Origin of the sequence: Longimicrobium sp., assembly GCA_036389795.1 — a bacterium.
Taxonomy (GTDB): Bacteria; Gemmatimonadota; Gemmatimonadetes; order Longimicrobiales; family Longimicrobiaceae; genus Longimicrobium.
In genome coordinates this window covers 1-43,844 of the sequence record DASVWD010000230.1, presented here as the reverse complement: position 1 = coordinate 43,844, position 43,844 = coordinate 1, and the positions used below count along the sequence as shown (strand labels likewise).

Below are 43,844 nucleotides of genomic sequence, written 5' to 3'. Positions count from 1 at the left end.
CTCGCACTCTCGCACTCTCGCACTCTCGCACTCTCGCACTCTCGCACTCTCGCACTCTCGCACTCTCGCACTCTCGCACTCTCGCACTCTCGCACTCTCGCACTCTCGCACTCTCGCACTCCTGGGCACTGGGCACTTGATCCTGGGCACTGGCCGTTCGGGGTTGACGGTTGCGCGGAGTGCGTTTATTTTGTGGTTTCCGAGAAACCCGCCTCAAGCGGTCTTGCTCAAGACTGAGAGGGGACCCGGGCAGGTCGGGGTCCCTTTTTCTTCCCCTCGAAACCGGCACTGGAGGATTGCGTGGTCGAGATTCAGCTTGGTGAGAACGATCGTCTGGACTGGGCGCTCAAGCAGTTCCGTCGCAGGATGATCCGCTCCGGCCTGTTCAAGGACATGCGCCGCAAGCGGTTCTACGAGAAGCCCAGCGAGGCGCGTAAGGCCAAGTCGAAGGCTGCGCAGCGTCGCCGCGCGAAGGACCGCCGCAACGCCCGCCGCCGCGACTGAGCGCGGCCGGGAACTCGGCGGAGTCAGGTCGGCTGGTACGGCGTATCCGGACCCCGACAGCAACGTTTCAGCACCCCACAGGGAGTACCGCAATGCGTACCACCGGCACGGTCAAGTGGTTCAACTCGGAGAAGGGCTACGGCTTCATCACGCCCGAGGACGGCCAGAAGGACTGCTTCGTCCATCACAGCGCCATCCAGTCCCAGGGCTTCCGCTCGCTCAACGAGGGTGACCGCGTGGAGTTCGACATCGTCCAGGGGACCAAGGGCCCCGCGGCCGAGAACGTCGTCCGCCTGGGCTGAGCCCGAGCCACCGACCGCCGAGAGGGGCGCCCCCAATGCGGGGGCGCCCCTCTTCTTTTCGTCGCGCCGCGGGGTTCGAGCCCGCTACAGCAGGCCGCAGTGCATGGCGCGGATGACGATCTCCTCCTGGCGGAAGCGGCGCTCCAGCTCCTCGCGGTAGAGGCGCCACCACTCGCGCTCCAGGTGCGGCGCCATCGCCTCCACCACCACCACGTCGTCGCGCGCGACGTCGCCCTCCTCGTCCTTCCACAGCCCCGCCGCGGGCGCGCGCAGGAACGCCGTCGCGCCGCCGAAGCGCTCGGTCAGCTCCTTCCGCACGGCGTCGAGGTCGGAGCGGGGGAAGGGCCTTCCCTGGTTGTCGCGGACCGGGAGCAGGATCTGGATCAGGTACACGGCTGGACGGCGGGTGCGAACGTACGAAAGCGCGAGAGTGCGAAAGTAGGGGATCGCCCGCGGCGCCGCCACTCACACACTTCGCACTTCGCACTTCGCACTTCGAATCTACCGCCGGATCCGCACCTTCACCGGCTTCGACAGCGTCACGTCCCGGGAGGTCTCCTTCTTCTCGATCGTCTCCTGGTACCACTCCTGCGAGCGGTCCGCGCCGCCGTTGACCATGATCCAGCGCGCCAGCTCCACCGCGTCGACGTTGCGCATGCGGATGCACCCGTGCGAGCGGGCGTACCCCAGCGACCCGGCCAGGCCGGTGCCGTGGATGTAGTAGTCGGGCTCGCGGAAGAAGATCTTCACCCGCCCCATCGGGTTCCCCGGCGAGCCGGGCGCCTCGGGCTCCTTGTCGCGCGCCCAGTCCGAGGGCGGCGGCCGCCAGCTGGGGTTCCAGATCAGGTGCCGGATGCGGAACTCGCCGGTGGGGGTCGGATACGACTCCAGCCCCACCGACACCGGCCAGCTCCGCACCACCTCGTCGCCGTTCGTCACGTACAGCATGCGGTCGGACAGGTCGACGGTGATGGCGAAGTTCTCCAGCCGCGGCGCCGGCTGCTCGACGGCGGCCTCCAGCGTGCTCACGATCAGGCCGCGCTCCAGCGGCGGCCGCGCCTGCTGCGCGCCCAGCGGCCCCGCCGCCAGGCCGAGCCCCAGCGCCCCTGCCGCGCACCATCTCTGCTTCATTCGCATCCCCCTGTTGCGCAGGAAGTTACCAGCCCGGACCCAACTTAATCCACCGCGGTCCGTAAAGCCAGGATTATGCCATCCGTTTCCCGGCGCGCCCGGTCCGCCTGGAGCACCGCGCGCCGCCGGGCTTGACAGATCAACTTCCATTGATGTATCGTTCCGCCATGGCTACCCGGACTCCCGCAGCGACGGGCCGCATGGCGAAGCTGTTCCACGCGCTCTCCGACGAGAAGCGGCTGCGCATCGTCGAGCTGCTGCGCTCGGGGGAGCGGTGCGTCTGCGAGCTCACGGGGGTGATTGAGGCGGGGCAGTCGCTCCTCTCGTTCCACCTGAAGACGCTGAAGGAGGCCGGGCTGGTGGTCGACCGCCGCGAGGGACGCTGGGTGTACTATGCGCTGGACCCGGAGGCGATCGCGGAGGTCGAGGACTTCGCGGGCGAGCTGCGGCTCGACGCGGAGTCGGCGGTGGGCTCGCGCTGCTGCGCGTGAGCCTTTTCTTTTTCCCCAACGCATCAAGAATTCTTGATGCGAGATTCGGAGGCCCGAGATGAGCACGACCGAGAACGCCGGCTGCTGCGATACCTCCTGCTGCGGCGGCGCGGCTGCATCGACCACCAGCGGCGCCGCGGCGGCGGTGCTGGACGCGCCCACGCCGGAGGGCGCCGAGGCGATCCGCGCCACGGTGCGCGAGAAGTACGGCCGGGCGGCGCTGCGCGCGGCGGCGGGCGGCGGCAGCTCCTGCTGCGGCGCGGCGGCCGGGTGCGGGTGCGCCGACCCGATCACCTCCAACCTGTACGACGCCGCGGAGACGACCGGGCTCCCCGAGCAGGCGGTGCTCGCCTCGCTGGGGTGCGGCAACCCCACGGCGCTGGCGGAGCTGCGCGAGGGCGAGACGGTGCTGGACCTGGGCTCGGGCGGCGGGATCGACGTGCTCCTCTCGGCGCGGCGGGTGGGGCCCACGGGGAAGGCGTACGGGCTCGACATGACCGACGAGATGCTGGAGCTGGCGCGGCGCAACCAGGCCGAGGCGGGGGTGGCGAACGCGGAGTTCCTCCAGGGGCACATCGAGGAGGTGCCGCTCCCCGACGCCTCGGTGGACGTGATCATCTCCAACTGCGTGATCAACCTCTCGGCCGACAAGCGCCGCGTGCTGGCCGAGGCGTTCCGCGTGCTGAAGCCGGGCGGCCGCTTCGCCGTCTCCGACGTGGTGGTGCGCGGCCCGGTGCCGCCCGAGGTGAAGCGCAGCGTGGAGCTGTGGGTGGGGTGCGTGGCCGGCGCGCTGGAGGAGGGCGAGTTCCGGCGGCTGCTGGAGGAGAACGGCTTCGTGGACGTCGACATCGAGCCCACGCGCGTGTACCGTGTCGAGGACGCCCGCGCCTTCCTGGCCGAGGCGGGGATCGACGTGGAGGCGGTCGCGCCGCAGGTGGACGGCCGCTTCATGAGCGCCTTCGTCCGCGCGCGGAAGCCGCTGGAAGCGTGATCCAGATCCAAACCGCATGTCTCACACGAGTCAACGGAGGCAACGGAGGAACCCCTTCGTTTGTCCTCCGTTGACTCCGTTTCCTCCGTGTGAGCGCTCGAGGACGCGATGCGATACGCGCTGATCTCCGACATCCACGCGAACCTGCCGGCGCTGGAGGCGGTCCTGGCGGACGTCGACGCGCGGCCGGGCGTGGACTCGGTGTGGCACCTGGGCGACCTGGTGGGCTACGCGCCGTGGCCGAACGAGGTGGTGGAGCTGCTGCGCGAGCGCGGCATCGGCGGGGTGGCGGGGAACTACGACTCGACCGTGGCGGCGGACTACAGGCACTGCGGCTGCCGGTACGAGGACCCGCGGCAGGAGGCGCTCTCGCACCTGTCGTACACGTGGACGCGCGAGCACGTCACGCCCGGGACGAAGCGCTTCCTGAGCGCGCTCCCCTTCCGCGTCGACCTGCGGCCGCTCGGCGGGCACGCGCCGGGGCCGCGGGTGGTCCTGGTGCACGGCAGCCCGGCGCTCAACACCGTCTACTGGACGGCGGACCGGCCCGACGACTTCTGCCTGAAGATGGCCGAACAGGCGGGCGCGCGCCCCGGCGACGTGGTCTGCTTCGGCCACACGCACGTCCCCTGGCACCGCGAGATCGGCGGCATCCACTTCGTGAACGCCGGCTCCGTCGGGCGCCCGAAGGACGGCGACTGGCGCGCGGGCTACGTGCTGCTGGCCGTCGGGGAAGGAGACCCGTCCGTCGAATTCGTCCGGGTGGAGTACGACGTGGAGCGGGCGATGGACGCCATCCGCCGGAGCGCGCTGCCGGACGACTTCGCCGAGTACCTGCGCACCGGCGGCAGGCCCGCGCCGGCGCACGCCTGACGCGCGTGGAGGGGTGAGGAGCTTCGGGGTGGCGCCGGCCCGGGGCGCCTGAAGGCGCGGCTACAACGGCGAAAAGCCCGCCTGCGCGGGCTCCTCCGGTGCGAGACGCAGCTGCGGCGCCGAGGGGCGAAGTCCGGCGAGCGAGGGCAGCGATGCCGCCCTACAGCTCGCCCGCTTCGCGCAATTCGCGGTGGTCGCGGAACATGCAGCGGTCCTGGACGACGCGGATGCCGGCTTCCTCCAGCCGCCGCGCGACCGCGTCGTTGCGGATGCCGAGCTGGAACCAGACGTACTTCGGCTTCAACGCCAGCAGCTCGTCGGCGTGCCCGTCGATCGCCTCGGGGCGGCGGAAGACCTCGACCACGTCGGGCGGCTCCGTCAGCTCCGACAGGCTGGCGACCGCGCCGGGGTAGCCGCGCCCGGCCAGCTTCGGGCTGACGGGGACGACGCGGTAGCCCTGCGCCTGCAGGTACGCCGGGACGTTGTGCGCGGGCGCCTCGGGCTGGTCGTCGCCCTTCATCCCCAGTACGGCGATGGTGCGGGCGTCGCGGAGGATGGTAGCGGGGAGATCGGGAACGGTGCTCATCGGCGGCTCGGCGGTCGGGAACGGATGACTCCGGGCCGCTGATGGTAGCGGGTGGAGGAGGATGGAGCAACGACAGCTCGGCCGCACCGGGCTCGCCGTGTCGCGCCTGGGGCTGGGGCTCGCGGCGCTGGGCCGGCCCGGGTACATCAACCTGGGCCACGCGCGCGACCTGGCGGGCCGCACCTCGGTGGAGGAGATGGAGGCGCGCGCCCACCGCGTGCTGGACGCCGCGTGGGCGGCCGGCGTGCGCTACTTCGACGCCGCGCGCTCGTACGGCCGCGCCGAGGCGTTCCTCGCCTCGTGGCTCGGCGCGCGGGGGATCGCGCCGGAGGCGGTGACGGTCGGCTCCAAGTGGGGCTACACCTACACCGCCGGCTGGCGCACCGACGCCCCCGTGCACGAGGTCAAGGAGCACTCCGCCGCCGTGCTCGCCCGCCAGCTCGGCGAGACGCGCGCGCTGCTGGGGCCGCACCTGGACCTTTACCAGATCCACTCCGCCACTCGGGAGAGCGGCGTGCTGGAGAACCGCGAGGTGATCGCCGGCCTGGCGCGGCTCAGGGCCGGGGGCGTGCGCATCGGTCTCTCGCTCACCGGCGCGGCGCAGGCCGACACCCTCCGGCGCGCGCTGGAGGTGGAGTGGGAGGGGGCGCGCCTCTTCGACGCCGTACAGGCCACCTGGAACCTGCTGGAGCCCTCCGCCGGCCCCGCCCTCGCCGAGGCGCACGCCGCCGGGCTGGGCGTCATCGTCAAGGAAGCGCTCGCGAACGGGCGGCTCACCGAGCGCAACGCCGACCCCGCCTTCGCCCCGCGGCTGGCAATCCTCCGCCGCGAAGCCGCGCGCCTGGAGACGAGCGTGGACGCGCTCGCGCTCGCCGCCGTCCTCGCCGAGCCGTGGGCCGACGTCGTCCTGAGCGGCGCCGCGACCGATGACCAGCTCGCGTCGAACCTGCGCGCGCTGGAAGTCGCCTGGGACGAACAAGCCGCGGATCGCCTCCGCGGCCTCGCGCAGGAGCGGGAGCGCTACTGGTCGGAGCGCTCCGGCCTCCCGTGGAATTGAGAGCGATCGGGATGGACTGCGGTCGATCGGGAAGGCGTGGCGCCAGGGATCCGCGCGACTCGCCGTCCACCAGGACCGTCGAGTAGATCCCTCGGGTCGCTACTGCTCCCCTGGGGGTGACATCGGTGTGCTGATCGAATGATCGCTCGTGAACGGATCGGGATCACTCATCGTCACGCCATCACCGATACCATCCCGAGCACCGGCCGCCCCAGCGCCTCGTCGCCGTCGATCCTCACCCGCGGCCTCGGGTCGGGCCCGCGCGAGGCCTTCGTGAACAGGCGCCAGGCCGCGTCGCCGTCCATCGATACCCGCGCCGCCGGACGCTCCGGGCGGCCCAGGTAGAGCCGCCACGCGCCGCCCTCGCGCACCGCCGTCCAGTCGCCCCCCGCCTCGCCCTCCACCGTCACCGTCACCGCCGTCCCGTCCGCCGCCTCGACGTGGCGGTACGTGTGCGGGAGCGCGCGCAGGAAGGCGTCGAGGACGGGGTGGTAGAGCTCGCGCGACTCGATCCCCGGCCGGCCGACCGCGTCGCGGACGTGCTGCTGGTGCAGCCAGCGCTCCGTGTACTCGCGCGCCACGTCGAGCCACATCGCCGAGCGCTCCTCGCCCGCCCAGGCCACGGGGAAGAGCGCCGGCCCGCGCGGGTCCGCGGCGGCGAACATCCGCGCCGCCTCGCGCCCGGTGAAGCCCAGCAGCTCCGTCAGCAGCGCCGGGCTGATCCGGCGCGCCGCCGCCACCCACTCCGCGTTTAGCGCGTTCAGGAACGCCACCAGCTCGCCGTGGGAGCGGATCGGCTCCGGCGCCGCCGTGGCGAACCAGCCGTCGCGCTGCACCGAGATGCGGCGCAGGTCGCCGTCCAGCAGGTGCGCCGCCACGTCCTTCACCGTCCAGAGCGAGCAGGCGGTCGGCCGCTCCCAGTCGTCTGGCGCCAGGGCGCGCAGCACCTCCAGGAGCTTCTCGTGCAGCCGGGGGAAGAGGTGGGCCGTCGCGACCTCGCCGGGCGGGCGCATCAGTACCGGACGAGCGAGAACACGTCGTGTCCCTCCAGCCCCCGGCGCCCGTTCAGGAACTCCAGCTCGATCAGGAAGGCCACCGACACCACCTCGCCCCCCACGTGCTGGATCAGCTCCACGCTGGCGCGGGCGGTGCCGCCGGTGGCCAGCAGGTCGTCGACCAGCAGCACCCGCTCGCCGGGCCGGATGGCGTCGACGTGCATCTCCAGCACGTTGGTGCCGTACTCCAGCGCGTACTCGCGGCGCACCCGCTCCGCCGGCAGCTTCCCCAGCTTGCGGATGGGTACGAACCCCACCCCCAGCTCCACCGCCAGCGGCGCCCCGAAGATGAACCCGCGCGACTCGATCCCCGCCACCACGTCGACGTTCGCCTTGCGATAGCGCTGGGCGAACAGGTGCACCACCTCGCGCAGCGCCGCCGCGTCGCGCAAGAGCGGCGTCACGTCGCGGAAGAGGATCCCCTCCACGGGAAAGTCCGGCACGTCGCGGATCAGCGCCTTCAGGTGGTCCACGGGCTCACTCCTCTCCGGTTCGGGAACGGCGAACTGCCTGGTCTGGGCGTGTCCCTCCGCTGCGCTCCGGGCCGGGCTGCGCGCGCGGTAGGGCACGATACCACCGTGCCCAACCGCGCCGGGCCACCGCCGCCACGATACCCCTGTGGCGCCGGCGTCCCGGCCCTGCCGGGCGCGCATCCCTCACGCGGGGTTCCGTCGTATCGACCCCGCTGCCGCGCGAATCTCAGCGGAGTGCGCGAGGCATTACTTTCGCACTTTCGCACTCACGCACTTCCCTACCGCGTCAGCACGCTCTGGTACTTCTCCCACTCGTCCAGCACCATCCCGGCGCCGCGCACCACGCAGGAGAGCGGCTCGCTGTCCAGGTGGATCGGCAGCCCCGTCTCGTCGGCGAGCAGCGCGTCGAGGCCCTTGATCAGCGCGCCGCCGCCGGTCATGGTGATCCCCTCGTCCACGATGTCGGCGGCCAGCTCCGGCGGCGTCACCTCCAGCGCGCGGCGGACGGCGCCCACGATGGCCTGCACCGGCTCCTGGATCGCCTCGCGGATCTCCTCCGAGTAGACGCGGATGGTCTTGGGGATGCCGCTCACCAGGTCGCGGCCGTTCACGTCCATCTCGCGCTCCTGCCCCGTGGCCCGCGCCGAGCCCACCTGGATCTTGATGCTCTCCGCCGTCGCCTCGCCGATCAGCAGGTTGTAGCTCTTGCGGACGAAGGCCATGATCGCCTCGTCGAACTCGTTGCCGCCCACGCGGATCGACGCGTCGGCCACGATCCCCGACAGCGCGATCACCCCGATCTCGGTGGTCCCGCCGCCCACGTTCACCACCATGCTCCCGTGCGGGGAGAGCACCGGCAGCCCCACCCCGATCGCCGCCGCCATCGGCTCCGAGATCAGGAACACCTCCTTGGCCCCCGCCGCCGCCACCGCCGAGCGCACCGCCCGCCGCTCCATCTCGGTGATCCCCGAGGGCACCCCGATCACCACCCGGGGCTTGATGCGGAAGAGGCCGCGCGGGAGCACCGTGCCCAGGTAGTGGCGCAGCATCAGCTCGGCCATGTCCACGTCGGCGATCACGCCGTCGCGCATGGGGCGGATGGCCACGATCCCCTCGGGGGTGCGCCCGAGCATGCGCTTGGCCTCCAGGCCGATGGCGCGCACCTTCCCCGAGCCGCGCTCCACGGCCACCACCGAGGGCTCGTTGAGGACGATCCCCCGCCCCTTGACCTGGATCAGCGTGTTGGCGGTGCCGAGGTCTACCGCGATGTCGGGCACGGGTGCGGCGGCTGTCGGGTGCGTGGAGTGCGGCCTGCGGACGCGCGAGGGGCGGAATCTAACGCGCGCCCGCGGGAGCGGACAGGAGCGCGCGGGGTAGAACGATGCGATTGACCGTCCGCGGAAGCGGGCTTAGCATAGACTTACGGGCTCACCTCCTGCAAACGGGAAGGCGACGATGATGTTCTTCCACCGGGAGACGCAAGGGATCCGCATCAGCGCGCAGCCGTTCTACGTGGCCGAGCACTCCGACCCCGAGGAGGCGCGCTACGTGTACGCCTACCGCATGCGCATCGAGAACGTGGGGCAGGAGACGGCGCAGCTCGTCTGGCGGCACTGGATCATCCACGACCCCGTGGCCGGCAACAGCGAGGTGGAGGGCGAGGGCGTGGTGGGCGAGCAGCCCACCATCGGCCCCGGCGACGTGCACGAGTACCAGAGCTTCTGCATCCTGGAGGGCCCCCAGGGCTCCATGGAAGGCTCCTACGAGTTCCGCCGCCCCGACGGCTCCCGCTTCCGGGCCGAGATCCCCCACTTCCTCCTGCGCACCTACTCGGCGTAGGGAGCGGAGGACAAAACGGACGAACTTTACAACCCGTTTTGGATTCGCTATCTTGTCTGCCGGAAAGCATCGCCAGAACCCGAAGCGCGCCGCCATGAGCACGAGATCCAGGCCGACTCTGTCCTACGAAGGTACGCTGGAAGTCCTTCACGAGATCGAGCACGGATCGCCTGACACTCCGGAGCGGCAGGCTATGTTTGAGCACGCACGAGTGATGCGGCCCGCGGTGGACCGGCTGTTCGAGAGAATCCGGCAGCAAACGCCGGTGGAAGAGGAACCCCATGTCTGATCCAGCGCGCCTGCAGCGGCCCCGCCACCCCAGCCTGCGGCCCACGCCTCCGCTCTCCGTCGAGGCTTCGGAGGCCATCCTGGAGGAGATGGAGCGCCCACCCGCGGACACTCCCGAGCGGCGGGCCACCTTCGAGCGCATGCGGGTGATACAGGCCGTCGTCCGCGAGATGCTGGATGCGGAGCAGGCGAAGGTCCAGAACGAGTAGCGCGCAGAACCGTCCCAGGAGATGTACGGGTAGGTCCGTCATGTGGCCTGCCCGTTTCTTTGTCCTCCGCCTTCAACTCAATGACCTGACGATACGAGACCGCCCCCGGAGCACCGTGCTCCGGGGGCGTTCGCGTTTGCGTACTTTCGTACTCCCGTACTACCGCGCGGCGGCGGGCGAGAGGCGGTGCTCGTAGATCACGACGCCCCGCCGGGCCAGCGCGTCAATGTACGCCGCGGCGGGCATGGACTCGTCGGGGGTCCAGACGCCGGGCTCGATCTCGCCGGCGGCCTGCAGCGCGCCGGTGATGGCCAGCGAGTAGCCGGTGGTGCGCATCATGGCGGTGATGCCGGCCTCGGGGTCGAAGCGGTCGAGCAGGTCCCAGCGCAGCAGCAGCTCCTCGCCGTCCTTCTCTCCCTCCACCTCCACCCGCAGCGCCACCAGGTCCGGGCTCTGGCGCGGGTCCTTGCGCAGCTTCTCAGCCGCCACGGCGATGAACACGTCGCGCGGCTTCACCTGCACGCCCTTCACGCTCACCGGCTCCTGGCCCAGCATCCCCAGCTCGCGGACGGCCTCCATGATGCGCGCGTGGCCGGGGTAGCGCAGCGTCTTGTACTCCATGGTGGGGATCTTCCCCTCGTAGCGCTGCGCCATGGTCGAGAGCCCGCCCGCGGTGTGGAAGGCCTCCAGCATGCCCACGCCGGGGAAGTCGAGCTCCTCGACCTCGGAGAGCGCCTTCACCTGCGCGGGCCTGCCGTCGCGCAGGACCCAGGAGAGCGTGGTGTAGTAGTCGAGCACGCCCTCCAGGGAGTAGACGATCTGGTAGTTGAGCGGCGGCTCGGGGTGCTGCGGCAGGCCGCCCACCTTGATGCGCACGGCGCGCACGGCGTCCAGCTGCCGGATGCCGTGCTCGGCCAGGATGTTCACCATCCCGGGCGCCAGGCCGCAGTCGGGGACGACGCTCACGCCCTGGGCCTGGGCGCGCTCGTGCAGCGCCTTCTGCTGCAGCACGATCTCGGTGTTGCCGCCCAGGTCGCAGAAGTGCGCCCCCTGGTCCACGGCGGCCACCGCCATCCCCAGGTTGAAGTAGTAGGGGAAGGCGCTCATCACGGCGGCCGCGCCCTCCATGGCGTCGCGCACGGCCTGGCGGTCGTTGGCGTCCAGCCTGAGCGCCGTGAGCCGCCCGCCCAGGTACGGCCGCAGGAAGTCCGGGAGGGCGTCGACGGCCAGGTCGGCGATCACCACCTCGTGATCGGTGTTCGCGAGCAGGTCGTAGGCGCACGCGCTGCCCTGCTGACCCGCGCCGAGCACGAGCATCCGCATGTCTGGCAACTCCTTCGCTGGCAAGAGAGACGGAAGTCCCGGCCGCCAGGCGTCCGGGACGCGGCGGCCCGCGCGCGGTCCAGGGCGGCGGGCGGAAAGCGCGGGAAGATAGTGGAGGGCCGCGGGTGGCGCAAAAGCGCCGGACCGGACGCGGGTGGGGGCGCCCAAGCGGATCGTGGGGTCCCACCACGCTACCCGGAGCATCGAGCGGAGCATGCCGCCCGGGCATGCTCCGCTCGACGACTTCCTTCGGTTCCCGCCGTCAGCCCACCAGCTCCAGCACGTCCTCCTGGCGGGTGAGCAGGGCGTCGGGGCGCTCGCGCTCCAGCGCCTCGCGGGGAAAGGGGCCCCAGAGCGCGGCGGCGGTGCGGGTGCCGGCGGCGCGGCCGGCGGCCAGGTCGTGCGGCGAGTCGCCCACGAAGAGCGCCTCCGCGGGGGCGACGCCCAGCCTGGCGAGCGCGAAGAGCACCGGGTCGGGGTGCGGCTTGGGGTTCGCCACGTCCTCGGGGGTGACGATCAGGCCGAAGTGCTCCGTGATGCCGCAGAGGTCCATCCCCCGGATCGTCGCGCGGCGGTACTTGCTGGTGACGATGGCGAGCGCGACGCCGCGGCGGGCCAGCTCGGCCACCGTCTCGGCGGCGCCGGGGAAGGGGCGCAGCAGGTCGTCGTGGTGCTGGAGCTGGTAGTCGCGGTAGGTGTCCAGCATGGCGGACGCCTCGCCGGGCGTGCGGGCGAAGCGGGCCAGCTGCACGTCGAGCGGCGTGCCGAAGCCGCGCAGCCACTCCTCGTCGGGCGGGCACTCGCCCAGGTGCGTGCGCATGGTGTGGCGGTAGCACCGCATGATCAGCTCGGTGCTGTCGGCCAGCGTCCCGTCGAAGTCGTAGAGTACGGCGCGGATGGGGGTCAGGGCGGTCAACTGCTTCCGTCTGCTTGCTGTTCAGGCCGAGCGCAGCAGGCGGCGCTCGTGCGTGGCGATCTCGTCCTCGGCCGGCTCGTCGCGCGCGGGGTCGCGCAGGAACAGGCGAATGAACTCCTGCGGGGTGACTTCGGAATACTCGTACGCCTTGCCGCCCTTCCCAGAAACCCTGAGCGCGCGCCGTTCGGGGTCGTAGGTGAACCGCTTCCCGCCGATGCGCCTGGGCTTGCGCGGATCGACCTTAAGGTAGTTGTCGATGTCGTCCAGCGCGTCTTCGGCATAGGGCCGCACCTCGGGGTCCGCCATCTGCTCGAGCAGCACCGGGAGCACGCGCGCCAGGTCCAGCTTGCCGTGGACGCGCGCGATGTGGCCCAGCGCAGTCGCGGCGTTGCAGCGGACCCACAGGTTCGGGTGGCGCGCGTAGTCGAGCGCGAGGCTCTCCGCCTCCTCGAAATCGGGGCCGTGCAGCGAAAGCCGCAGCAGCGCACGCAGGATTTCCTGAGGATCACCCGAAGCGAAAGCACGCTCCGCCCTCTCCCGCGAGATCGGTCCGAATCCCTGGTTGACCAGCGTCTCCGCGCTCACAGGATCCTCCCGCGGCGATCCGCCATGCCCGCTGCGATCAGTCGATTTCTCATGTCCTGCTGCAACGCTTCCCAGGGAACCACATACCCGTGGAAACACTCCGCGTTCGGCCATTGGTCGACTGCCCAGAGGTGACGCCGCAACACCACGAAGACACGCTCTTCCCAGTCGACGCTGATCCGGGCGAAGGAAGTAGGCTTCACCCGTACCGAGTAGTCAAGTGCCTCCTGTCCTTCGCGCGGCTCGCGGCTGACGATCCCGTGCTCCTCCTCGGCGTGCTTGCCTGGATTCGGCTCGTAGACGCGCCTCCAGACCGGGCCCAGCGGCCGCGCGGGGGCACGGGCCGGTTCTTCCTCACCACCGTCCTCTCGCGGCATCTCATCGTCGGCGACCGGGAAGGCAGGAACCGCTTTGGATGAGACGTAAGATTCACGAAAGGTCCAGAAGTGTCAAGATTACAGGTCCCGAAGCCACGCAGCACTCCTCGTCGGGCGGGCACTCGCCCAGGTGCGTGCGCATGGTGTGGCGGTAGCACCGCATGATCAGCTCGGTGCCGTCCGCCAGCGTCCCGTCGAAGTCGTAGAGTACGGCGCGGATGGGGGTCGGGGCGGTCAACTGCTTCCGTCTGCTTCCTGGTCAGGCCGAGCGCAGCAGGCGGCGCTCGTGCGTGGCGATCTCGTCCTCAGCCGGCTCGTCGCGCGCGGGGTCGCGCAGGAACAGGCGAATGAACTCCTGCGGGGTGACTTCGGAATACTCGTACGGCCTACCACCCTTCTCCGACACCCGGAGCGTCCGACGCTCTGGATTGTACGTGAAGCGCTTCCCGCCGATGCGCTTGGGCTTCCGCGGATCGACTTTCAGGTAGATCTGGATGTCGTCCAGCGCCGCGTCGGCCCAATCTCTCACTTCGGAATCCATCATCTGCTCCAGTAGCGCAGGAAGTACCCGGGCCAGGTCCAAGTTGCCGTGTACGCGCGCGATGTGCCCCAACGACGTAGCCGCATTCCGCCGCACCCATACGTCATCGTGCCGGGCGTACTCCAGGGCGAGACGCTCCGCGTATTCGAAGTCGGGACCGTTCATCGCGAGCCGCAGCAACGCACGCAGGATCTCCTCGGGCTTTCCCGTGGCGAACGCCGCCTCCGCCCGCTCCCGCGAAATCGGTCCAAAACCCTGGTTCACCAGCGACTTCGTCTTCACAGTATCCTCCCGCGACGGTCAGCAATACCCGCCCTGATCAGCGCGTTCCGCAACTCCTGCGACAGAGTCTTCCAAGGCACCGCATACCCATGGAACTTTTCGGAGTTCGGACGGCCTCGAAACTCGCCGGCACCGTGCCAACGCAACACGACGAACGTTCCCTTTTCCTGATCCAGGCCAACCCGCACCGGAAAAGAAGCCTTCACAGCCACGGAGAAGTCAAGCGCCTCCTGCCCGTCTCGCGGCTGCCGGGCGATGCGCCCCCGTTCCTCCGGCCCGTGCTTCGGATTCGGCTCGTAGGTCCGCCTCCAGACCGGGCCCAGCGCCGAGGCGCAGGCCGGTTCTTCCTCACCACTCCCGTCTCGAGGCATCTCATCGTCAGCGACCGTGAAAGGAGGAACCGCCTTGGATGAGACGTAAGATTCACGAAAAGTCCAGAAGTGTCAAGATTCCAAGGGCGACGTGGTCGATCCGCGACGCGCGCTCGACCACGGCGTCGCGTCCCGGGCCGAGGGCGAGCACGGGGACGGGGTTGCGCGTGTGCTCGCCGGTGACGTCTTCCAGGTTGCCATGGTCGCTGGAGACGACCAGGAGCGCGTCCTCGGGGAGCGCCTCGACCAGGCCGCCGAGGAAGGCGTCGACCTTCTCCAGGGCGGCCACGGCGCCGGGCATGCCGCCGCGGTGGCCTACGTAGTCGGTGTCGTAGTGGGCGAAGAGCGTCACCTCGGCGTCGGCGGCGATGCGGGCGAGGCGGCGGCCGGCCTCGGCGGGGGCGACGTCGGGGAGCGCGTCGCCGACACGGGCGCGCCAGTGCTCGTTGGTGATCGACGAGGCCACGGCGCGTCCTTCGGCGAGCTCGGGGAGGTCGCGGGTGAGCACGCCGGCGGCGCGGGCGGCGAGCGGGGGCGCGGCGGGGCGGCGGAAGATGCGCGGGTCGGCGGCGACGCCCGCGAGCGGGTAGGCGTTGGCGAAGGCGGCCCGCGCGCCGGCGGCCACGGCCCGGCTCAGCAGGTTCTCGGCGGCCAGCAGGTCGCGCAACGCGGTGGGGACCCAGGGGCCGAAGTGGCGGCCGTAGGCTTCCGCGGCGTTGCGCCCGGTGAGGAGCGCGGTCTGCCCCGTCCCGCTCTGCGGCACGCCGGGCACTCCCAGCGTGGCGTCCGCCACGGCGAGGACGGCGGTGTCGGTGGCGATGCGGCCCTCCGCGTCCAGGTCGTCGGCGACGGGGAGGCGGCCGCCCAGGAGCCGGCGCAGGTTCGGCAGGTGCGCGCGGGCGAACGGGTTGCGCTCCGGGTCGCCCTCGCCGACGCCGACGCCGTCGAGGAAGACCAGGAGCGCGCGCTGCGGGCGGTCGGGCGGCACGGCGGACCGGGTGCGGGGGGCGGGATCGGGAGGCGGAAACCTAGCGTGCGAGGGGGAGGGGCGACAGGAAAGCGGAAGGATTCGTGGTGGTTGGGCGAGATCGGCGCGGCGGCGAGGGGGATGCCCCCTCCCCGGCCCTCCCCCGCTGCGCGGGAGAGGGAGAACTCAGCGCGGGAAATGGGTTCGGCGCGGACAGGACGGATCGGCGCGGCGGCAGGGGCGGTCGAGACATGTCTCGCCCCTACGAGTGCCGTCGTTCGCTACCGATGCTGCGTGAGGGATGCGCGCCCGGAGGGCCGGGACGCCGCCGCGACACGGGGTATCGTCGCGGCGGTGGCCCGGCGCGGTTGGGCACAGTCGTATCGTGCCCTACCGCGCGCGCAGCCCGGCCCGGAGCGCAGCGGAGGGACACGCCCAGAACTGCAGTGCGAAGTGCGAGGTGCGAAGTGCGAAGTGCGTCCTTCGGAGCCACAAAAAAGCCGCCGCCGGACTTCCGGCAGCGGCCTTTCCGATCGTCTTTCGCGACGGCGCTCAGCGGGGGATGCGGAGCTTCTGGCCGGGGCGGATGCGGCTGCGGGCGCCCAGGCCGTTGGCGCGCTGGATGGCCTTCACCGTGGTGTCGTTGCGCCGGGCGATCGTCCACAGCGACTCGCCGCGGCGGACGGTGTGCGTCCGGGCCGAGCTGGTGCGGCGGGCGGCGGAGCGGCGGACCTCGGCGCGGCGCTCCTCGGCGCGCTTGGCCTCGGCCACCCGCTCGGCGCGGGCGCGCTCGGCGGCGCGGGCCTCGGCCTCCCTGCGGATGCCCTCGACGGCGCCGGCGTAGCGCTCGCCGCGGCCGGCGGGGATGCGCACCGGGTACGGCTTGCTCCCCGGCGGGGTCATCTTCTTCACCAGGTGCGGGTTGAGCCGCGCCAGGTCCTTCTCCTCGACGCCGATGGCGCGGGCCACCACGTCCAGGTCGGTGCCGCCGGGGACGCGCACGGTCTCGTACTCCAGCGGGAGCCAGCGCTCCACCTTCCCCAGCCCATACTTCTGCGGCTCCTTGCCGATGAGCGCGGCGGCCAGCATCAGCGGCACGTAGTCGCGCGTCTCCTTCGGCAGGCGGTGGCGGATGCGCCAGAAGTCGGCGTCGCGCCCCTGCTGGCGCCCCAGGCCGGCCTTCATGGCCCGCCCCACCCGGCCCGAGCCGCCGTTGTACGCGGCCGCCGCCAGGTACCACGAGCCCATCTCGCCGTACAGGTCGCGCAGGTGGCGCAGCGCCGCGTCGGTGGACTTCTCGGGGTCGCGCCGCTCGTCGACGTAGCCGTCCACCCGCAGGCCGTAGTCGCGCGCGGTGCCGGCCATGAACTGCCAGAGGCCCACGGCGCTCACGCGCGACCGGGCGTTGGGGTTGAACCCCGACTCGATCATGCTGAGGTAGACCAGGTCCTCGGGCATCCCCCGCGCGCGCAGCTTGGCGCGGATCATGGCCTCGTAGCGGCCGGAGCGCTTGAGGTAGCGGGCCATCTCGTCGGCCTGCGACCCGGTGAGCACGTCCACGAAGTGCTCGACCGAGGCGTTGCGCGTCATGGGGATGTCCCACCGCGCCGACGTCGTCGCGGCGGCGGCCTCGCGCACCAGGGCGGTGGAGATGAGGCCGGAGCGCTCGCCGGCGCGGACCGGGCTGGAGCCGCCCGTGGCGGTCAGCGCCGCGCCGAGCACGCTCCCCACGAGAAGGGCGACCGGCAATGCCGTCCTGAACTGCATGCTACCTCCGGGATGGGCACCACGGGGCACCGCGACCTGCGGTTCGGCAGAAGCTCGGGAACTGCCTGGGATCTGGAGACACGGGGAGGGCAACGACCGCGGATGAACGCTGCTCATTTGCCCTTTGTGCTTCCCAAGATAATGGGGAACAAAGGGTTACACAACCACCGGGGGTGATTTTCAGGGATTCCTAACGATTTCCGCTACGGGGCGCCGGGGGGGCGGCGCTGGGTCCAGAGGCGTACCAGGGCGGCCACGGCCAGCCAGAAGAGGAAGAAGGCGGCGGGCCAGGCGAGCAGCCGCGGGAGGAAGATGCCGAGCGCGGCGAAGCCGAAGAGGAGGACGGCCAGGGCGGCGATCCAGCCGGTGTCCTCGCGCCCGATCATCCGCTCGCCGACCAGGGCGCGCACCAGCACGGAGCCGGCGCGGGCCAGGCGGCCCACGGTGCGCCCCACCTCGCTGCCGCGGTAGGAGCGGCGCCGCGCCTCGCGGGCCTCGGCGCGGCCGGGTTTGGCGCGGTCGTCGGGGTGCTCCAGCACCAGCCGCTCCACGGCGCGCCGCTCGCGGAAGCCGAGCCCGCCGGCCACGCGGGTGCGCACCAGGCTGATCTCCACGGCGCTGGCCAGGTCGTCCAGGAAGAGGTCTTCCATGGCGGCGGCGAAGTCGCGGTCGGTCACCGCCACGTCCATCTCCCAGTTCCCCATCAGCGAGGCCAGGTTCATGTTGGTGGAGCCCACCCGCGCCCAGAGGCCGTCGGCCACGGCGGTCTTGGCGTGGATCATGGGCCCCTCCCACTCGAAGATGCGCACCCCGGCCTCCAGGAGCGGGCGGTACCCGGCGCGCGACATGCCGCCCACGATCGGCCAGTTGTTGTAGGCGGGGACCAGCACGCGCACGTCGACGCCGTCGCGGGCGGCGGCGGCGAGCGCCTCGGCCATGGCGGGGGGGAGGACGAAGTAGGGGTCGGTGATCCAGAAGCGCCGCTCGACGCCCACGGCCACGAACTGCGAGAGGCGGTAGATGCGGCTCTTCCCCGGCTCGCCCTCCACCACGCGCACGCCCACGTCGCCCACGCGCTCGACCTGCGCGGGGTCGGGGATCTCGTCGGGGGGGAGCGGGGCGCCGGCGGCCTCCCAGGTGCGGGCGAAGGCGCGGTCCAGCACGGCGACGACGGGGCCGCGGAAGTCGACGCCGGTGTCGCGCCAGGGGAGGATGCCGAGCTCGGGGTCGCCCGCCCACTCGTCGCCGATGCACATCCCGGTCACCGAGGCGTACTCGCCGTCGATCGCCAGCACCTTGCGGTGGTCGCGGCGCAGGAACGAGAGCGGGTTCTGCAGCTGCGGCGGGGCGAAGGCGCGCACGTCGACGCCGGCTTCCTTCAGCGGCCGGAAGAAGCGCCGCGGGGTGGCCCAGCAGCCGAACCAGTCGTAGAGGAGCCGGACGGGGACGCCTTCGCGCGCCTTCTCGCAGAGCGCGTCGCGGAAGAGGCGCCCCGTCTTGTCGGGGCGGAGGATGTAGTTCTCCAGGTGCACCCAGCGCTCGGCGCGGCCGATGGCCTCGAGCCACGCGGGGAAGGCGCGGCTGCCGTCCACCAGCAGGCGCGCGGTGTTGCCGCGCACCTGGAGGGCGTCGGAGGCGCGCACCATGGCCCGCTCGGCGTAGCGCACCAGCGTGCGCATGGCCGCGGGGTGCCCCGGGGCCCGGAGCGCGCGCGGCTCGTCGGGGAGAGCCGGCAGGGGCGCGGGGAGGCTCGCTTCGCGGATCGGGTCGCTCACGCGTTCCGGGAGAAAAGTGCGTAAGTGCGTGAGTGCGTGAGTGCGTAAAACCGCGTTCGGCCGGGGCCGGGCGCAAACACCCGGCCACCGGCGTGCTGTGGGAATGATAGGAGCGTGCGGCGGGGGGCGGAAGGAAGAGCGCCCGGCGCGGGTGGATCGGGCGAATGGAATTCGCGGCAACAACCACACGAAGTCCGCCTGCGCGGACTCCCACGCCGGGATCCGCGCGTGCGGCGGCCACTCGCACGGATCCGGGCCATGAGCGTTGTTCTCCCTCTCCCGCGAAGCGGGGGAGGACCGGGGAGGGGGCGCGCCCACCCGCGGCCGTGCCGATGCCGGTGGGAGCGCAGAGGGGTCTTCTACGCCGCCAGCACGCGGCGCAGGGTCTCGGCGGTCTGGGAGACGTAGCCGCCGCCGAAGAGGTTGACGTGCACCAGCAGGTAGTAGAGCTGGTAGATGCCGCGGCGGACGTCGCGGTAGCCGGGGAGGAGCGGCCAGGCCTCTTCGTACGCGGCGTAGAAGCGGGCGTCGAAGCCGCCGAACAGCTCGCTCATCGCCAGGTCGGCCTCGCGGTGGCCACGGTAGACGGCGGGGTCGATGAGCGCGGGGGCGCCGCCGGCGGAGAGCACGTTCCCGCCCCACAGGTCGCCGTGCAGCAGCGAGGGGCCGTCTTCCTCCGCCGGGGCCAGCAGCTCGGGGAGGCGGTCGAAGAGGCGCTCCCACTCGGGCGGGGTGGCGGGGACGCGGCCCTTGAAGCGCGCCAGGTCCAGCTGCGGCGTCAGGCGGTGGTCGCGCCAGAAGTCGGCCCAGGTGGGTGCGGCGGGGTTCTCCTGCGGGAGCGAGCCGATGAAGTTGGGCGCGTCCCACCCCCACCGGCCCGTCCGCGCGCGGTGGATCGCCGCCAGGCCGCGGCCCAGGCGCTCGGCGAAGTCCGCGGCGCGGGGGGCGGGCTCCAGCCATTCGAGCGCGATCCACGCCGGCCCGGGGGCCCTGTCGTCCGAGACGGCGAGGACGGCGGGGACGCGCACCTCGTCTCCCGCGGCGGCGGCGAGCGCGGCGAGGCCCTCCGCCTCGGCGGTGAAGAAGCGCGCGGGGGCGCTGCCGTGGTGCTTGAGGAAGGCGGGGCCGCGCTCCGTGTCGATCCGGAGCGTCTCGTTGATGCACCCGCCGCCCACGGGCTCGGCCGAGCGGACGGCGCCGAGGCGCGCCTCGACCTCCCGGCGGACGGCGTCCGGGAGCATCAGCGGCCCCCGCGCTCGGCCAGGATGTGGTCCAGCAGCCCGGCGCAGGCGCGCTCGACGATGTCGTGCACGTCCTCGAATCCGCGCGGGCCGCCGTAGTAGGGGTCGGGCACGTCCAGCGCGTCGGCGGCGGGCTCGAACTCGCGCAGCAGGTGCACCTTCGCCGTGCCGCGCGTGGCGGCCTGGAGCGAGCGGACGACTTCCAGGTTGTCGGTGTCCATCGCCACCACGTAGTCGAAGCGGCGCAGGTCGTCGGGGGCGACCTTGCGGCTCTTCCCCGTCAGCTCCACGCCGCGGCGGCGCGCGGTCTCGGTGCTCCGGCGGTCGGGCGGCTCGCCGATGTGCCACCCCGACGTCCCCGCCGAGTCGATCTCGAACGACTCCGCCAGCCCGCGCTTCTCCACCTCGTGCCGGAAGACCGCCTCCGCCAGCGGCGAGCGGCAGATGTTGCCCAGGCAGACGAAGAGCACGCGCGTCGGTTCCGTCGCAGCCATGTCGGTCGTTGCGGCTCATGCGATGCTGGGCCGGCGCTCGTCGGGCTCCTACGCGAAGAGCGACCCACCAGCGGAGGCGGAGTAGATCCCTCGGGTCGCTACCGCTCCCCTCGGGATGACAGCGCCCGGGTGGCGAGGATCATACCCGGCGGGCGGAGCGATGCAAGGGGGAAAAGGAGAGCGCCGGGCGCGCCGCTGTGGCGCGCCCGGCGTCCTCCTGGGATGATCATCATACCCGGACTTTACGAACGCCGCAGCTCCCCCAGCGGGAAGATCGCCGCTCCGTCGCGAGGGCAGCACCAGGCGCCGGTCTCGTGATCGTAGTCCAGCGGATGGTTCGGGTGCCGCGGGCAGGCGGGCCACGTCGTATCGACGAACGTGTCCTGGACGTACTGCTGGAAGTCGTCGACGACCATCTGGCCGAAGTATCGCTGGGCCTTCTCGAGGCCGTCCGCCTCCACCGCCTCGTCGCTCAGCGCGATCGAGCGCGTGTTCTCGGCAATTGAGAGCACGTCCTCGTGGAAGCCATCTCCGAGGGTGTGGGAGACGTCGCGCTCCAGGAGGTAGACGACGTGGTCGGGTTCGAGCGTGGTCGGGGTCATTGGGTCACCCGTTCTACATCGGCCGGATGGCGCGGGCGATGAGGCCGACGCCGACGGCGAGCATCCCCAGCATCATCAGCGTCTCGAAGAGGCTGGTGGTCTGGAAGTAGATGTCGAGGTTCAGGATGATCCCGGCGAAGATGATCACCAGGCCCATGAAGGTGAGCAGCCGCCCGGCGATGGAGCGGCCGTTGAAGGCCAGCAGCCCGATCCCCATCAGGAGCGGCACCAGCGAGAGGCCGAAGGCGTTGTAGCCCCACAGCCGCCAGCCGCCGGTATGCACCATCACCCGGCTGGTGAGCATGTACGCCCCCGCCGTGGCCAGCCCCAGGCCGAAGACGAACATCCCCACCCCGCCCGCGGTGCCGCCCGCGCCCGGGTTCGCGTCGCCGGGAACCTGCTCGTCCATGCTCATCGCTCGCCGTCCTCTCGCGGTGAGGGCACGCGCGTTGCCCATACGCGTGCCGGGGATCGTTCCAACCTTCTACCGGCGGAGTCCCATGGGACTTACGGAAATCCTGATCTGGCTGCTGGTGGGGCTGGTGGCCGGCGCCCTCGCCTCGATGGTGGTGGGCGGCATCGGCTACGGCCTCATCGGCGACATCATCGTCGGCATCGTCGGCGCCTTCATCGGCGGCTGGCTCTTCGGCGCGCTCGGCATCTCGGCGGGGATCAGCGGCATCGCCGGGCAGATCCTGGTGGCCTTCATCGGCGCCGTGGTGCTGCTGCTGATCCTGCGGCTGCTGATGGGCGCCACGCGAAGGCGAAGGCTTTGAAGTCCTTAGTCCTTAGTCCTGAGTCCTTAGTGCTTTAGTGCTGAACGCGAGAGCAGACTCAGGACTAAGGACTAAAACACTAAGGACTATGCGTTCGCGACGGGAAAGCGCATGACGCGCTGCTGCTCGGCGGTCAGCGCGTCCCAGACCGCGCGGGGGATGGCGCTCACCTCGCGGCTGTCGTCGGCGTACCAGCGCCGCACGTAGCGGATCGTCACCAGCGCCCGGGGGACCGGGGTCGTGTTCGGCGTGCCGCGGTGCAGCGCCCAGGGATGCCGGATCAGCACGTCCCCGACCTCCAGCACGACGGGCCGCAGCTGGATCTCGCCCGCTTCGACCGCGCGCATCGCTTCGGCGCGCGGCAGCCGGTGGGTGCCGGGCGCGATCTCGATCGGGCCGTTCTCCCTCGTGATCCGCGACAGGCCGAAGCTGACCACCAGCATGTACGGAGGCAGGGAGAGGTCGGGTGCCTCGCCGAACAGGGGCCTGGCGTAGTCCGCGTGCACGCCCTGGTAGCCCGAGCCCTGGAGCGGCACGTCGCATCCCCACTGGTCGGCGACGACGCGGTCGTCCATCGCGCCCCGGACGATGCCCAGGACCGTGTCGTCGAAGAAGAAGTCCGGCGCGAAGCAGGGCGCCTCGAACGGCATCGGGAAGAAGTGGCGGTTCGCTCCCCGGTTCGGCTCGTGCCGCTCGACGTGCGCGAGCAGCACGGGCCACACCGCCGTCCGGCAGGCGTCGACGAGCGGCCGCGCGAAGCGCCGGGGAAGCACGCAGTACCCCCTCTCCTCCAGCTCGCCGAGCCTGTCCCGCGCGTCGTCCATGGGCCGCGTCAGCGTGATCCAGGAGCCAGGTGAAGCTCGGAAGCGGGCCACCAAGGACTAAGCACTAAGGACTAAGCCACTAAGGACTCAGGACTTAGCACTTAGCACCCAGGACTCACGCCTTCGCGCCGCACTCCGGACAGAACTTGGCCGACGACGGCACCTCGGCCGAGCAGCCGGAGCAGGTGCGGTTGAGCGAGGTGGGCGTGCCGCACTCCGGGCAGAACTTGCCGCGGCCCACGGGCGCGCCGCAGTCGCGGCAGCTCACCACCCGCTCCTGCAGGTCGGCCTGCGAGACCTCGGCGCTGGCGTACGCCACCTCGCGCGCGCGGTTCAGCTTGGCCTCGCGGCGGATGGCGGCCAGCTCGGGGTCGAGCCGCGGCACGCAGGAGATGCAGGTGCCCTCGTCCTCGTTCCAGCAGTTGTCGCACATGTGGTTGGCGCAGCGCGGGCAGCGGTGGAAGTGCTCCTTCGCCTGCTCCACCGCCTTGCGCAGCGCCGCGTCGCGCGCCTTGGACCAGCCGGCGCCGCGCACCTGGCTGATGGCGTTGCGCGCCGTGCCGAAGAACCCGCCGAACAGCCCCTCCGCCGCCCCCAGCACGCTCTCGGCCGTCCCCGCCGCGTAGCGGTCGAACGGCGACCGCCACGAGTCGTGGCAGTGCTCGCAGTAGAACTCGAACTGGAACCCCTGGTCGGTGGACAGGTCGTTGTAGTTGTCCGAGAACTGGATCTCGCTCATCAGGGAAACCTCGGGAAAGGCGGGGGACGAGGGACGGGCGTGCGGAAGCGGCAGACGGCTGCGGACCGGAAAGATAAATACCGGGCGCGGCGGGAACAACCGTCGCCGGACGGGAGGCCGAACGCTCGCGGGCGCCATCGTTCGCGACGGCGCCCGCTTCGGCTCACCCGGCGGTGCGAGAGCACTCAGGACTCAGGACTTCGCACTCCGCACTCCGCTCAGACGGCGGCGCGCACCGGGGCTTCGTGGGCGGCGCCGGCGCGGCGGCGGAGCTTCTGGGCCAGGTCGGCGATCAGCACCTGGGTGAAGGCGAGCGGCACCAGCCGGCCGTCGCTGCCGTCGTCCTGCATGATGCGCCCGGTCTGTCCCGGCACGAAGGTGTCGGGGAAGCGCTCGGCCGCCCAGTCGTCGACCGCCTCGGCCGGCAGGTCGTGGGGGACGCGCACCACCAGCACGCCCTCGCCCTCCTCGTCGGAGCACACCTGCCCGCCGAAGCGCTCGCAGACCCCGTTGCCGCGCACGGCCTCGGCGGCGGCGCGGCGCAGCGTCAGCGTGGCGCGCACCTCCGAGTCGGGGGAGTCCCACTCGGGGATCTCGTAGCACACCACCAGGTCGGCGCGCTCGGCCTGCGGGAGGACGTACTGCTTGGAGTCGAGGAGGTGCTGGGCGATGAACTTGAGGACCTCGGCCTCGGTGTAGCCGCGCGTCTTCACGTCGCGGCGCAGCTTCCAGCGGAAGAGCAGCTCGGGCTCGGGCTGGAGGAAGACGGCCAGGTCGTACGCCGCGCGCAGCTCGTCGCTGGGGAAGCCCAGCAGCCCGCGCGCGATCACCACCTCATTGGGCTCGACGGTGCGGATGGGGCCGAAGGTGCCGTCGGAGTGGTCGTAGCGCCGCATGCGCACCGGCCGCCCGCGCCGGAAGAGCTGCAGGTGCTCCTGCATCAGCGACAGGTTGTGCACCGTCGGGTTGAGCGACGTCAGCCCCAGCTCGGCCCGCTCGGCGCGGGTGTAGCGGTGGTAGTCGTCCAGCTCCAGCGTCGAGACGCGGTCCGGGCCCAGCAGGGCGCCCACGCCCTCGGCCACGGTGTGCTTGCCGCTCCCCGAGTCGCCGACGATCCCCAGCACGAAGGGGAGGTGCTCCTGCGCCCCCGCGTCGAACTGAACGCCGCTCATGATGCCGGCACGCGATACCGCGCCGTGTGCGCTGCGGCCATGAAGACCTCCATTTCCCAGGCTGGCGAAGAAGATGGACAAGGTAGTGCCGTCGCGCGCGGCGCGAAAGCACGGCGACCCGGCGCGCCCGTTTGGGGCCGGATCCAGCGCTCGGCGATCACGAGGAAGGGGAGCGTGACTTCGTGAGACCCGGCGCGGGGCCTCGCGTTCGGCGGGGAGGATTAGAAAGAGGTGAAAAGAAGAGCAGCGCACCCGAGCGGGGTGCGCCGCCGCATCTCACTCCCTGAAAGTAGTGCTGGCGGGGGGCGCCGTCGAAAGCGCTTCGACGGCATGCAGCACTTCTTGAAAGCGGCGCCCGGAGCCGCAGGGGCACAGGTCGTTGCGCCCGAGCTTCTCGACCAGCTCCTTGTCGCCGTGGACGACGCGCACTCCGCGCTTCACCCGCGTCTCGGACGGGAAGCCCTTGCGCCGCTTGCTGGTGCGCTCAAAAGGACGGCGCGTCGAGGTGGAGCTGCCCGCGGTTCTTCTTCTCGCCTATCGTCTCACCCTCCACTCGAGAAGCTGGTGTCCGGCACCCCGGACGGGGAGGAGGCCGGGATCGGCCTCCGAATCTGGTAGGATCGGTCAGTAGACGTGGCGGAGTTCGGCGCGACGCGGCGGCGACTCTCGCGCGTTGACCGGACATCGCTCGTACTTTATTCTACTGTATGTGTCCGGTAAGTGTATCTGCACCCCGATTGGACTGATGAGCAAGAACCAGCACGTCGTGCCGCAGCAGGGAAAGTGGGCTGTTCGTGAGCCAGGCGCGAGGACGAACACGAGTGTGCACGGCACCCAGGATGAAGCGATCAAGGCCGCGCGTGAGATCGCCAGGAAGTATGGCTCGGAATTGGTGATCCACGGCCGCGATGGCAGAATCCGGGAGAAGAGCAGCTACGGGAACGATCCGCATCCCCCCAAAGGCTGATCTGCCCGGAGCGTCTCCCGGATGGGCCGTGTCGACTGCGTAAGCTGGCCCGGATGCAAGTGCTGGTTCTGGCCAAAGGACCACCGAGAGCCGCACTTCCACGTCAAGTCTGCGGGCGAGTGGGAGATCCGCGTGTTCTTCGGTGAAGAGCCGCCGTGGTACGACGTCCTGTGGCAGGTCCATGAAATCCCGGGGAAGAAGCTGAGGCGCTTTCTCGAAGAGGTTGCCGAAAACCGTCAGAAGCTCTTCGAAGAGTGGGACGCCAAAGTCCAGGAACAGGATCCCTGACCGCCGTCATCGCATGCCCGCGCTCCTTCACTTTTCTGAGAAGGTTTTGAACGAAGCCGAACTGCCTGCACGCTTGCGCAGGCTGGTGAAGACGCTTGCCGGCTCGTTACCTCCTGATGAAATGGCGGCTCCTCTGGTGGTTGCGTACGCGTCCGAGTTGATCCTCGGGAACGGGACCGCACTGCCCCGGTGGCATTCACGACCGGATACCCGCTTTCTGATCATCATCGATGTGCCGGAGCCAGCGATCATCCGTCTTCCCGAATTGCTCGGACTCCGCCGGGCTGACGATCGTATCCATGCAACACGCGACCCGGGGGCAATCCGTCGGCTGATCATCTCGCTCTCCCGGCGGGATCCGTTCCTCGGGATCGTGGACGCTTATATCGTCGGGAACACTCTCGACGTGGTGACCGGGGACTTCGTCCTCCGCTCGTTTCCACTGGACCGGGTGCCTGGCCTCGACGCGCTGGGGGACGTGGCGGCGCGTGAGTTCGAGATCGACGAGGACGGCTCGTATCTACACTGGCCCGCCGGCGACCTCCATATGGGGGTCTCCCAACTCCTGCAGGCGGTCGACCCGATGTACCTGGCCGAGATTGAGATCGAGCGGTACTCCAATGACCACACCGGGGCGGCACTGCGGTCGATTCGCGAAGAGAAACGGGTGAGACAGAGCGACATCCGCGGCCTGAGCGAACGGCAGGTGCGGCGCATCGAAGACGGGATCTCACGGCTTCGCGCCGACACTGCGCGGAAGTTCGCCGAGGCGTTCGCGATGCCGCTCGGCGATCTGCTGAACGAAGTCGCACGCCGCGCCGGTCAGTTGCGCAGCGCACAGGAAACGGCGCCGGCGGAGGCGAAGCGGACAAAGAACGCGGCACCAGGAACGTCCGGCGGCCCTGAAGCAGCAGTTCTCGGCGGAAGGAATGCGTGAGATCCTCGGTCTCCGAGATCCTCTTACGCCCTCCCCTCACAGCCGCGGATCGACCGGCTCCGACTCCAGCGCCAGGACGCCGAAGACGCACTCGTGCACGCGGCGCAGGGGCTCGCCGCGGGCGAAGCGCTCCAGGCCCTCGACGCCGAGCGCGAACTCGCGCAGGGCCAGCGAGCGCTTGGCGCCCAGCCCGCGCCTGCGCAGGCGCTCCAGGTTCTCCGGCAGCGTGTACTCCGGGCCGTAGATGATGCGCAGGTACTCGCGGCCGCGGCACTTCACCGCCGGCTGCGCCAGGCCGCGGCGGCCGTGCGCCACGAAGCCGAGCGGCTTCACCACCATCCCCTCCCCGCCCCGCTCCGTCATCTCCTCCCACCAGGCGGTCGCCTCCTCCTCGCCCGCCGGGTCGTCCAGGTCCACCACGCGGTACTCGGTCGGATACAGCAGCCGCCCGGCCGCGCCGCGCACCTTCGCGATCGTCTCCAGGTGCCACAGGTGGTCGCGGTCCACGTGGACGGCTCCCTCGGTGGCCAGCACGTGGAACGGCGCCAGGCGCAGGTCGTCGAGCGAGGCCACCGGCCAGCAGTAGCGGCGGTAGGCGGCCGCGTACCGCTCCACCAGCCGCTCGCGGTCGGTGTAGCGCGCCAGCAGGGGGCCCACGTCGACGCCCGACTCGGCGGCCGCGCGGAGCGCCGCCGTGGCCTCGGAGAGCGCGCCGCGGGCGGCGGCGCCCACGGCGGCGTACTGGCCGCGGATCAGCTCCTGCGCCTTGGCCGACCAGGGCATCAGCTCGCAGTCCAGCACCACCCAGTCCGTCTCCATCGTCTCCCAGAAGCCGGACGCCGCCAGCGCGCCGCGCAGCACCGCCAGCGCCCCGGCCTCCAGCGCCGGGTCGTCGAAGAAGCGGCGGCCGGTGCAGGTGTAGACGATCCCCGCCTCGCCGTCGACCCCGAAGCGCCGCCGGGCCGCCGCCTCGTCGCGGCAGGCCACCACCACGGCGCGCGAGCCCATGTGCTTCTCCTCGCACACCACCTTCGCCACGCCCTCGCGGCGGTAATGGTCGAGCGCCTCGGCCGGGTGCTCCAGCAGCCCCTCGCGCCGGCTGGTCTCCGAGGGCGACATGGTCGGCGGGAGGTAGACGAGCCACCGGGGGTCGGCGGCGAAGCGGCTCATCACCTCCAGCGCGGCCGCCGCGTTCTCTTCGCGGATGGTGACCGTGCGCAGCAGCCGCGTCTCGACGATGCGCTTCCCCGCCACGTCCTCCAGGTCCAGCAGCTCGTCGTGGGCGTGCTGGGCGCTCGCCACCGCCTCCGCGCCGGGCTCGGGGAGGAAGGGCCGCGCCGGCTCCGCGTAGACCTGCCGCGCGGGGACGGACACCAGCTCGCGCTCGGGCCAGCGCAGCGCCGTCAGGCTCCCGCCGAAGACGCAGCCGGTGTCGATGTTGATCGTCCGGTTCAGCCACTCGGCGCGGGGAACCACGGTGTGGCCGTAGACCACCGCCGCCTGGCCCCGGTACTCGGCCGCCCAGTCGTTGCGGACCGGCAGCCCGAGCTCGTCGGTCTCGCCCGTGGTGTCGCCGTAGAGGGCGAACTCGCGCACGCGGCCCGAGGCGCGCCCCTGCAGCTCCTCCTTCATCCCCGCGTGGGCGACGACGAGCCGGCCGCCGTCCAGCACGTAGTGGCTCACCAGCCCGTCCAGGAAGGCGGCCACCCGCTCGCGGAACTCGGGCGTCTCGCGCGCCAGGTCGTCGAGCGAGGTCTGCAGCCCGTGCCGGACCTGCACGTTCCGGCCGCGCAGCGCCTTCACCAGCTTGACGTCGTGGTTGCCGGGGACGGCGAGCGCCGCTCCCGCCTCGACCATCGGCATCGCGATCTTCAGCACGTCGGCCACGCGCGGGCCGCGGTCCACCAGGTCGCCCAGGAAAACGGCCTTGCGGCCTTCCGGGTGGCGCCGCACGCCGTCCTCGCCCGGGACGTAGCCGAGGCGGTCCAGCAGCTCCTCCAGCTCGTCCGCGCACCCGTGCACGTCGCCGATGACGTCGAAGGGGCCGGGGTCGCCGCGGCGGTCGGTCCACAGCGGCTCGCGGACGACGACCGCCTGGTCGACCTCGTCGGGAGATTCGAGGACGAAGACGTGGCGGAAGCCCTCGCGCCGCAGGTCGCGCAGGGAGCGGCGCAGCTGCGCGTGCTGCTGGGGGATGACGTGGCCCGGCACCTGGCGGTCGGCGCGCGAGCGGTTGCGCTCGGAGCAGACGCGCTCGGAGATGTCGAGCACGATGGCGACGGCGTGGACGTGGTGCTCCTTCGCCAGCGCCACCAGCGGCTTGCGGGCGGCGGACTGCACGTTGGTGGCGTCGATCACCGTGAGCCGCCCGCGCTTCAGCCGCCGGCGGGCGACGAAGTGCAGCGCGTCGAAGGCGTCGGTGGTGGCCGACTGGTCGGTCTCGTCGTCGGAGACCAGCGCGCGGAACCAGTCGGACGAGAGCACCTCGGTCGGCAGGAAGTGCCTGCGCGCGAAGGTCGACTTCCCGCAGCCGGACACGCCCACCAGCACCACCAGCGACAGGTCGGGGATGGTGAGGGTGCGCGGCCCGGCGGGGGCGCGGGCGGGCGGCGCGGGCCGGATCGGCTGAACGATGGGGTCGGTCATCTATCGGTCGAGATTCGATTCATCTCGGGCTTCCGGCTGCTCGAGGGCGCCTGAAGGCGCAGCAACAACGGCGAAAAGCCTGCCTTCGCAGGCTCCTTCGGCGCGAGGGAAAGGGTCGGCGCGGATGGCGGCCTCGCGCGGTTGCTCCGGGCGCGGGCCGCGGAGCGTCAAGCCGTGTCCCCGGGGAGCACCGTCCGCAGCCAGTCTCTCGTCTCGCCGTCCACGCTGCCGCCGGCGTCGCGCAGGGCGGCGGCGGCGCGCGCGAGCTGGTCGGGCGCGGGCGCCACGAACGAGCGGTTGAAGCGCGCGCGCCAGCGGCCGAGCCAGGCGCGGGCGTCGGCGGCCACCGCCGGGTCGGCGTCGGCCAGGGCGCGCAGGATCCAGGGGAGCGCCTCCCACTTGGTCCGGCGCGCCAGCAGGGCCAGAGCGCTGCAGCGGACGTGCGCCGGGCGGTCCGCCGCGAAGAGCTCGGCCAGCAGGCCCTCGTCCACCGCCGCAGCGTGCCGCTCCAGCGCCACCCGCGCCGCCCGCGACACGCGCCGGCTCGGGTCCCCCAGCAGCGGCGCCAGCAGCGAGACGAGGTCGGCGCGCTCCAGCCGCGCCAGGGCCTCCACCGCCGCCTCGCGCACGCGGGTGATCCAGTCCCCCCGGAAGCCCGCGACCAGCACCGCGTCCCGCAGCCCGCCCCCCGTCTCGCCCAGGCCCAGGAGGGCGCCCACCCGCGGGCCGCCGACCGACTCCAGCACCGCGCGGTACTCCCCGGCGAAGTCCTTCGGGCTGCCGGGCGACAGGGCCGCCCGCCCGGCCGCGCGCACCGTGGCGTTGCGGTCGAAGGCGGCCTCGCGCAGCCACCGCTCTCCGTCGGCCCCGATCCGCCGCGCCAGCAGCGCCGCCTCCAGGCGGACCGCGGCCGAGCCGTCGCGCATCATCGCCGGGACGAGCTCCGCGAGCGCCGCGTCGTCCAGCCGCGGCGCCTCGCACGCCGCCCGCCGCCGCACCACCGGGTCCGCGCTCCGCAGCCCCAGCTGCACCACCTCGCGCAGCCCCTCCCCCGCCCCGGCGAGCACCTGGAAGCAGGCGCGCCGCACCGGCGCGTCGCCGGAATCCAGCCCGGCGAGGAGGGCGGGGCGCGCGTCCGGCGTCCCGAGCAGCGCCAGCACGGCCTCGACCAGCGGGGCGTGGCCGCCGCGCCCGCTCTCCCGCAGCCGCAGCACCAGCGGCAGCTCGCGGACTAAGAGCGCGGCGTTCTCCGGCACCAGGCGCGCCCGCACGGCCCCTGCCGCGTGGCGGCGCACCGGCTCCACCCAGTCGTTCGCGCGCAGCAGCAGGAAGGGGAGCTCGTCTCCGCCCGTGAGCTCCGCCAGCCGCCGCACGGCGACCTCGCGCGTGAAGCCGGACGGGTGGAAGCTGATCAGCCCCAGCACCCACGGCGCCGCCGCGGTGGGGTACTCCCACCGGACCCAGGCGGGCCGCGTGAGCCAGTCCAGCCGGTCGCGCGGCCAGTGGCGGAGCGCGCGGCGCACCTCCTCGTCCACCCGCGCCAGCTCGCGGCGGGGGAGCGTGGCGAGCGTGGCGCGGATCTCCCACGCCGCCGCCGCCGCGCCCGCTCCTGCGCCCGGCCCGGCCCCCTCCAGCAGGTCGACGAGGCCGAGCGCCCGGTCCCCGGCCGGAGCCGGCGTGAACCAGTCCACGGGCTCCCCCTTCACCACGACGTCCCGAGGCGCCGGCGGTGCCGGCGGCGCCTCGACCACGTCGCGAACCCAGCGCCGCAGCCCCTCCACCCACGCGCCGAAGCTCATCCGTCCGTCCCTCCCCCGTCGCCCCGGGTGAAGACCGCCATCTGCGTGGGCGGGCCCACCTCCGGGTCGTCGGGACCCACGGGGAGGAAGCGCACCGCGTAGCCGAAGCGGCCCGCCACGCCCTCGGCCCACGCCCGGAGCTCGGAGCGCGTCCACTCGAAGCGGTGGTCGCGGTGGCGGAACTTCCCCGCCGGGAGCGAGGGCCAGCGCACGTTGTACTCGGCGTTGGGCGTGGTGAGCACGATCGTGCCCGGCCGCGCCCGCTCCCACAGCACGCGCTCGAACGCCGCCAGCCGCGGCGGGTCCAGGTGCTCGACGACCTCCACCACGGCCGCCGCGTCGAAGCCCTCCAGCCGCCGGTCGCGGTACATGAGCGAGCCGTGCAGCAGCTTCACGCGCTCGCGCGCCCGCTCCGGCAGCCGGTCCAGCCGCAGCCGGTCCGCCGCGATCTCCAGCGCCCGGTGCGACACGTCCACCCCCACCACCTGGGCGAACCGCGGGTCGCCCAGCAGCATGCGCAGCAGGCGGCCCTCGCCGCACCCCAGGTCCAGCACGCGCCGGGCGCCGCTCGCCTGGAGCGCCGCCAGCACCGCCGCCAGCCGCTGCTCGTTGAGGCTCAGCGTGCGCTCGACGACGGCCTCCTCCGCGTCGCGCGCCGCCTCCGGAGCCTCCTCCCCGTCGTCCGGCTCCGCCTGCTCCACCAGCCGGGCGATGGCCTCGCGCACCAGCGAGTGCCGGTGCTTCAGGTAGCGCCGGGCGATCGCCTCGCGCTCCGGGTGCGCGGCCAGCCACCCCTCGCCGTGGCGCAGCAGCTTGGCCACCTCGTCGTCGCCCACGAAGTAGTGCTTCCGCCCGTCGAGCACCGGCACCAGCACGTACACGTGCGCCAGCAGGTCGCACAGCCGCGCCACGCCCGAGAGCGTCACCGTGGAGTAGCGGCTCCCGCCCCACTCCGGCTGGCCCTCGTCCAGCGGGTGCGGCTCGGCGCGGACGGTGTAGCCCAGCGGCTCGAACAGGCGCCGCAGGAAGTCCTCGCCCCCGCGGCAGGGGAGCACGGCGATCTTCGCCTCCAGCGGGATCGGCGCCTGGGCCAGTTCCGGCCGCTCGCGGCTCGTCCCCGCCAGCGCGCTCCTCAGCACGCGCGAGATCGCCACCGACAGGAAGGACGACGCCACGTACGGCCGGTCGTTCACGTACTGGTCGATCGCGCCCTCGCCTGAGCCGCGCCCGCGCACCAGGCCGATGGGATCCACGTCCAGCAGCAGCGCCGCCGTGCACGCCTCGTCCGTCGCCTCCGGGTAGAAGACGTGCGCGTGCCCGAACGCCAGCTCGAAGCTCTGCGCGCGCGCCGGGTTCTTCCCCAGCAGGTAGCCCAGGTCCGTCGCCGGACGGTGCGTGGTGCGGATGGTCAGCAGCATCTTCCTCTCTCGTCGTCGGCACTTCGCACTTCGCACTCAGGACTTCGCACTGCGGTTTCGGGCGTGTCCCTCCGCTGCGCTCCGGGCCGGGCTGCGCGCGCGGTAAGGCAGCAAACGACGCTGCCCAACCGCGCCGGGCCCGCGTCGGCCGAAACTGCCCGGCCGCCACGGTCCCGGCCCTCCGGGCGCGCATCCCTCACGCGGGTCCCTGGCGGACCTGAACAACCGTAGGGGCAAGGCCTGCCTCGCCCGGCAGGTGCAGGCACCTGCGCCGGAGGCGGCCTCTCGCGCCGGGGCCGGCCGTCTTCGGACTCGCAGGCTCGCCCCTACGGAACACCTCGCGCCGATCGGAGACGGCGCGGTCGCGACAACCTGGCATGCATCGCCGGGACGCACAAACGCGGAGGAGCCCGCCCCCGGCCGGTCGGGGAGCGGGCTCCGGGCTCGCGGGACTCTCGTCCGCTACAGCCCGATCCGCCTCCCCTCCGCGCCGATCCGCGACGCCTCGACCGTCGTCGTCCTTCCTCCCGCCACCCGAACGGTCACGCGCCGCACGCCGGCCGGGACGCCCACCCGGTACTCCGCCGCCGAGCCCGCCGCATTGCGGATGCGGAGCCCCGCGGGGAGCACGAGGAGCTCGGCCTCGCCGGCCGCCACCTCGGCGGTGGCGTTCTCACCTGCCACCCGCACCAGCGTGAGCCCGCCCGCCCCCTGCGCGTGCTCCACCTCCACCGTGAAGGTGCTCCCCGCCGGCACGAAGCGCACGCTCGCCGCGGCGGGCGCCGCCGCCGGGGCGGGAGCGGGCGCGGACGGCGGCGCCGGCGCCGGGGCCCCGGCCTGGCGCCCGAACACCTCGCCCCAGCGCTCCGAGACCCACGCCGCCACCCGCGCCCGCGCCGGCGTCGCCAGCACCCCGATCCCCAGGAGCAGCGCCACGACCGCCGCCGCGCGCAGCCACGGCCGCATCGCCGCGGACCGCTCGGGGCGCCGCAGCGGGATCACCCTCGCGTCCGGGGAAGGAACCGCGGGGGCGGAGTCCGGCACGGGGAAATCGGCGCGCGCCAGGACGGCGGCCAGGCGGGCGCCCCGGCGGCGCAGCGCGTCCAGGCGCTCGCGGCAGGCGGCGCAGGCAGCCACGTGCTCCCCGGCGCCGGGCGCGTCCTCCTCGCCGTCCAGCAGGCGCAGCAGCACCCCGTCGTCGGGGTGGGCGCCGGTCAGCGGTGCGGCCGTCATGGCTCCTCCTCGTCCAGTCGCAGCACGGGCGCGAGCCGGGCCAGCGCCCGCGCCACCATCGTCCCCACCGACCCCGTGGTGGTCCCCACCGCCGCGGCGATCTCGCGGTGCGTGAACCCCTCCTCGCGCATCAGCAGCACCACCCGGTCGCGCTCGGGGAGCGCGCCCAGCGCGCGCCGCACCCGGTCCCTCAGCTCCGCCAGCTCCGCCGCGTCGTCGGGGGCCCTCGGCGCATCTCCCACCGGCGCCCGCCCGGGAGCCGCCTCCAGCAGGCGCCGCCGCCTGGTCCCCGTGCGCGCCGACATCCGCGCCGCGTTGGTCCCCACCCGGAAGAGCCACGCCCGCGCGTGCTCGGCCGGGGGCGGCCGCTCCACCAGCCGCGCGAACGCCTCCTGCGCCGCGTCCTCCGCCAGGTCGGGGTCGCCCGTGAGTCGCGACAGGTAGCGGAAGAGCGAGGCGTGGTGCTCCGCGAACAGGCGGCCGGCGTCCATCCGCTAGAACGCCGCGCGCAGCCCCAGCACCGGGAGCAGGGGAAGCCCCCGGCTCCACACGTCGTCCACGCACCCGCCCGCCGGGTCGGGGACGCCCACCCCGCAGCGCGCGTAGTGCACGCTGTGGTTGTAGCGCGCGGGATTGCTGCGGGCGAGCGCGTTGTGCACCTGGAGGAACGCCGCCAGCCGCCAGCCGCCGAAGTCGCGGCTCCACTCCGCGTCCAGGTCCAGCGAGGCGTACGCCGGCGCCCGGAGCGTCCCCGGCTCGCCCGCCCGCGGCAGTTCCGCCCACGTGCAGCGCCCGCTCTCCACGCAGTGCGCGCTCCCGCCGTAGAAGCGGGTGAAGGCGGGCCCCGACGCCGCCGTGAACGCCGCCCCGGCCTTCCAGCCGCCGCCCAGCCGCCCGCGCACCGCCAGGTCCAGCGCGTGGCGCTGGTCGCCCTCGCCCGCGTACTCGAGCCCCGCCGCCCGCGTCGTGGAGACGCCCCACGAGTACGAGGCCGAGCCCGTCCACCGCCCCGCCAGCCGGCGCACCGAGAGCTCCACCCCTTCCGCCCGCAGGCTCCCCTCGGCGTAGAGCGGGCGCCCCACCACCTCGCCCGGGCGCGGGTCGGTCACCGTAAGCCCCGCCGAGCGCCGCTCGTACGCCGCCACCGAGGCCAGCCACGCGCCTCCCAGCCACGCCTCGGCGCCCACCGTGGCCACGTCGGAGACGAGCGCCGGGACCGAGTCGCCCGCCAGCATCCACAGGTGCTGGGTGACGGCCTGCTCGCCGAGCTGCGGGCCCGCCTGCACGTACTGCCAGCTCCGCCCCGCCGCCGCCGAGAAGGTGAGCCCCGCACCTGCGCGCAGCCGCACGGCCGCCCGCGGGGCCCAGCGCAGCGCGCCGCCGCCGCGGACGGGCTCGCCCCCCTCCACCCGCACCCCCGCCTCCACCCCCAGCCGGGCGCCGGGGGCGTCCCAGCGCCCCTCGGCCCACGCGAAGCCGTACGCGAGCGCCTCCTCCAGCCGCACCGTGGCGGGCGGGAGCGACAGGTCCAGCGGGTAGGCGGGCGGGCCGTGGAACGCCACCGACTGCCGCACCGCCCCCGCGCCCGCGCGCCACACCGGCGGCTGGGCCCCCGCCGCCGGCGGCTCCAGGCGCCCCTCCAGCGCCAGGTGGCGCACCCGGCTCCCCGAGCTGAACAGGGTGGGCCACGACAGCAGCGTCCCCCGCAGCCGGGCCGCGTCCTCGCGCTCGCGCACGTCGGCGTCGAAGCGGCTGGTCCCGGCCGCCAGCTCGGCGCGCCAGGGGCCGAGCGGCGCGCGCAGGGTCGCGCGGGCGGCCAGGCTCCCCCAGCGCGGGCGGGTGCCGCCCAGCCAGTCGCCGTCGGGGCCGTCGCTCACCACGTCGCGCTGCCAGAGCGCGCTCGCCTCCAGGGCGCCGCCGCCGCCCAGGCGCAGGTCGTAGCGCCCCGCCACGTCGGCGAAGCGGCTGGTGGCCCAGAAGTCCTTGTCGCGGGTGCGGTCCTCCATCCGCCGGGTGAGCCAGGCCACGTGGCTCTGCCGCGCCGCCAGCATCCACGCGTGCCGCCCGTCGTCCGTCTCCCCGTCGGCCGCCACGCGCAGCGACGCCATCGACAACTCGGCCGAGCCGGCGCGCGCACCCGCGGTTCCCCCGCGGCGCGAGCGCACGTCGAGCGTGGCCGCCGCGCCGCCGCCCGAGGAGACGGGCTGCGCGCCGGGGTGGAGGAAGACGCCGCCCACCGCGTCGGCGTTCACCCCCGAGAAGATCCCCAGCGTGTGCACGGGGTGGTAGAGCGGCACGCCGTCCCAGTAGACGCGCGTGTGGTCCCACGGCGCGCCGCGGGTGAGGAGCTCGGCGCTGTAGTCGTCGCGCGCGCCCACGCCGGGAAGGCGCTGCAGGGCGCGGAAGAGGTCGGTCTCGGCCAGGGTGACCCCCTCCTCCACGTCGGCGCGGGTGACGGCGCGCACATCGGGCGCCAGGTGCTCGCGCTGCCGCATCCGCTCCACCTCCACCCGGCGCGCGCCGGCGCCCTCCGCGCCGCCCCCGCCGCCCGCGTACGGGTTGGCCGCGCGGGCCGGGGCGCCGGCGCGCACGGGCTCCAGCGCCACCGGCTGCACGGTGAGCCCCACCGACAGGCGCGACTCGGCGGGGCCGCGCAGCGCGATCTCCACCGTGGCGGGGCGGTAGCCGATGCGCCGCACCAGCAGCCGGTACTCGCCCTCGGCCACGGCGCCGAAGTAGTAGCGCCCGGCCGCGTCGGTGCGCCCGGTGCGCGCGGCGCGCAGCGGCCCCTCGCCCGCCCGGCCGCCCGCCGGGAGCGCCCCGGCATCGCGCGGCTCCAGCGTGACCGACGCGTCGGCCAGCGGCGCCGCGCTCTCCGCGTCGACGATGGTGCCCGACACCACGCCCGCCTGCCCCGCCGCCGGCAGGGGAAGGAGAGCGATCAGGACGACGAGCGTCGCGAGGACGGGGAAAACGGAGAAAGACGGCTTCACGTCGCTTGCATGGGAGTTCTGTCCGGCGATGCCTCCGTCGCGCACTTCACGATGCGCGGACGGCCGGAGTTCTGACGAATGTCCAGGAGATCTGGCTCTCGCAGAGGACACGGAGAACACAGAGAACTTCATCCGATCCGCTGTTCCTCCGGGTCCTCCGTGAGAGGCCCTTCCGTTCATTCCTGCCGGGTGATGGCGCCCCAGGCGTCGGCGCCGGGGGCGGCGCGGGTGCGGGAGAGGAAGTACGCCTCCAGCTCCCACGGCCGCGCCTCGTACGGAAGCGCGGCGCTCAGGCCGGCCTGCACGGGGAGGTGGAGCCCCAGGTCCACCCACCGGTGCACCCCGCGCGTCCAGCCGGCCCGCGACAGGAGCGCCTCCTCGGCGGGAGCGGCCCAGAGGAGGAAGCCCTGGTCGTACTGGAGCACGTGCACCCGCTCGTGCCGGGCGATGCGGTCCAGCTGCTCCTGGAAGTCGTCGGGCGGCCCGCCGAGGGTGTCGGCGCTCCAGCGCACCTGCACCACCCCGGCCAGCTGCATCCCGTTGAACCCCACCTCGTCGGGCGCCCCCTCGCGCCGGAACACCAGCGCGCCCGACGACAGGCTCTCGCCCGCGTCCAGGCGGGCGCCGGGCTGCAGCGAGGTGTACGCGGCGGCGGCCACCGCAGCCAGGTCCAGCCTGGCGCGCACCGGCGCGCCCCCGCCCAGGTACAGGCGCACCGGGCCCGCGGGGAGCATCACCGTCTCCAGGGGCGCGCGTCCGTCGGCGGCGTTGCGCGAGACCGACGAGCCCACCGCCGCCACCTCGCGCCCCAGCAGCCCCGCGCCCGCGAACCCCTCCACCGCGATCCGCTTCCCCGCGTACGTCAGCGCGCCCCCCGCCGCCCCCGCCGCGAAGGCGTCGCCGAACGAGCCGCCGGCCAGCGCCCGCCGCACCCCCACCGTCACCCCGCCCAGGAGCGCGTTGGAGAGGAGCGTCACCGCCTCGCCGCGCAGCCGCGGCTCGTGCTCGTCGCAGACGCCGCACTGCGCGGGGAGGGCGGCCGGCGCAACGGCCAGCACGAGGAGGGCGAGCGCGGCGGCACGGCGGCGTGGGACGAGCGGCATGCGGAGGTTCCCGGGTCGAGTGTGACAAGGTAGCTTGCTGCGGCCAAACACATGGAGTCCCGGCGCGCGGCGGTCCCTTCCCGGGAGCGCCGCCGCGGCGCCGGCCGCCCGCGTCAGAAACGGCCCGGCTGGGGCATCGTCTTCCGGCCGCCGCTGCGGACGAGCCGCCGCGGCACGGGTTCCGGAGCCCCGCACCGCCACCGAGCCACTCCACACCCACGAGGCACACCGATGCGCACCACCCTCTCCATCGCCGCACTGGCCGGGCTGCTCGCCCTGGCCGCGTGCGACCAGGCCTCCACCGGCGCCGACGGCCTGCTCACCGGCACCTGGCGTTACCAGGCCCTCGGCCTGGTGCAGCACGGCCTCTCCGACGACGTGTCCTGCAACGTGGAGTACGTCTTCGACGTGACGCACACCGACGACAAGCTGCGCGGGATCACCCGCCTGAACGAGGAGCATGTGACCTGCTGGCAGGAGGGGCGCGAGCCCATCACGCTCCCCAACGGGCCCAACCTGCTCGTGGTCGACGGCGAGGTGGAGGACGGCCGCGTCCACTTCTCCATCGCGGGGAACTACCACAGCTTCGGCGAGGTGCATCCGGACCGGATCGAGGGACACGTCGAGAGCTACTGGTCCCGGCACCCCTCCGAGGAGATCCTCGTCGACACCATGGGCACCTTCGTCCTCACGCGGGTGCCGTAGCGCCGGCGCCCCCACCAATGCGCGAGCCCGCCCGATTCTGACGGCGCGCGACGGAAGTCCTCCCCCGTCCCGCCCCGCGTCCCTCTCCCGGCCCGCCGGGGGAGGGACGCATCTTTTCCTCCGATTCGAACACCTGGCCCGCCCCGCGCCTCCTGATCCATGCGGGCCGCGAGCGCCGCGGCCCGCATCACCCTCACGAGGACCGCACGATGAGCAACCCCGACCTCGGCACCATCCAGAAGCGCGCGATCATCATCTTCGCCATCGTCGAAGCGGCCGTCATGGCCGCCGGCGTCGTCTTGAAGCTGCTGCACTCGTGACCGAATCGCACCCGACTCCCAACCCGGAGCGACCCATGTCCGCCGACTCCTCCGCCCTGGTGCGCACCGCGCTCGCCGAGGCCGATCGCCGCGACCGCTCGGCCCGGCTGGCGGTCTACGCCGCCGCGCTCGTCGAGGCCGTCTGCCTGGCGGCCGCGCTGCTGCTGATGGACTTCTCGGAGCGCACCCACCTGCTGATGCTGGTGCTCGCGATCCTCACCTACACCACGCTCGCCCTGGGGCTGCTGGCCCTGGGCGCGCGGGCGAGCGCCGCCAACGCGCGGCTCCTGCACGCCATCCAGCTCCTCGACGAGCGGCTGGCGAGATAGGACCGCCGATGGTGTCCGGGACGGCGGCGGCGGGGCGGCGCGACCCGCGCGAGGTGCCCTGGCTGGTGCTCCGCGCGCAGGCCGGCGACCGCGCCGCGCTGGAGGCCCTGCTGGGCCACGCCGAGGCCGAGCTGCGCCCGTACGCCGCCGTCATGATCCCGGACGAGGACCTCCGGAGCGACGTGCTCCAGGAGGTCCTCGTGCTCGTCTACCGCAAGCTGGGTACGCTGCGCGAGCCCCGCGCCTTCGGAGCGTGGGCGCGCCGCATCGCCGCCCGCGAGATCTTCCGCGCCCTGCGGGACTCCCGCGAGCGCGAGCGCACGCACGAGGAGCTGCCGCCCGACCTCCCCGCCGACTCCGTGGAGCCGCTCGCCTCCGACGGCCTGCTGGAGCGGCTCCCTGCGCTGCTGGAGCACGTCTCCCCCGCCAGCCGCGCCGTGCTGGCGCTGCACTACCTCGACGGCCTCACCCTCGACGAGACCGGCGCCGTGCTCGACCTCCCGCCCGGCACCGTCAAGTCCCGCCTGGCGTACGGCCTCGCCGCCCTGCGCCGCCTCCTGCGCGCGCCCGATCCGTAGGGGCGAGGCCTGCCTCGACCGGCGATGCCGGCCCACGCGCGGCAAGCGGCCTCCTGCGCCGGGGCCGCCTGTGTTCGGACTCGCATGCTCGCCCCTACGCAACACACCGCGTCGAGACCAGGATCGATCGCCGGGTCGGATTCGCAATGAACATCGACCGGAGAATCCGGCGGCCGGAGCCGGCGGATCAATCCTTGTACGGATCGATCTCGCCGGCGCCGGCCATCACCACGACCAGCGGGTGGAGGACGTGCTTCACCTCGATGGTGGGGCCCTGCGCGTCCAGCACCTTCGTCAGGCGCCGGTAGACCTGCGGCGCCTCGTCCAGGCCGCCGCCGCGCAGCACCACTCCCTTCTTCTGCAGCCACTCCTCCACCATGCGCGGGTCGATCTTCCCCCGCTTCTTCACCTCGCCGCGGCGGGTGCGCTTCCCCGCGGCCTCGGTGCGGCTCATCACCCGCCCCGCGCCATGCACCGTGGAGAAGAGCGCCTCGCGCTGCACCTGGGCCACCTCGCTGCCCTCCAGCGCGGCCGCGCCCTCCACGATCACCGCGTCGTCGCCCATCGAGCCGCCGACGAAGCCCTTCTGCCCGGGGAAGGCCGGCGTGGCGCCCTTGCGGACCACCACGTACTCCACCGGCTCGCCCTCGGGCGAGAGGTGCGTCTCCTTCCAGGCGAAGTTGTGGTGGTTGTGCACCAGCTCCAGCTCCGAACCGCCCATCAGCTCCACCACCTTGCGCGCCACCCACTCGCGCCCGGCGTAGGCGTAGCGCCCGGCCAGCTCCATCAGGTGCCAGTAGTCGTGCCCGATCGGCTGCTCCAGCTCGAGCAGCACCTCCTTCTCGCGGGCGCGCTGCCCCCAGCCGCCGCCCTGCGACAGCGACAGGAAGTCCGACGCCACGGTGTGCCCGAAGCCGCGGCTGCCGAAGTGCACCCCCACCCACACGGCGCCCGCCTCGTCGGCGAAGACGTCCACGTAGTGGTTGCCGCTCCCCACGGTGCCGAGCTGGCGGCGCGCCTTGTCGCGCAGCGTGTCGCGGTCGCCGCCGGTGTTGGGGATGGCGTACCACGCCGGGTCCTGGAAGAGCGGATCGTCCACCGGCGCGTCGTCGGCCAGGTTCCTCCGCCCCAGCCCGAACGACACCGTGGACGCGATCTCGTCGGCCAGCCGGATCAGCCGCCGGTCCTGCGTGAGCCGGTGCGGGTTGCGCCGCACCTCGTCCAGCGTGAGCCCCTTCGTCACGTCCTCGACCGACAGGTCCGTGCGGATCGCCGCGTTCCCGCAGGCGATGTCGAAGCCCACGCCCACCACCGACACCCGGCCCCGGTACGCCGCCACCCCGCCGATCGGCATCGTGAAGCCGACGTGCCCGTCCGCCATCAGCGCGGCGCGCTCGGCGCGGCTCGCCACGTCGTGGAGCTGCCGTAGCGTGTTCTCATCGTGCTGCCCGAAGATTCGCATCTCTCGTTATCCGTTGCGATACGGTACGACTGCCTCGATGTCGACCTCCACCTCTGGAGGATTCCATCGTAGCTTCCCGTTAGGGACGAACTGCCGTACGAATGCAAGCATTTCCCCTTCACGAAAATGCCTGATCACCTGCTCTGTAGTGCGAAAACCTACATCCCAAGCTACGTCTCCTACTCGGACGAACTCCCTGAGACTACGGATTGGGACCGCTCGTGCGATCTCATTCTTAATAGAGATATGGTCCTGCACCCACGTGCCGTGTACTGCGTTCGAATCTAGTCTGAAAAACACCTCATACTCATGTAGATGACTCAGCTTTATTGCGAGATCTCGCGTCTCATTGGGACCACCAAACAATTGGAACCACTTTAAACCAACGAGTTTCTTGCGCTTGTCGATCTCTATGCTAATCGCCTTGAATTCCGATACTTCTTCAATGCGCTGAAGTATGTCGTCCCGACTCTTCCGTATCGCCGCCAGATCTTCGGGTGTCATTGAGAAGATGTTCTTCGCATCGAGATACTTCGCGCTCTCGATGACCTTTTCAAATTCCTTATTTGACGCGGTGCCTGGAATAAACCGCTCCAGTTCCGCTACTCTGTTCCGAAGGTCCAACACGTAGTACTGACACGCGCGCCGGCTTACGTCGGCTTTCAGCATCCACTCCAAATTCCAGCTTGCCTCTATCAAGGCACGCGTTTGGATCCGCGCACTGTAGACCTGACCGGCTCGGAGCAGCAGTTCAGTCGCATCTAAAAGTGCGATTATTCGATGGAATAGCACTCCGACGGCTACAACCCGATCCGTCTCTCCCACTCCCATCCCATGAATTCTCACTTCCAAGTTTGTGGCATAATCGATTAGCTCTTTGAGTACATCCAGGCTCTGGCCGAAGTATCTCTGAACCTCCCGCGCCACTCCGAGACGGTCCAGCACTAGCGGATGTGCTCCCAGTGGAGCATCCGGGGGCGTCAGCGGATTCAGCGGGTTGGTCATTCTGCCTCCTGACTGAGTCGTGGTCCGCGTACGAAGTTGCAACCTTAATCCGCATTCCCAGCCGTCCACGGCGTCGTGGGCGTCCACATGCAATCTTTTTGCGACGGTATATTGACCTACGGGTTCCATTCGGATAAACTTAGGTTCCCGGGTCAGCCCACAGCGACCCGTCGCCAGAACCGGGCGGCGCGGCCGGCGGGATCCCGGGACGAGAGCACCCGGTGCACAGAGGCCTCCGCGCGGCCGCCCGCCTTCCCCGCGGCCGGCGCGACGCACCGGATGGGCCGTCCCCCGGCCGAGCCCCTCGTCCCGTTCCGCCGCCGCCCCGCCCGGGGCGCCTCACCCTTCGCCCGTTGCGGGCGACCCGGGGAATCACCCGGGGGGGAGGCGCCCCCCGCCTTCCTCCCGGCTATCGAAACCACGAGCTTCGAAAGCAAGGAGGAAACGATGGCACGCGTAATCCTCGACATCTTCTCCGGCCGTCCGAACCCCGTGTGGGAGCTGGACGACGACGAGGCGCAGAGCCTGCTCCGCGAGCTCGGCTCCGCCCGCGACCTGGTGGGCGGCCCCGAGTCCGGCAGCGGCAAGCTGGGCTTCCGCGGCCTGCTGCTGGAAGGGCTCAGCGGCGACGCCGTGCGCGGCCTGGGCGTCGCTCCGGGCCTGGTGCGCGTCTCGGGCGACGACCGGCGCGGCGCCGAGCTGGCCATCCGCCTGCTGGGCCGCCTGGGCACCCCGCACGGCGTGGCCGGGCCGGAGGAGGAGCTCCCGGAGGGGCTGGCGCCCCTGGAGGCGCTGGACCTGCCCGGGCTCATCCGCGAGAGCCTCGAAGCCGACGCGGACTCGGGCACGGCCACCCGCTCCACCAACGCCTCGACCGAGACGGCCACCGTCTCGGGCGACACCGCCACGACCGACGCCACGGGCGGGATCCAGGCGCTCAACCCGGCGCCGGTGCTCGGCACCGACGCCTCGTCGTACAGCACCCTCACCCAGGGGTCGTGCCAGATCGAGGTGGCGACGTTCAACCCCAACTTCTGGAACGCCTCGGGTGTCATCACCAACAACAACTGCTACAACTACGCGAGCAACCGGCGCACCGACACCTTCGCGCAGCCGGGGCGCGCGGCGGGGCAGCAGGCCACGCGCATGCGCTGCGCCGACGTGACCAACGGCGCCCTGGCCGACGGGGCCCAGCAGTCGCCCAACTGCGTGGCGGCGGGGCAGGAGCCGCGCTGGTACACGGCCATGGTGATCTGGCCCGGCGTGGACTACCACTGGTACCGCAAGTCGGCCGAGGGCTTCTGGGGGCACAAGCCCGGCCAGACGGCCGCGAAGAACACCGACAACAGCGGCGTGGTGATCACCAACCCGGAGACGGCGAACCGTGGCGGCTACCGCGACTTCTGCGGCTACTTCTTCATGCGCTCGGGCATGGGGATCCGGTAACCTCCCGCCCGCGCGGCGGCGCGCGCCTGCGCGGGCGCGCGCCGCCCCGCGGCTGCTGCTCGCC

Annotated in this window: 48 protein-coding genes; 16 read left to right on the top strand and 32 right to left on the bottom strand. The window is 72.4% G+C overall.

Annotated elements, in window-relative coordinates; all coding sequences use genetic code 11:
* Positions 1-300: 300 nt before the first annotated feature.
* Both rpsU and VF746_27195 read left to right on the top strand, forming a co-directional pair.
* Positions 301-504, top strand: coding sequence for a 30S ribosomal protein S21 (gene rpsU / locus VF746_27200; protein HEX8696134.1), 204 nt, complete (start codon positions 301-303; stop codon positions 502-504).
* A gap of 92 nt (positions 505-596) precedes the next feature.
* On the top strand, positions 597-806 hold the full coding sequence (locus VF746_27195) for a cold shock domain-containing protein (protein HEX8696133.1): 210 nt from the start codon (positions 597-599) through the stop codon (positions 804-806).
* An 84-nt stretch (positions 807-890) separates the two neighbouring features.
* Here the strand turns inward: VF746_27195 and VF746_27190 are convergent, their stop codons facing one another.
* Positions 891-1,199 carry a hypothetical protein gene (locus tag VF746_27190; protein ID HEX8696132.1) on the bottom strand — a complete coding sequence of 103 codons (309 nt, stop codon included), beginning with the start codon at positions 1,197-1,199 and terminating at the stop codon, positions 891-893.
* A 108-nt stretch (positions 1,200-1,307) separates the two neighbouring features.
* Positions 1,308-1,937 (bottom strand): L,D-transpeptidase, encoded by a 630-nt coding sequence (locus VF746_27185; protein ID HEX8696131.1) that lies wholly within the window; start codon positions 1,935-1,937, stop codon positions 1,308-1,310.
* A gap of 200 nt (positions 1,938-2,137) precedes the next feature.
* Here VF746_27185 and VF746_27180 point away from each other — a divergent pair, with 200 nt between their 5' ends.
* The 3 genes from VF746_27180 to VF746_27170 all read left to right on the top strand — a co-directional run bounded on the left by VF746_27180 (position 2,138) and on the right by VF746_27170 (position 4,292).
* Positions 2,138-2,428 carry a metalloregulator ArsR/SmtB family transcription factor gene (locus VF746_27180; protein HEX8696130.1) on the top strand — a complete coding sequence of 97 codons (291 nt, stop codon included), beginning with the start codon at positions 2,138-2,140 and terminating at the stop codon, positions 2,426-2,428.
* 58 nt (positions 2,429-2,486) lie between these two features.
* Positions 2,487-3,419, top strand: coding sequence for an arsenite methyltransferase (locus tag VF746_27175; protein HEX8696129.1), 933 nt, complete (start codon positions 2,487-2,489; stop codon positions 3,417-3,419).
* A 108-nt stretch (positions 3,420-3,527) separates the two neighbouring features.
* The gene (locus VF746_27170; GenBank protein HEX8696128.1) at positions 3,528-4,292 is read left to right on the top strand and encodes a metallophosphoesterase family protein; all 765 of its coding nucleotides are present in this window, start codon (positions 3,528-3,530) and stop codon (positions 4,290-4,292) included.
* Positions 4,293-4,452: 160 nt separating this feature from the next.
* Here VF746_27170 and VF746_27165 read toward each other — a convergent pair whose 3' ends face one another.
* Complete coding sequence (locus VF746_27165) at positions 4,453-4,878, bottom strand: CoA-binding protein (protein HEX8696127.1); 426 nt, start codon at positions 4,876-4,878, stop codon at positions 4,453-4,455.
* Between the two features lie 61 nt (positions 4,879-4,939).
* On the opposite strand from VF746_27165, the gene VF746_27160 reads away from it, so the two are divergent.
* Positions 4,940-5,935, top strand: coding sequence for an aldo/keto reductase (locus tag VF746_27160; protein ID HEX8696126.1), 996 nt, complete (start codon positions 4,940-4,942; stop codon positions 5,933-5,935).
* 173 nt (positions 5,936-6,108) lie between these two features.
* On the opposite strand, the gene VF746_27155 is transcribed toward VF746_27160, so the two are convergent.
* From VF746_27155 to VF746_27145, 3 genes are all read right to left on the bottom strand, one after another.
* Positions 6,109-6,948 carry a maleylpyruvate isomerase family mycothiol-dependent enzyme gene (locus VF746_27155; GenBank protein ID HEX8696125.1) on the bottom strand — a complete coding sequence of 280 codons (840 nt, stop codon included), beginning with the start codon at positions 6,946-6,948 and terminating at the stop codon, positions 6,109-6,111.
* Positions 6,948-7,463, bottom strand: coding sequence for an adenine phosphoribosyltransferase (locus tag VF746_27150; GenBank protein ID HEX8696124.1), 516 nt, complete (start codon positions 7,461-7,463; stop codon positions 6,948-6,950). The genes VF746_27155 and VF746_27150 overlap by 1 nt, the downstream gene beginning before the upstream one ends.
* Before the next feature lie 278 nt (positions 7,464-7,741).
* Positions 7,742-8,740 (bottom strand): rod shape-determining protein, encoded by a 999-nt coding sequence (locus VF746_27145; protein HEX8696123.1) that lies wholly within the window; start codon positions 8,738-8,740, stop codon positions 7,742-7,744.
* 178 nt (positions 8,741-8,918) lie between these two features.
* On the opposite strand from VF746_27145, the gene apaG reads away from it, so the two are divergent.
* Both apaG and VF746_27135 read left to right on the top strand, forming a co-directional pair.
* A complete protein-coding gene (gene apaG / locus VF746_27140; protein ID HEX8696122.1) occupies positions 8,919-9,302 on the top strand; it encodes a Co2+/Mg2+ efflux protein ApaG in 384 nt (127 codons plus the stop codon).
* 281 nt (positions 9,303-9,583) lie between these two features.
* Positions 9,584-9,799 carry a hypothetical protein gene (locus VF746_27135; protein HEX8696121.1) on the top strand — a complete coding sequence of 72 codons (216 nt, stop codon included), beginning with the start codon at positions 9,584-9,586 and terminating at the stop codon, positions 9,797-9,799.
* A 159-nt stretch (positions 9,800-9,958) separates the two neighbouring features.
* Here VF746_27135 and VF746_27130 read toward each other — a convergent pair whose 3' ends face one another.
* From VF746_27130 to VF746_27070, 13 genes are all read right to left on the bottom strand, one after another.
* The gene (locus VF746_27130; GenBank protein HEX8696120.1) at positions 9,959-11,122 is read right to left on the bottom strand and encodes a saccharopine dehydrogenase C-terminal domain-containing protein; all 1,164 of its coding nucleotides are present in this window, start codon (positions 11,120-11,122) and stop codon (positions 9,959-9,961) included.
* A 262-nt stretch (positions 11,123-11,384) separates the two neighbouring features.
* Positions 11,385-12,038 carry an HAD-IA family hydrolase gene (locus VF746_27125; GenBank protein HEX8696119.1) on the bottom strand — a complete coding sequence of 218 codons (654 nt, stop codon included), beginning with the start codon at positions 12,036-12,038 and terminating at the stop codon, positions 11,385-11,387.
* A 21-nt stretch (positions 12,039-12,059) separates the two neighbouring features.
* Complete coding sequence (locus VF746_27120; GenBank protein ID HEX8696118.1) at positions 12,060-12,623, bottom strand: HEAT repeat domain-containing protein; 564 nt, start codon at positions 12,621-12,623, stop codon at positions 12,060-12,062.
* Positions 12,620-13,000, bottom strand: coding sequence for a hypothetical protein (locus VF746_27115; GenBank protein ID HEX8696117.1), 381 nt, complete (start codon positions 12,998-13,000; stop codon positions 12,620-12,622). The genes VF746_27120 and VF746_27115 overlap by 4 nt, the downstream gene beginning before the upstream one ends.
* A 52-nt stretch (positions 13,001-13,052) precedes the next feature.
* Positions 13,053-13,238, bottom strand: a complete 186-nt coding sequence (locus tag VF746_27110; protein HEX8696116.1) for an HAD hydrolase-like protein — start codon at positions 13,236-13,238, stop codon at positions 13,053-13,055.
* A gap of 21 nt (positions 13,239-13,259) precedes the next feature.
* A complete protein-coding gene (locus VF746_27105; GenBank protein ID HEX8696115.1) occupies positions 13,260-13,823 on the bottom strand; it encodes a hypothetical protein in 564 nt (187 codons plus the stop codon).
* A 423-nt stretch (positions 13,824-14,246) separates the two neighbouring features.
* Positions 14,247-15,182, bottom strand: a complete 936-nt coding sequence (locus tag VF746_27100) for an alkaline phosphatase family protein (GenBank protein HEX8696114.1) — start codon at positions 15,180-15,182, stop codon at positions 14,247-14,249.
* A 531-nt stretch (positions 15,183-15,713) separates the two neighbouring features.
* Positions 15,714-16,928, bottom strand: coding sequence for a transglycosylase SLT domain-containing protein (locus tag VF746_27095; GenBank protein HEX8696113.1), 1,215 nt, complete (start codon positions 16,926-16,928; stop codon positions 15,714-15,716).
* Positions 16,929-17,131: 203 nt separating this feature from the next.
* Entirely contained in the window at positions 17,132-18,703 is a 1,572-nt protein-coding gene (locus VF746_27090; GenBank protein HEX8696112.1) for a phospholipase D-like domain-containing protein, read from the bottom strand.
* A gap of 359 nt (positions 18,704-19,062) precedes the next feature.
* On the bottom strand, positions 19,063-19,944 hold the full coding sequence (locus VF746_27085) for a fructosamine kinase family protein (protein HEX8696111.1): 882 nt from the start codon (positions 19,942-19,944) through the stop codon (positions 19,063-19,065).
* Positions 19,944-20,438 carry a low molecular weight protein-tyrosine-phosphatase gene (locus VF746_27080; protein ID HEX8696110.1) on the bottom strand — a complete coding sequence of 165 codons (495 nt, stop codon included), beginning with the start codon at positions 20,436-20,438 and terminating at the stop codon, positions 19,944-19,946. Before VF746_27080 ends, VF746_27085 begins: the two co-directional genes overlap by 1 nt.
* Positions 20,439-20,680: 242 nt before the next feature.
* Positions 20,681-21,040 (bottom strand): hypothetical protein, encoded by a 360-nt coding sequence (locus VF746_27075; GenBank protein ID HEX8696109.1) that lies wholly within the window; start codon positions 21,038-21,040, stop codon positions 20,681-20,683.
* A gap of 13 nt (positions 21,041-21,053) precedes the next feature.
* Positions 21,054-21,455 carry a hypothetical protein gene (locus tag VF746_27070; GenBank protein HEX8696108.1) on the bottom strand — a complete coding sequence of 134 codons (402 nt, stop codon included), beginning with the start codon at positions 21,453-21,455 and terminating at the stop codon, positions 21,054-21,056.
* 85 nt (positions 21,456-21,540) lie between these two features.
* On the opposite strand from VF746_27070, the gene VF746_27065 reads away from it, so the two are divergent.
* Positions 21,541-21,816 (top strand): GlsB/YeaQ/YmgE family stress response membrane protein, encoded by a 276-nt coding sequence (locus VF746_27065; GenBank protein HEX8696107.1) that lies wholly within the window; start codon positions 21,541-21,543, stop codon positions 21,814-21,816.
* A gap of 86 nt (positions 21,817-21,902) precedes the next feature.
* Here VF746_27065 and VF746_27060 read toward each other — a convergent pair whose 3' ends face one another.
* The 4 genes from VF746_27060 to VF746_27045 form a co-directional block, all read right to left on the bottom strand.
* Positions 21,903-22,640 carry a phytanoyl-CoA dioxygenase family protein gene (locus VF746_27060; protein ID HEX8696106.1) on the bottom strand — a complete coding sequence of 246 codons (738 nt, stop codon included), beginning with the start codon at positions 22,638-22,640 and terminating at the stop codon, positions 21,903-21,905.
* A 115-nt stretch (positions 22,641-22,755) separates the two neighbouring features.
* Complete coding sequence (locus VF746_27055) at positions 22,756-23,379, bottom strand: zinc ribbon domain-containing protein (protein HEX8696105.1); 624 nt, start codon at positions 23,377-23,379, stop codon at positions 22,756-22,758.
* Between the two features lie 218 nt (positions 23,380-23,597).
* On the bottom strand, positions 23,598-24,551 hold the full coding sequence (locus VF746_27050) for a hypothetical protein (GenBank protein ID HEX8696104.1): 954 nt from the start codon (positions 24,549-24,551) through the stop codon (positions 23,598-23,600).
* 276 nt (positions 24,552-24,827) lie between these two features.
* Entirely contained in the window at positions 24,828-24,992 is a 165-nt protein-coding gene (locus VF746_27045; GenBank protein ID HEX8696103.1) for an SEC-C metal-binding domain-containing protein, read from the bottom strand.
* Positions 24,993-25,296: 304 nt separating this feature from the next.
* On the opposite strand from VF746_27045, the gene VF746_27040 reads away from it, so the two are divergent.
* Genes VF746_27040 through VF746_27030 form a run of 3 tightly spaced genes read left to right on the top strand, consistent with a single transcriptional unit; the run spans position 25,297 to position 26,743 of the window.
* On the top strand, positions 25,297-25,518 hold the full coding sequence (locus VF746_27040; protein HEX8696102.1) for a DUF2188 domain-containing protein: 222 nt from the start codon (positions 25,297-25,299) through the stop codon (positions 25,516-25,518).
* Positions 25,519-25,539: 21 nt separating this feature from the next.
* The gene (locus tag VF746_27035) at positions 25,540-25,806 is read left to right on the top strand and encodes a DUF4160 domain-containing protein (protein ID HEX8696101.1); all 267 of its coding nucleotides are present in this window, start codon (positions 25,540-25,542) and stop codon (positions 25,804-25,806) included.
* 13 nt (positions 25,807-25,819) lie between these two features.
* Positions 25,820-26,743, top strand: coding sequence for a helix-turn-helix transcriptional regulator (locus VF746_27030; GenBank protein HEX8696100.1), 924 nt, complete (start codon positions 25,820-25,822; stop codon positions 26,741-26,743).
* Positions 26,744-26,779: 36 nt separating this feature from the next.
* Here the strand turns inward: VF746_27030 and VF746_27025 are convergent, their stop codons facing one another.
* The 7 genes from VF746_27025 to VF746_26995 form a co-directional block, all read right to left on the bottom strand.
* Positions 26,780-29,389: a polynucleotide kinase-phosphatase gene (locus tag VF746_27025; GenBank protein ID HEX8696099.1), complete on the bottom strand. Its 2,610-nt coding sequence runs from the start codon at positions 29,387-29,389 to the stop codon at positions 26,780-26,782.
* Between the two features lie 167 nt (positions 29,390-29,556).
* Positions 29,557-31,188, bottom strand: coding sequence for a hypothetical protein (locus VF746_27020; protein ID HEX8696098.1), 1,632 nt, complete (start codon positions 31,186-31,188; stop codon positions 29,557-29,559).
* Positions 31,185-32,606, bottom strand: coding sequence for a 3' terminal RNA ribose 2'-O-methyltransferase Hen1 (locus VF746_27015; GenBank protein ID HEX8696097.1), 1,422 nt, complete (start codon positions 32,604-32,606; stop codon positions 31,185-31,187). Before VF746_27015 ends, VF746_27020 begins: the two co-directional genes overlap by 4 nt.
* 462 nt (positions 32,607-33,068) lie before the next feature.
* On the bottom strand, positions 33,069-33,839 hold the full coding sequence (locus VF746_27010) for a hypothetical protein (protein HEX8696096.1): 771 nt from the start codon (positions 33,837-33,839) through the stop codon (positions 33,069-33,071).
* Complete coding sequence (locus tag VF746_27005; GenBank protein HEX8696095.1) at positions 33,836-34,330, bottom strand: sigma-70 family RNA polymerase sigma factor; 495 nt, start codon at positions 34,328-34,330, stop codon at positions 33,836-33,838. The genes VF746_27010 and VF746_27005 overlap by 4 nt, the downstream gene beginning before the upstream one ends.
* A 3-nt stretch (positions 34,331-34,333) precedes the next feature.
* Positions 34,334-36,832: a TonB-dependent receptor gene (locus VF746_27000; GenBank protein HEX8696094.1), complete on the bottom strand. Its 2,499-nt coding sequence runs from the start codon at positions 36,830-36,832 to the stop codon at positions 34,334-34,336.
* Positions 36,833-37,008: 176 nt separating this feature from the next.
* A complete protein-coding gene (locus VF746_26995; protein HEX8696093.1) occupies positions 37,009-37,935 on the bottom strand; it encodes a hypothetical protein in 927 nt (308 codons plus the stop codon).
* A gap of 231 nt (positions 37,936-38,166) precedes the next feature.
* Here VF746_26995 and VF746_26990 point away from each other — a divergent pair, with 231 nt between their 5' ends.
* The 3 genes from VF746_26990 to VF746_26980 all read left to right on the top strand — a co-directional run bounded on the left by VF746_26990 (position 38,167) and on the right by VF746_26980 (position 39,867).
* Entirely contained in the window at positions 38,167-38,640 is a 474-nt protein-coding gene (locus VF746_26990; GenBank protein HEX8696092.1) for a hypothetical protein, read from the top strand.
* A gap of 355 nt (positions 38,641-38,995) precedes the next feature.
* A complete protein-coding gene (locus VF746_26985) occupies positions 38,996-39,289 on the top strand; it encodes a hypothetical protein (GenBank protein HEX8696091.1) in 294 nt (97 codons plus the stop codon).
* 8 nt (positions 39,290-39,297) lie between these two features.
* Positions 39,298-39,867, top strand: a complete 570-nt coding sequence (locus VF746_26980; GenBank protein HEX8696090.1) for an RNA polymerase sigma factor — start codon at positions 39,298-39,300, stop codon at positions 39,865-39,867.
* A gap of 187 nt (positions 39,868-40,054) precedes the next feature.
* Here the strand turns inward: VF746_26980 and VF746_26975 are convergent, their stop codons facing one another.
* Positions 40,055-41,329 carry an RtcB family protein gene (locus VF746_26975; GenBank protein ID HEX8696089.1) on the bottom strand — a complete coding sequence of 425 codons (1,275 nt, stop codon included), beginning with the start codon at positions 41,327-41,329 and terminating at the stop codon, positions 40,055-40,057.
* A 6-nt stretch (positions 41,330-41,335) separates the two neighbouring features.
* Positions 41,336-42,334 carry a DUF5677 domain-containing protein gene (locus tag VF746_26970; protein HEX8696088.1) on the bottom strand — a complete coding sequence of 333 codons (999 nt, stop codon included), beginning with the start codon at positions 42,332-42,334 and terminating at the stop codon, positions 41,336-41,338.
* Between the two features lie 447 nt (positions 42,335-42,781).
* Between VF746_26970 and VF746_26965 the strand changes: the two genes are divergently transcribed.
* Positions 42,782-43,780: a hypothetical protein gene (locus tag VF746_26965; protein HEX8696087.1), complete on the top strand. Its 999-nt coding sequence runs from the start codon at positions 42,782-42,784 to the stop codon at positions 43,778-43,780.
* Positions 43,781-43,844: the final 64 nt, after the last annotated feature.

Bases quoted from the DNA above. Each gene is read 5' to 3' on its own strand.
- VF746_27085 (HEX8696111.1), bottom strand. From the start codon at position 19,944: ATGCTCCCGGACGCCGTCCGCCGGGAGGTCGAGGCGCGCCTCGGCGCC.
- VF746_27165 (HEX8696127.1), bottom strand. From the start codon at position 4,878: ATGAGCACCGTTCCCGATCTCCCCGCTACCATCCTCCGCGACGCCCGC.
- VF746_27185 (HEX8696131.1), bottom strand. From the start codon at position 1,937: ATGAAGCAGAGATGGTGCGCGGCAGGGGCGCTGGGGCTCGGCCTGGCG.
- VF746_27040 (HEX8696102.1), top strand. From the start codon at position 25,297: ATGAGCAAGAACCAGCACGTCGTGCCGCAGCAGGGAAAGTGGGCTGTT.
- VF746_27015 (HEX8696097.1), bottom strand. From the start codon at position 32,606: ATGCTGCTGACCATCCGCACCACGCACCGTCCGGCGACGGACCTGGGC.
- VF746_27035 (HEX8696101.1), top strand. From the start codon at position 25,540: ATGGGCCGTGTCGACTGCGTAAGCTGGCCCGGATGCAAGTGCTGGTTC.
- VF746_27180 (HEX8696130.1), top strand. From the start codon at position 2,138: ATGGCGAAGCTGTTCCACGCGCTCTCCGACGAGAAGCGGCTGCGCATC.
- VF746_27130 (HEX8696120.1), bottom strand. From the start codon at position 11,122: ATGCGGATGCTCGTGCTCGGCGCGGGTCAGCAGGGCAGCGCGTGCGCC.
- VF746_27030 (HEX8696100.1), top strand. From the start codon at position 25,820: ATGCCCGCGCTCCTTCACTTTTCTGAGAAGGTTTTGAACGAAGCCGAA.
- VF746_27155 (HEX8696125.1), bottom strand. From the start codon at position 6,948: ATGCGCCCGCCCGGCGAGGTCGCGACGGCCCACCTCTTCCCCCGGCTG.
- apaG (HEX8696122.1), top strand. From the start codon at position 8,919: ATGATGTTCTTCCACCGGGAGACGCAAGGGATCCGCATCAGCGCGCAG.
- VF746_27050 (HEX8696104.1), bottom strand. From the start codon at position 24,551: ATGAGCGGCGTTCAGTTCGACGCGGGGGCGCAGGAGCACCTCCCCTTC.
- VF746_27115 (HEX8696117.1), bottom strand. From the start codon at position 13,000: ATGCCGCGAGAGGACGGTGGTGAGGAAGAACCGGCCCGTGCCCCCGCG.
- VF746_27080 (HEX8696110.1), bottom strand. From the start codon at position 20,438: ATGGCTGCGACGGAACCGACGCGCGTGCTCTTCGTCTGCCTGGGCAAC.
- VF746_27020 (HEX8696098.1), bottom strand. From the start codon at position 31,188: ATGAGCTTCGGCGCGTGGGTGGAGGGGCTGCGGCGCTGGGTTCGCGAC.
- VF746_27055 (HEX8696105.1), bottom strand. From the start codon at position 23,379: ATGAGCGAGATCCAGTTCTCGGACAACTACAACGACCTGTCCACCGAC.
- VF746_26990 (HEX8696092.1), top strand. From the start codon at position 38,167: ATGCGCACCACCCTCTCCATCGCCGCACTGGCCGGGCTGCTCGCCCTG.
- VF746_27135 (HEX8696121.1), top strand. From the start codon at position 9,584: ATGTCTGATCCAGCGCGCCTGCAGCGGCCCCGCCACCCCAGCCTGCGG.
- VF746_27170 (HEX8696128.1), top strand. From the start codon at position 3,528: ATGCGATACGCGCTGATCTCCGACATCCACGCGAACCTGCCGGCGCTG.
- VF746_26995 (HEX8696093.1), bottom strand. From the start codon at position 37,935: ATGCCGCTCGTCCCACGCCGCCGTGCCGCCGCGCTCGCCCTCCTCGTG.
- VF746_26985 (HEX8696091.1), top strand. From the start codon at position 38,996: ATGTCCGCCGACTCCTCCGCCCTGGTGCGCACCGCGCTCGCCGAGGCC.
- VF746_27025 (HEX8696099.1), bottom strand. From the start codon at position 29,389: ATGACCGACCCCATCGTTCAGCCGATCCGGCCCGCGCCGCCCGCCCGC.
- VF746_27075 (HEX8696109.1), bottom strand. From the start codon at position 21,040: ATGACCCCGACCACGCTCGAACCCGACCACGTCGTCTACCTCCTGGAG.
- VF746_27160 (HEX8696126.1), top strand. From the start codon at position 4,940: ATGGAGCAACGACAGCTCGGCCGCACCGGGCTCGCCGTGTCGCGCCTG.
- VF746_27095 (HEX8696113.1), bottom strand. From the start codon at position 16,928: ATGCAGTTCAGGACGGCATTGCCGGTCGCCCTTCTCGTGGGGAGCGTG.
- VF746_27060 (HEX8696106.1), bottom strand. From the start codon at position 22,640: ATGGACGACGCGCGGGACAGGCTCGGCGAGCTGGAGGAGAGGGGGTAC.
- VF746_27070 (HEX8696108.1), bottom strand. From the start codon at position 21,455: ATGAGCATGGACGAGCAGGTTCCCGGCGACGCGAACCCGGGCGCGGGC.
- VF746_27005 (HEX8696095.1), bottom strand. From the start codon at position 34,330: ATGGACGCCGGCCGCCTGTTCGCGGAGCACCACGCCTCGCTCTTCCGC.
- VF746_26980 (HEX8696090.1), top strand. From the start codon at position 39,298: ATGGTGTCCGGGACGGCGGCGGCGGGGCGGCGCGACCCGCGCGAGGTG.
- VF746_27065 (HEX8696107.1), top strand. From the start codon at position 21,541: ATGGGACTTACGGAAATCCTGATCTGGCTGCTGGTGGGGCTGGTGGCC.
- VF746_27195 (HEX8696133.1), top strand. From the start codon at position 597: ATGCGTACCACCGGCACGGTCAAGTGGTTCAACTCGGAGAAGGGCTAC.
- VF746_27010 (HEX8696096.1), bottom strand. From the start codon at position 33,839: ATGACGGCCGCACCGCTGACCGGCGCCCACCCCGACGACGGGGTGCTG.
- VF746_26975 (HEX8696089.1), bottom strand. From the start codon at position 41,329: ATGCGAATCTTCGGGCAGCACGATGAGAACACGCTACGGCAGCTCCAC.
- VF746_26970 (HEX8696088.1), bottom strand. From the start codon at position 42,334: ATGACCAACCCGCTGAATCCGCTGACGCCCCCGGATGCTCCACTGGGA.
- VF746_26965 (HEX8696087.1), top strand. From the start codon at position 42,782: ATGGCACGCGTAATCCTCGACATCTTCTCCGGCCGTCCGAACCCCGTG.
- VF746_27175 (HEX8696129.1), top strand. From the start codon at position 2,487: ATGAGCACGACCGAGAACGCCGGCTGCTGCGATACCTCCTGCTGCGGC.